This window comes from Microbacterium gubbeenense DSM 15944 (genome assembly GCF_000422745.1).
GTDB lineage: Bacteria > Actinomycetota > Actinomycetes > Actinomycetales > Microbacteriaceae > Microbacterium > Microbacterium gubbeenense.
The window spans coordinates 338504-396174 of the sequence record NZ_AUGQ01000001.1 but is presented as its reverse complement, the minus strand read 5'-3'; the positions used below and the strand labels follow the sequence as shown (position 1 = coordinate 396174).

General features: G+C 70.3%; 47 protein-coding genes (2 of these 47 running past the window's edge). 31 read left to right on the top strand and 16 right to left on the bottom strand.

Annotated elements, in window-relative coordinates; genetic code table 11:
- Window positions 1-218 carry part of the coding region annotated (locus tag G510_RS0101990) for a transposase (RefSeq protein ID WP_029152225.1) on the top strand (this coding region is incomplete at its 5' end). Its footprint begins 85 nt before the window's first position, so 218 of the 303 annotated nt are shown.
- Here G510_RS0101990 and pknB read toward each other — a convergent pair.
- Window positions 187-2196, bottom strand: a complete 2010-nt coding sequence (gene pknB, locus G510_RS0101985) for a Stk1 family PASTA domain-containing Ser/Thr kinase (protein ID WP_029152224.1) — start codon at window positions 2194-2196, stop codon at window positions 187-189. The two genes, G510_RS0101990 and pknB, sit on opposite strands and share 32 nt — an antisense overlap.
- A gap of 108 nt (window positions 2197-2304) precedes the next feature.
- On the opposite strand from pknB, the gene G510_RS0101980 reads away from it, so the two are divergent.
- Window positions 2305-2652, top strand: coding sequence for an Rv2175c family DNA-binding protein (locus G510_RS0101980; RefSeq protein WP_029152223.1), 348 nt, complete (start codon window positions 2305-2307; stop codon window positions 2650-2652).
- Between the two features lie 4 nt (window positions 2653-2656).
- Here the strand turns inward: G510_RS0101980 and G510_RS0101975 are convergent, their stop codons facing one another.
- A complete protein-coding gene (locus G510_RS0101975; RefSeq protein ID WP_029152222.1) occupies window positions 2657-3766 on the bottom strand; it encodes a polyprenyl synthetase family protein in 1110 nt (369 codons plus the stop codon).
- Between the two features lie 68 nt (window positions 3767-3834).
- Here G510_RS0101975 and G510_RS0101970 point away from each other — a divergent pair, with 68 nt between their 5' ends.
- The 19 genes from G510_RS0101970 to G510_RS0101880 all read left to right on the top strand — a co-directional run bounded on the left by G510_RS0101970 (window position 3835) and on the right by G510_RS0101880 (window position 21956).
- The gene (locus G510_RS0101970) at window positions 3835-4224 is read left to right on the top strand and encodes a DUF3040 domain-containing protein (RefSeq protein ID WP_029152221.1); all 390 of its coding nucleotides are present in this window, start codon (window positions 3835-3837) and stop codon (window positions 4222-4224) included.
- 252 nt (window positions 4225-4476) lie between these two features.
- On the top strand, window positions 4477-4908 hold the full coding sequence (gene mraZ, locus G510_RS0101965) for a division/cell wall cluster transcriptional repressor MraZ (protein ID WP_029152220.1): 432 nt from the start codon (window positions 4477-4479) through the stop codon (window positions 4906-4908).
- 104 nt (window positions 4909-5012) lie between these two features.
- Window positions 5013-5954 (top strand): 16S rRNA (cytosine(1402)-N(4))-methyltransferase RsmH, encoded by a 942-nt coding sequence (gene rsmH, locus G510_RS0101960; RefSeq protein WP_029152219.1) that lies wholly within the window; start codon window positions 5013-5015, stop codon window positions 5952-5954.
- Window positions 5954-6529: a cell division protein FtsL gene (gene ftsL, locus G510_RS0101955; protein WP_029152218.1), complete on the top strand. Its 576-nt coding sequence runs from the start codon at window positions 5954-5956 to the stop codon at window positions 6527-6529. Before rsmH ends, ftsL begins: the two co-directional genes overlap by 1 nt.
- 25 nt (window positions 6530-6554) lie before the next feature.
- The gene (locus G510_RS0101950; RefSeq protein WP_036321630.1) at window positions 6555-8351 is read left to right on the top strand and encodes a peptidoglycan D,D-transpeptidase FtsI family protein; all 1797 of its coding nucleotides are present in this window, start codon (window positions 6555-6557) and stop codon (window positions 8349-8351) included.
- 30 nt (window positions 8352-8381) lie between these two features.
- Complete coding sequence (locus G510_RS0101945) at window positions 8382-9794, top strand: UDP-N-acetylmuramoyl-tripeptide--D-alanyl-D-alanine ligase (RefSeq protein WP_029152216.1); 1413 nt, start codon at window positions 8382-8384, stop codon at window positions 9792-9794.
- Window positions 9791-10912, top strand: a complete 1122-nt coding sequence (mraY, locus tag G510_RS0101940; protein WP_029152215.1) for a phospho-N-acetylmuramoyl-pentapeptide-transferase — start codon at window positions 9791-9793, stop codon at window positions 10910-10912. Before G510_RS0101945 ends, mraY begins: the two co-directional genes overlap by 4 nt.
- Window positions 10909-11940 carry a Mur ligase family protein gene (locus tag G510_RS15055; RefSeq protein ID WP_051216176.1) on the top strand — a complete coding sequence of 344 codons (1032 nt, stop codon included), beginning with the start codon at window positions 10909-10911 and terminating at the stop codon, window positions 11938-11940. Before mraY ends, G510_RS15055 begins: the two co-directional genes overlap by 4 nt.
- A gap of 112 nt (window positions 11941-12052) precedes the next feature.
- Window positions 12053-13261 carry a putative lipid II flippase FtsW gene (gene ftsW, locus G510_RS15050; protein ID WP_051216174.1) on the top strand — a complete coding sequence of 403 codons (1209 nt, stop codon included), beginning with the start codon at window positions 12053-12055 and terminating at the stop codon, window positions 13259-13261.
- 9 nt (window positions 13262-13270) lie between these two features.
- The gene (locus G510_RS0101925) at window positions 13271-14353 is read left to right on the top strand and encodes a UDP-N-acetylglucosamine--N-acetylmuramyl-(pentapeptide) pyrophosphoryl-undecaprenol N-acetylglucosamine transferase (protein WP_029152214.1); all 1083 of its coding nucleotides are present in this window, start codon (window positions 13271-13273) and stop codon (window positions 14351-14353) included.
- On the top strand, window positions 14350-15735 hold the full coding sequence (gene murC, locus G510_RS0101920) for a UDP-N-acetylmuramate--L-alanine ligase (RefSeq protein WP_029152213.1): 1386 nt from the start codon (window positions 14350-14352) through the stop codon (window positions 15733-15735). Before G510_RS0101925 ends, murC begins: the two co-directional genes overlap by 4 nt.
- A 4-nt stretch (window positions 15736-15739) precedes the next feature.
- The gene (locus G510_RS15045; RefSeq protein ID WP_051216171.1) at window positions 15740-16699 is read left to right on the top strand and encodes a cell division protein FtsQ/DivIB; all 960 of its coding nucleotides are present in this window, start codon (window positions 15740-15742) and stop codon (window positions 16697-16699) included.
- 164 nt (window positions 16700-16863) lie between these two features.
- Window positions 16864-18045 (top strand): cell division protein FtsZ, encoded by a 1182-nt coding sequence (gene ftsZ / locus G510_RS0101910; RefSeq protein WP_029152212.1) that lies wholly within the window; start codon window positions 16864-16866, stop codon window positions 18043-18045.
- Window positions 18046-18115: 70 nt separating this feature from the next.
- A complete protein-coding gene (locus tag G510_RS0101905) occupies window positions 18116-18799 on the top strand; it encodes a YggS family pyridoxal phosphate-dependent enzyme (protein WP_029152211.1) in 684 nt (227 codons plus the stop codon).
- Window positions 18800-18839: 40 nt separating this feature from the next.
- Window positions 18840-19304 (top strand): cell division protein SepF, encoded by a 465-nt coding sequence (locus G510_RS0101900; protein WP_029152210.1) that lies wholly within the window; start codon window positions 18840-18842, stop codon window positions 19302-19304.
- A 74-nt stretch (window positions 19305-19378) separates the two neighbouring features.
- A complete protein-coding gene (locus tag G510_RS0101895; protein WP_029152209.1) occupies window positions 19379-19684 on the top strand; it encodes a YggT family protein in 306 nt (101 codons plus the stop codon).
- Between the two features lie 55 nt (window positions 19685-19739).
- The gene (locus G510_RS0101890; RefSeq protein WP_029152208.1) at window positions 19740-20360 is read left to right on the top strand and encodes a DivIVA domain-containing protein; all 621 of its coding nucleotides are present in this window, start codon (window positions 19740-19742) and stop codon (window positions 20358-20360) included.
- A gap of 11 nt (window positions 20361-20371) precedes the next feature.
- Window positions 20372-21034, top strand: coding sequence for a signal peptidase II (locus G510_RS15040; RefSeq protein ID WP_051216169.1), 663 nt, complete (start codon window positions 20372-20374; stop codon window positions 21032-21034).
- Window positions 21027-21956, top strand: a complete 930-nt coding sequence (locus G510_RS0101880; protein ID WP_036321479.1) for an RluA family pseudouridine synthase — start codon at window positions 21027-21029, stop codon at window positions 21954-21956. The genes G510_RS15040 and G510_RS0101880 overlap by 8 nt, the downstream gene beginning before the upstream one ends.
- Window positions 21957-21991: 35 nt before the next feature.
- Here the strand turns inward: G510_RS0101880 and G510_RS17370 are convergent, their stop codons facing one another.
- Window positions 21992-22546: an ECF transporter S component gene (locus G510_RS17370; protein ID WP_051216166.1), complete on the bottom strand. Its 555-nt coding sequence runs from the start codon at window positions 22544-22546 to the stop codon at window positions 21992-21994.
- Window positions 22539-23384 carry a siderophore-interacting protein gene (locus G510_RS0101870; RefSeq protein ID WP_029152206.1) on the bottom strand — a complete coding sequence of 282 codons (846 nt, stop codon included), beginning with the start codon at window positions 23382-23384 and terminating at the stop codon, window positions 22539-22541. Before G510_RS0101870 ends, G510_RS17370 begins: the two co-directional genes overlap by 8 nt.
- 117 nt (window positions 23385-23501) lie before the next feature.
- On the opposite strand from G510_RS0101870, the gene G510_RS0101865 reads away from it, so the two are divergent.
- The 4 genes from G510_RS0101865 (at window position 23502) to G510_RS0101850 (ending at window position 27157) form a co-directional block, all read left to right on the top strand.
- Complete coding sequence (locus G510_RS0101865; protein WP_084644147.1) at window positions 23502-24833, top strand: lysine N(6)-hydroxylase/L-ornithine N(5)-oxygenase family protein; 1332 nt, start codon at window positions 23502-23504, stop codon at window positions 24831-24833.
- Window positions 24834-24914: 81 nt separating this feature from the next.
- Entirely contained in the window at window positions 24915-25148 is a 234-nt protein-coding gene (locus G510_RS0101860) for an MbtH family protein (protein ID WP_029152204.1), read from the top strand.
- Window positions 25149-25160: 12 nt separating this feature from the next.
- On the top strand, window positions 25161-25568 hold the full coding sequence (gene panD / locus G510_RS0101855) for an aspartate 1-decarboxylase (protein WP_029152203.1): 408 nt from the start codon (window positions 25161-25163) through the stop codon (window positions 25566-25568).
- A complete protein-coding gene (locus G510_RS0101850; RefSeq protein WP_029152202.1) occupies window positions 25565-27157 on the top strand; it encodes a (2,3-dihydroxybenzoyl)adenylate synthase in 1593 nt (530 codons plus the stop codon). Before panD ends, G510_RS0101850 begins: the two co-directional genes overlap by 4 nt.
- A 46-nt stretch (window positions 27158-27203) precedes the next feature.
- Here G510_RS0101850 and G510_RS0101845 read toward each other — a convergent pair whose 3' ends face one another.
- The 10 genes from G510_RS0101845 to G510_RS0101800 all read right to left on the bottom strand — a co-directional run bounded on the left by G510_RS0101845 (window position 27204) and on the right by G510_RS0101800 (window position 47324).
- Window positions 27204-27434 carry a phosphopantetheine-binding protein gene (locus G510_RS0101845; protein ID WP_029152201.1) on the bottom strand — a complete coding sequence of 77 codons (231 nt, stop codon included), beginning with the start codon at window positions 27432-27434 and terminating at the stop codon, window positions 27204-27206.
- A 14-nt stretch (window positions 27435-27448) separates the two neighbouring features.
- Window positions 27449-30910 carry a non-ribosomal peptide synthetase gene (locus G510_RS15030; RefSeq protein WP_051216165.1) on the bottom strand — a complete coding sequence of 1154 codons (3462 nt, stop codon included), beginning with the start codon at window positions 30908-30910 and terminating at the stop codon, window positions 27449-27451.
- Between the two features lie 19 nt (window positions 30911-30929).
- Window positions 30930-34043 (bottom strand): non-ribosomal peptide synthetase, encoded by a 3114-nt coding sequence (locus tag G510_RS15025; RefSeq protein ID WP_051216162.1) that lies wholly within the window; start codon window positions 34041-34043, stop codon window positions 30930-30932.
- On the bottom strand, window positions 34040-38992 hold the full coding sequence (locus G510_RS0101830) for a condensation domain-containing protein (protein ID WP_029152200.1): 4953 nt from the start codon (window positions 38990-38992) through the stop codon (window positions 34040-34042). Before G510_RS0101830 ends, G510_RS15025 begins: the two co-directional genes overlap by 4 nt.
- Window positions 38989-42108 (bottom strand): amino acid adenylation domain-containing protein, encoded by a 3120-nt coding sequence (locus tag G510_RS0101825; RefSeq protein ID WP_029152199.1) that lies wholly within the window; start codon window positions 42106-42108, stop codon window positions 38989-38991. The genes G510_RS0101830 and G510_RS0101825 overlap by 4 nt, the downstream gene beginning before the upstream one ends.
- Window positions 42109-42116: 8 nt before the next feature.
- Window positions 42117-44123: an acetoacetate--CoA ligase gene (locus G510_RS15020; protein WP_051216160.1), complete on the bottom strand. Its 2007-nt coding sequence runs from the start codon at window positions 44121-44123 to the stop codon at window positions 42117-42119.
- A gap of 28 nt (window positions 44124-44151) precedes the next feature.
- Entirely contained in the window at window positions 44152-44697 is a 546-nt protein-coding gene (locus G510_RS0101815; RefSeq protein WP_051216158.1) for a PaaI family thioesterase, read from the bottom strand.
- 112 nt (window positions 44698-44809) lie between these two features.
- Window positions 44810-45973, bottom strand: a complete 1164-nt coding sequence (locus G510_RS15015) for an isochorismate synthase (RefSeq protein ID WP_036321477.1) — start codon at window positions 45971-45973, stop codon at window positions 44810-44812.
- The gene (locus G510_RS0101805; protein ID WP_029152197.1) at window positions 45970-46689 is read right to left on the bottom strand and encodes an SDR family oxidoreductase; all 720 of its coding nucleotides are present in this window, start codon (window positions 46687-46689) and stop codon (window positions 45970-45972) included. The genes G510_RS15015 and G510_RS0101805 overlap by 4 nt, the downstream gene beginning before the upstream one ends.
- Window positions 46686-47324, bottom strand: coding sequence for an isochorismatase family protein (locus tag G510_RS0101800; RefSeq protein ID WP_029152196.1), 639 nt, complete (start codon window positions 47322-47324; stop codon window positions 46686-46688). The genes G510_RS0101805 and G510_RS0101800 overlap by 4 nt, the downstream gene beginning before the upstream one ends.
- An 83-nt stretch (window positions 47325-47407) precedes the next feature.
- On the opposite strand from G510_RS0101800, the gene G510_RS0101795 reads away from it, so the two are divergent.
- Complete coding sequence (locus tag G510_RS0101795; protein ID WP_084644146.1) at window positions 47408-48091, top strand: 4'-phosphopantetheinyl transferase family protein; 684 nt, start codon at window positions 47408-47410, stop codon at window positions 48089-48091.
- 18 nt (window positions 48092-48109) lie between these two features.
- Here G510_RS0101795 and G510_RS15010 read toward each other — a convergent pair whose 3' ends face one another.
- On the bottom strand, window positions 48110-48934 hold the full coding sequence (locus G510_RS15010) for an energy-coupling factor transporter transmembrane component T family protein (RefSeq protein ID WP_157560376.1): 825 nt from the start codon (window positions 48932-48934) through the stop codon (window positions 48110-48112).
- A complete protein-coding gene (locus G510_RS15005) occupies window positions 48931-50613 on the bottom strand; it encodes an ABC transporter ATP-binding protein (protein ID WP_036321474.1) in 1683 nt (560 codons plus the stop codon). Before G510_RS15005 ends, G510_RS15010 begins: the two co-directional genes overlap by 4 nt.
- A gap of 118 nt (window positions 50614-50731) precedes the next feature.
- Between G510_RS15005 and dnaE the strand changes: the two genes are divergently transcribed.
- The 5 genes from dnaE to G510_RS0101760 all read left to right on the top strand — a co-directional run.
- On the top strand, window positions 50732-54244 hold the full coding sequence (dnaE, locus tag G510_RS0101780; RefSeq protein ID WP_029152194.1) for a DNA polymerase III subunit alpha: 3513 nt from the start codon (window positions 50732-50734) through the stop codon (window positions 54242-54244).
- Window positions 54245-54333: 89 nt separating this feature from the next.
- Window positions 54334-55698 carry a hypothetical protein gene (locus G510_RS17365; RefSeq protein WP_051216156.1) on the top strand — a complete coding sequence of 455 codons (1365 nt, stop codon included), beginning with the start codon at window positions 54334-54336 and terminating at the stop codon, window positions 55696-55698.
- 68 nt (window positions 55699-55766) lie between these two features.
- Window positions 55767-57086 carry a histidinol dehydrogenase gene (gene hisD / locus G510_RS0101770; protein ID WP_029152193.1) on the top strand — a complete coding sequence of 440 codons (1320 nt, stop codon included), beginning with the start codon at window positions 55767-55769 and terminating at the stop codon, window positions 57084-57086.
- A gap of 7 nt (window positions 57087-57093) precedes the next feature.
- A complete protein-coding gene (gene nrdR, locus G510_RS0101765; protein WP_029152192.1) occupies window positions 57094-57555 on the top strand; it encodes a transcriptional regulator NrdR in 462 nt (153 codons plus the stop codon).
- 7 nt (window positions 57556-57562) lie between these two features.
- Window positions 57563-57671, top strand: the beginning of a protein-coding gene (locus G510_RS0101760; protein ID WP_029152191.1) for a quinone-dependent dihydroorotate dehydrogenase. Its footprint extends 905 nt past the window's final position; only the first 109 of its 1014 coding nucleotides appear in the window; its start codon is at window positions 57563-57565; the stop codon falls past the right edge of the window.

Below are 57671 nucleotides of genomic sequence, written 5' to 3'. Positions count from 1 at the left end.
TCCGTCGCCTCGGCCGCACCCTCAAGCAGCGTGCGACGGACGTGCTCGCGTTCTTCGACCGGCCCGGCACCAGCAACGGCCCGACGGAGGCCATCAACGGCCGTCTCGAGCACCTCCGCGGCTCAGCGCTCGGGTTCCGCAACCTGCACAGCTACATCGCGCGATCGCTGCTCGAATCCGGAGGATTCAGATCCGCGCTACACCCTGAATTGCGATGAGCCTGTAGATCGTGACCTCGGTCTGGCTCGGCACCAGTTCCGTGCCCGCGGCAGGATCGGAACCGGTGACCGTCGTCCAGTCGTCGGGCCACGCGTTCCACAGCCCATTGAACGTCACGCTGAAGCCCTCGGCCTCGAGAGCGGCCACGGCCTCGTCGCGGGTCATGCCCTTCACCGACGGAACCGGAACCGGCGGCGGGCCGAGCGACTCGACAAGGGTGACGTCGTCGCCGGGCGAGAGCGTGGTCTCCTCGGGGTTCGGCGTGATGCGGAGCGCGGATCCCGCGGGAACCGACGCGCTGTATTCCCGTTCGGCGGTCTCGGCGACCTGCAGCCCGGCCTCCTCGAGCTGCTGCCGCGCCTGGTCGGCCGACTGGCCCGCAACGTCGGGGACCGGGCCGGCCGATACCGTGATCGCCATCGCGTCGCCCTGGTGCGCGCCGCAGCCGTCGAGGCATCCGTAGCTCTCGTCGGCGCCGCGGGGGGTGATCTGGGCGTCGATGACAGTGCCGGCCTCGCGCGGATCGAATCGCTGGCCGACGTCGTCGCTCACCGTGATGATCGAGTCGGCAGCGTAGTCCTCGACCTGTTGCCTGCTCATGTCGCGCATCGACGACAGCGTCACGGGGGCGGGGCCGAGAGACGTCGTGATCGTCACGGTGTCGCCCGGGTACAGGCGCGCACCGCTCTCGGGTTGGATGCTGATGAACCTTCCGGCCGGAACATCGAGACTGTTCTCGGGCTCCTCGACCGCCTGGACGTCCAATCCGGCCAGCTCGGCGGCCGCCTGCTCGAACGTCGTATCGGCCGCGAACTCGGGCACCGTGACCATGGAGCCGGGGCCCGATCCGAACCACCAGCCCGTTCCGCCTGCGGCGATCGCGAGCGCGAGCACCACGATCACCGCCCACCAGCCGCGCGCGTGTCGGCGCCGGGTCTTCACCCGCAGCCGTTCGGCGTTGCTGCTCGGCGCGACCTGCGCGGAGGCGATCGGACCCGTTCCGGGCAGCACGCTCGTGGCGCCCGGCGGATCCATCGATGGGGGCAGGAGCGCGGTCTCGCCGTCGACGTCGTAGTCGGCATCGCTCGCGGCCGGCGACGCGGCATGCCCGCGGGGCGGCAGGGGAGTGATCCCGAGGTCGTGCTCGATCTCGCGCAGTCGCTCGAGCATGGCCTGCGCGTCGGCGGGGCGCTCGTCCGGTGTGCGCTCGGTCGACCACAGTACGAGCTCGTCGAGCTGCTCGGGCACGGCGGGATTCTTGAAGCTCGGCCGCGGCACTTGCTCGGTCGCGTGCTGATACGCGATCTGCATCGGCTGTTCGCCCTGGTACGGCTGCTCGCCCGTGAGCATCTCGTACAGCATGATGCCCAGCGCGTAGATGTCGGTGCGCGCGTCGGCGGTGCCCTGCGTGACGAGCTCGGGCGCGAGGTAGGCGATGGTGCCGAGCAGCTGCTGGCCCGAGGCCGTGTTCGCGCTCGTCGCGCGCGCGAGTCCGAAGTCGCCGATCTTGATGCGCCCGTCCTCGGCCAGCAGCACGTTCTCGGGCTTCACATCGCGGTGGATGAAGCCCGCTCGGTGCGCCGAGGCGAGCCCCGCGAGAACGGCATGCATCACCGTGACGGCCTGGTCGATCGACAGGCGCTTGGTGTCATTGAGCAGATCGCGCAGCGTCGTGCCCGGAAGGTGCTCCATGACGAGGTAGGCGATGTCGCCGTCCTGGCCCTGGTCGAAGACGCTGACGACGTTCGGGTCGCTCAGCCCGGCCGCGGCGCGGGCCTCCTGGATGAACCGCGTCTGGAACCGGTCGTCGTCGCTCAGGTGGTGGTGCATCACCTTGAGGGCGACGCGCCGCTCCAACCGCAGATCGGTCGCAAGGTACACCGTCGCCATTCCGCCGCGCGCGATTCGGCTGCGCACCCGGTATCTGCCATCGACGAGCCGCCCCACGAGCGGGTCGGCGACAGGACGAGAGGACACCCCTAGATTGTAGGGATCCGCGCGCGCGATCCCGGCAGGACTCACGCGAACGACGGGAGTCGCTGCTCGAGGTCGGGATCATTCAGACGCGCGTGACACAATCAACGGGTGAGTAACAGCGACGCATCCGGACCGACCGAGTGGTTGACGCTCCCTGATGTCGCAGAGCGACTGGGGGAGACGGTCGGCCGCGTTCGGCGTTTTCTGGACGAGAAGACGCTCCTCGCCGTGCGCCGCGACGGAGTGCGCGTCGTGCCGGCCGACTTCCTCGCGGGCAACCGGCCGCTGCCGTCGATCCGCGGCACCGTGATCCTGCTGCAGGACGCGGGCTACGACGATGACGAGATCATCGACTGGCTGTACTCCGACGAGCCCGAGCTGGGGCACCCGCCGATCCAGTCGCTGCTCGCCGGCCGCAAGGCCGAGGTGCGCCGCGTTGCCGCGGCGCTGCTCTGACGCGTCAGAACGACCGGATCGTGGTCGCAGTGACGAGATCTCGCAGCTCGGCCGTCGTGGACTCGTCGAACCCGGCGCTCGTGATGGCGTCGTTCGCCGCGACCGCGTAGGCCGCGATCGCTGATTCGACACGATCGAGTGCGCCGCCCGTGCGCACCGTCTGCTGCAGGGACGCGATCTCGTCTGCGAGGAGATCGTCCGCGCCGAGCCGCTCGTCGAACCCCGTCCGCTCGGCCGGGCTCATGCGCTCGCGGGCATAGGCGACGAGCAGGGTGCGCTTCCCCTCGCGCAGGTCATCGCCCGCCGGCTTTCCGGTGATCTCCGGATCCCCGAACACGCCGAGCACGTCGTCGCGCAGCTGGAACGCGAGTCCGAGCGGTTCGCCGATCGCCGCGAGAGACGTCCGCGCGTCCGCGCCGGCGCCGCCGATCGTCGCGCCCATGAGGAGCGGCTGCTGCACGCTGTAGCGCGCCGACTTGAGCACCGCGATCCGCATCGCGCGGTCGGCGTGCTCGGCGTCGGGGGTCACGGGCCACGCGGCCTCCTCGGCGATGTCGAGGAACTGGCCGAGGATCACGTCGCGCCGCATGCGCGCGTATTCGGATCGAGTGCGCGCGGCGGTCGCGGCATCGACCTGCGCGAGGGCCTCCTCGAGGAGGTCGTCGCTCCAGCCGAGCAGCAGATCGCCGAGCAGGATCGCGCCGGAGCGCCCGAACTCCTCGGACGATCCCGACCAGGTGCGCGCCCGGTGCTCGGCCTCGAGCGCCCGCCACGCGGAGGGGCGACCGCGGCGCGTGTCGGAATTATCGAGGATGTCATCGTGCACGAGCGCGGCCGCCTGGAACACCTCGAGCGCGGCGCCGAGCGCGAGCACGTGATCCGGAACGGCGCCCGCGTCGCGGGTGTGCGCTCGCCATCCCCAGTACGCGAACCTCGCGCGCAGGCGCTTGCCGCCGGAGAAGGAGTCGGCCGCGTGCTGCAGCAGCAGAGCGGCGACGGCGTCATTCGTCGACGTTCCGAACACGGCATCGGCGTCGACTTCTGCGGCTCGAGAGCGCGCGAACATTTCCAGCCGCTCAGAAATGGCTGTGATGATCGGGTGAGGGGAAGTCACTCACCTAGCCTAGGTGGGTGCGAAGGCGATAGAATGAAAGTCGAACTTTCGACCCGAGGGGGTTAACGATGCCACTCTCCGAACAGGAGCAGCGACTTCTCGATGAGATGGAGCGCCAGCTCATGCACACCGACGCCGATGTCGTGCATGCGTCGACCGGCGATCGCACGCTGAGCTACCGCAATCTGCTGCTCGGTGCCGTGCTCGTGCTGGTCGGCCTCGGCGCCATCATCGCGGGAATCGCGATGTGGAACTCGACCGTCGTCGCGGCGGTGATCGTCGGCGTGGTCGGCTTCGGCGCGATGCTCGCCGGCGTGATCCTGGCCGTGTCGCCCGGCAAGGGCGATACCTCGTCCGATGCCTCCGATTCGCGCGCGCCCCAGAAGACGCCGTCGGTCGGCGGCGCATCCTTCATGGACAAGATGAACGACAGGTGGGACAAGCGTCAGCAGGGCTGACCCGACCCGCCCCCGAAGAGCCGCTCCTTGTGAGCGGCTCTTTTTTGTGCCCGGATCCGGCGTCCGGCCGACCGACACGCCGTGACGCGATCGTGATCTCGCGAGAGCACCCCATTTCCCTCCACCGTGCCCGATGCCCGTCTTTACGGGCATTGGGCCTGTGCTATGTGGGTATATTTGCGCCGTATCCTTCAGCTGTGGGGTGAAGTGGAGTAAAGTGGGGACGAATTCGCGGAGGGGGTGATTTCGCCGATGTTGCTTGGGACACACACACCGAAGCTCGACGACAAAGGGCGAGTCATCCTGCCCGCGAAGTTCCGCGAAGAGCTCGCCGGCGGCATCGTCGTCACCCGCGGTCAGGAGCGCTGCCTCTACGTCTTCTCGACCGCCGAGTTCGAAGAGGTGCACAACCGCATCCGTCAGGCGCCGCTGAGCAACAAGCAGGCGCGCGACTTCATGCGCATGTTCCTCTCCGGCGCGAGCGCGGAGACGCCTGATGGGCAGAACCGCATCACCGTTCCCCAGCACCTCCGCCAGTACGCCGGGCTGAACAAAGAGCTTGTGGTCACCGGCGTCGGTGCCCACGCCGAGATCTGGGACGCCGAGTCCTGGAACTCCTACCTCGAAGGCAACGAAGACTCCTTCGCCGAGATGCAGGAGGAGGTGATCCCGGGATTGTTCTGATTCGGCGGCTGCGACTCCCAGCCGCGACCCTGTCGTCACTTCCCCGATGACAGGTCGCGCGGATGGGGATCGGAGCCTCCGGCCCACCGAACACAACGGAAAGTATGAACCTTCGCGACATCCACATCCCCGTCATGCGAGACCGCTGCCTCGAGCTGATGGCACCGGGCCTCGAGCGCAGCGACGCGCTCTACGTCGACGGCACCCTCGGCATGGGCGGCCACGCCGAAGCCGTGCTCGAGCGCTTCGAGAACGCGCGCCTGGTGGGACTCGACCGCGACACCCAGGCGATCGCGATCGCCTCGGAGCGGCTCGAGCGGTTCGCCGGGCGCACCACGTTCGTCCACACGGTGTACGACGGCATCCTCGACGCGCTCGGCGACGCGCGCGCCGACGCGATCCTCTACGACCTCGGCGTCTCGTCGCTGCAACTCGACGAGGCCGACCGCGGGTTCGCGTACGCGAAGGATGCGCCGCTCGACATGCGCATGAACCAGCAGGAGGGCGTCACCGCCGCCGACATCGTCGCGACCTACGGCGAGGGCGACCTGCGCCGGATCTTCGAGCGCTACGGCGAGGAGAAGCTCTCCGGGCGCTACGCGCGAGCGATCATCGCCGCGCGCCAGGCGGATCCGATCGTGCGCACCGGACAGCTCGTCGACGTGCTGCAGGACGCGACGCCGGCCGCCGTCAAGAACGCCGGTCACCCCGCGAAGCGCGTGTTCCAGGCGCTGCGGATCGAAGTCAACGGCGAGCTCGCGGCGCTCGAACGGGCGATCCCCGCCGCGCTCGAGGCGCTGTCTGTCGGTGGACGACTCGTCGTGCTCAGCTACCAGTCGCTCGAGGACCGCTTCGTGAAGCGGCTCTTCCAGGACGCGACACGGTCGTCGGCGCCGGCAGGACTTCCCGTCGAGCTGCCCGAGCACGCACCGAAGCTCCGCCTGATCGTGCGCGGCGCCGAGCAGGCCTCCGAGGACGAAGCAGAGCGCAACCCGCGCGCGAAGCCCGTGCGGCTGCGCGCGATCGAAAGAGTGAGGGAGGGCTGATGAGCCTCGCCGAAACGGACCTGATCCCGTTCGAAACGCCGACCCGGCGCCCCGAACCCGAGCGCACGCTGCAGGCACTGCCGAACAGCGGTCGCCGCCGGCGCCCGCGCCTCGCGTACGCGCTCACGGCCATCGCGGGCGCCGCGGTCATCGCGGCCGCACAGCTCGGCCTGTCGACGCTCACGGCGCAGTCGAGCTACGAGCTCGCGGCCGTCGAGAGCCAGCAGCACCAGCTCACCCTCGATCAGCAGCAGCTGACCGATCAGATCGCGGGCCTCAGCTCGCCGCAGTACCTCGCGGCGAACGCCTCCGCGCTCGGCATGGTCATCGATTCCTCGCCCAGCTACCTGCGCCTCAGCGATTCCTCGATCATGGGCGCGGGCACCCCGGCGAGCGGAACATCGACCGTGAACATGAGCGCCGGTAACGCGGCGGCGAACTCGCTTATCGCCGACACGCCGCTCGTGACCGCCGAAGACGAGACAGTAGCGGAATCATCGTCACCGAGCCTTCCTGAGTCGGTTCCGTCCGCGCCGCCGATCGATGGCGGACTGCCGGCACCGGCCACCCACTGATCACGACTCGCTCGAGGGGACGCGCATGAACGCCACGACCGGACACGGTGTGCGCCGTCGGACGACGGTGGCGGCTGTCATCATCATGATCGTGCTGGTCGCGTTCGTCGTGCGCCTGTTCGACATTCAGGTTGTGCGGGCCGATGACCACATGGCTGACGCGCAGAGCGTCGGCAACTTCGTCGGCGGTGCCACGCTGCCCGGCGTTCGCGGATCCATCGTCGACGACAAGGGACAGGTGCTCGCGAGCACCACCGTGCGTTATAACGCCGCGATCGATCCGAGCCTCGCGCACAACGTCAACCGCCTCGACGACGAAGGCGAAAGCTACGTCGAGACCTGGGGCCGCATCGCCGAGCGCATCGGCGAGGTCGTCGGCATGGAGGGCGTCGATGTCGAGAAGGTCGCGGAGGACGCGATCGCGAACAACCCCGACGCCGAGTACATCTCGCTGAAGAAGGGTCTGTCGACCGAGCAGTACCGCGAGCTGCTCGAGATCGACGCGCCCATGCTGATCCTCGAACCACAGAAGTCGCGCAGCTATCCCAACGGCGCTGTCGGCGCGAACCTGGTGGGGTTCACGGGTGCCGACGACGAGCCGCTCGCCGGATACGAGCTGCTCGAGAACGCGTGCCTCGAGTCGACGGACGGCAAGATCACCTATCAGCGCTCAGCGGACGCCGGCGTCCGGATCCCGGGCACCACCACCGAGACGCCCGCGCAGGACGGCGGCACGCTCAACCTGACGATCGACACCGACCTCAGCTGGTATCTGCTGCAGATGCTGAAGGAAGAGGTCGAGACCCAGAACGCGCAGGCCGGCTCGATCATGGTCGCCGACGTGAAGACGGGCGAGATCAAGGCGGCCGTCGACTACCCGACGCTCGATCCCAACACGCCCGGCGAGACGGATGCTGACAATCGCGGTGCGAAGGCGCTCACGCGGTCGTTCGAGCCCGGATCCACGTTCAAAGCGATCACCGCGGCCACCGTGCTCGACCAGGGGGCGGCGACGCCCCTCACCGAGATCAGGGCCTCCGGCTACGAGCAGTTCCCGAACGGCGCGGCCGTCGGCGACTCGTTCATGCACCCCGAGTACCGCTACACCGTCACGGGCGCGCTCATCGACTCGTCGAACGTCGCGCTGTCGAAGATCGGCGAGCTCGTACCCGACCAGACGCGCTACGACTACCTGGAGAAGTTCGGCGTCGGGCAGAAGAGCCCGATCGACTTCGGCAGCGCCGAGCCGAGCGGCGTGCTGCACCCCGTGAGCGAGTGGGACAACCAGACGCACTATGCGACGACATTCGGACAGGCGTTCACCGTCACGATGCAGCAGGTCGTGAGCGCGTACCAGACGCTCGCGAACGGCGGCGTGCGCGAGCCCGTGCACATCGTCGACAGCTGCGAGAACGCCGACGGCACCACGACCAAGGCCGACCTCCCGGCGTCAGAGCGCGTGATCAGCGAGGAGGCCGCGAACGAGACGGTCGAGATCCTCGAGAACGTCGCGGCACAGGGCAGCCTCGCCGACCAGATCAGCATCCCGGGGTACCGCGTCGGCATCAAGACCGGTACGGCTCAGAAGACGGACGGCAACGGCAACTACAAGTCGGGCGTGTACTTCACGAGCATGATCGGCATCGCTCCGATCGACGACCCTCAGTACGTCGTCATGGTCAGTCTCGACGAGCCGCGTAGGATTACGTCATCGTCGGCCAACGCGTCGGCATTCAAGAAGGCGATGACGCAGGTGCTGAAGAACTACCGCGTGCCGCCGTCGGAGGAGCCGTTCGAACCGCTCCCGAAGTTCAAGGAATAGCGCGCTCCGGCGCGGAGGATCCGAAATCACATGATCGCTCTTTCACTCGCCGAGATCGCAGCCGCTACGCGCGGCGAGCTGATCCGTCATGGCGACGACACCCCGGAGACGATGGTCTCGGGCACGGTCGACACCGACTCTCGCAACACCGCGCGCGGCGACATCTTCGTCGCGAAGCCCGGTGCGCACACCGACGGGCACCGCTTCGTCGGAACGGCGGCGGATCAGGGCGCCGCGCTCGCGATCGTCGAGCACGTCGTCGACGCGCCGGTCACGCAGATCGTGGTCGCAGACGCCGTGGCGGCGCTGTCCGATCTCGCGCGCGAGGTCGTCTCGCGCGTGCGCGCGAACGGCCCGCTGAAGATCGTGGGGATCACCGGATCCAACGGCAAGACGACGACGAAGAACATGCTGCGCACGATCCTCGAGCAGGAGGGCGAGACGGTGGCGCCCGTCGCCTCGTTCAACAACGCCGTCGGCGCCCCGCTCACGATGCTGCGCGTGAACCACGACACCGCATACCTCGTGTGCGAATTCGGCGCCGACGCGCCCGGCCAGATCGCCCGGCTCGCCGGGCTGGTCACGCCGGACGTCGGCGTCGTGCTCATGGTCGGTCTCTCGCACGCGGGCGGATTCGGCGGCATCGAGCAGACGGCCCTCGCCAAGCGCGAGCTCGTCGAGCAGGTCCGTCCGGGCGGAACCGCCGTTCTGAACATCGACGACTCGCGCGTCGCGGCGATGGCGGCGACGGCCGAGGAGCGCGGCCTCGAGGTGCGGTTCTTCGGCGAGGGCGACGGATCCGACGTGCGCGCACGCGACCTCGTCGTGACGGCGTCGGGCACGCACGCGACGCTCGACGTCGACGGATCCGCTCTTCCGCTGCACCTCCGCGTGCTCGGCGCGCATCACGTCAAGAACGCGATGGCGGCCCTGACCGCGGCCGTCGCGCTCGGCGTGAGCCCGGCCGACGCGGTCGCGCGGCTCGAGACGATCGAACTCGCCGAGCGGTGGCGCATGCAGGTCATGGGGTCGCAGAGCGTGCGCATCATCAACGACGCGTACAACGCGAGCCCCGACGCGATGCAGGCCGCGCTGCGCACGCTCGCGCAGATCACCGGCGAGGGCGAGCGCATGGTCGCCGTGCTCGGCGCGATGAGCGAGCTCGGCGAGCGCGACGTCGAGGAGCACCAGAAGATCGGCCTGCTCGCCGTGCGCCTGCGCATTCCTCGGATCGTCGTGGTCGGGTCGGACGCGCGACCGCTGTTCCTGTCGGCGATCGCCGAGGGCAGCTGGAGCGACGAGGCCGTGTTCTTCGAGACCGCCGACGAAGCCTACGAGTATCTGAAGGACGAGCTGCGCGACGGCGATCGCGTGCTCGTGAAGAGCTCCAACGCGGCCGGTCTTCGGAATCTCGGCGATCGTCTGGGAGACTTGTTCTCGTGAGATCACTTCTGGCAGCCGGGGCGATCTCGCTCGCGTTCACACTTCTGCTCGCTCCTGTCTTCTTCCGCATGTTCCGTGCGTGGGGATGGGGGCAGGTCATCCGCACGGATGGCGAGGGCTTCAACGCGCCCAAGCACGACACGAAGCGCGGCACGCTCACCATGGGCGGCGTCATCTTCATCCTCGGCACGGTCGTCGGCTACGTCGCCGGCACCTACGCGGGCGGCAACCCTCCGACCCTGTCGGGATGGCTCGTGATCTGGTCGATGCTCGGCTTCGGCATGGTCGGCTTCATCGATGACTTCATGAAGGTCAAGATGCAGCACTACGCGGGACTCAGCGGCTGGAAGAAGATCGTCGGCCAGATCCTCGTCATGGTGCCGTTCGGCATCGTCGCGCTCAACTTCCCGAACCGGGCCGGGCTCACGCCCGCGACGGGATACGTCTCGTTCATCCGCGACATCGATGTGCTGAGCTTCGCGACGCTCATGACCGCCGTGCCGATCGTCGGCTGGTTCCTCTACCTGCTCTGGATCTCGCTGCTCGGCACCGGGTTCAGCAACTCGGTGAACCTCACCGACGGCCTCGACGGACTCGCGGCCGGCGCCGGCATCTTCGTCGTCGGCGCGTACAGCCTCATCGCGTTCTGGCAGTTCAACCAGGCGTGCGTCGGCACAAGCATCTCACCGGACAACCTCACCGCCTGTTACCAGGTGCGAGACCCGCTCGACCTCGCGATCGTGTCGGCATCGGTCGTCGGCTCGCTCGCCGGATTCCTCTGGTGGAACGCCCCGAAGGCGAAGATCTTCATGGGCGACGTCGGATCCATGGCGATCGGCGGCGTCATCGTCGCGATGGCGATCCTCACGCGCACCGAGCTGCTCGGCGTGCTGATCGCCGGATTGTTCGTGATGTCGAGCGGATCCGTGATCCTGCAGCGCCTGTACTTCAAGATGACGCGCGGCAAGCGATTGTTCCTGATGAGCCCGATCCACCACCACTTCGAGCTGCGCGGATGGCACGAGTCGACGATCGTCGTGCGGTTCTGGATCATCGCGGCGCTGTTCTCGATCACGGGAGTCGGCCTGATGTACATCGATTGGCTCTCGCGCGTATGAGCGCGGATCCGGCCGTGCGCCTCGATGCGCTCTCGAGCTGGCATGCCGACTGGACGGGGCTGAAAGTCGTCGTTCTCGGTCTCGACGCGGTGGCGTTCTCGGTCGTCGACACGCTCGCCGAGCTCGGCAGCAGCGTGCTGGCGGTCGCCGAGCAGGCGCCCGATGACCTCGCGCGCCTCGTGCCCGTGGTCGGTGCGCGGCTCGAGCAGGCCGCGCTCGATGACGTGCCCGACGCCGTCCGGGAGTTCGCTCCCGACGTCGTGGTCGCGACCGACGCGTTCGCGCCGACGCACCCGATCCTGGCGTGGGCCGAGACGAACGGCGCAGCCGTTTGGGGCGACGCGGAGCTCGCCTGGCGCGTGCGCGACAAGATCGCGCGCGCCGATGGAACCCCCGCCGAGTGGCTCGTCGTCGCCGGATCTGTGGGGAAGACCACGACCGTCGCCCTCGCCGCGACGATGCTCGTCGCGGGCGGGCTGCGCGCCGCGCCCTGCGGATCCGGTGTCGTTCCGATCCTCGACGCCGTGCGCGATCCGGCGGGCTTCGACGCGCTCGTCGTCGAGCTGTCCGAGGGGCAGCTGCGGCACCTGCGCGCGGCCCGCGATGCCGGCGCCCCGGTGCCGCTCGCGTCGACCTGCCTCGGCGCGGCCGACGGCGCCGACCACGACGCGCTCGGCACCGTGTACCGCCACACCGTGACGGCGTGCGTTTACAACCGCACCGACTCGGCCACGATGCGCATGGTCGAGGACGCCGATGTCACCGACGGCGCCCGCGCGATCGGCGTCGGGCTCGACACGCCCGGCCCGAGCGACCTCGGCGTGGTCGACGGCATCCTCGCCGACCGCGCCTTCGTCGAGAACCGGCGCACATCGGCCGCCGAGCTGTCGACGATCGCCGACCTCGACGCGCGCGGCCTCGCCGCCCCGCACCACGTCTTCGACGTGCTCGTCGCGGCGGCGCTCGCGCGCGCGGCCGGAATCGAACCGGCGAGCGTCGCGGCCGGGATCGACCGATTCGAGCTCTGAGCCTCACCTCTCAGCTGAGTGTTCGCGCGACACGCGACCGCGTGCGGGGGATCGGTGTCGCGCGCGATCAGACTGAGGGGGCCGTAACGCGCGACATGGAGAGGGGGCGCCGGTGACACAGGCGACTCGACCTCCCCGCGGGGGATCCTCGCGGCCGCTGTCGGCGCGCATCGCGCTCGGCCGATCCATCAAGCCGGTTCCGGTCGAGTTCCTCCTGATCGGGTCCGCGGCGATCCTGCTCACCGCCTTCGGCGTGGTGATGGCGTTCTCGGCGACCACCGTCGAATCGATCTCGACGACCGGCAGCCCGTACAACAGCGGGCTCAGTCACCTCGTGTTCGCGGCGGTGGGGCTGCCCGTCATGTTCGTCGTCAGCCGGTTCCGCCCGAGCTGGCTGCGCAAGCTCGCGTGGCCGGCGCTCGCGTTCGGCATCGTGCTGCAGATGCTCGTGTTCACGCCCCTCGGCAACGCGAGCGGCGGAAACCGCAACTGGATCTATTTCGGATCGCTGTCGGTCCAGCCGAGCGAGTTCCTCAAGGTCGCGCTCGTGCTGTGGATCTCGTTCATCCTGTACCGCAAGCGCGAGGCCCTCACGAGCTTCTGGCAGTTCGCGATCCCGATCCTTCCCGGCATCACGTTCGCCCTCGTCACGGTCCTCGGCGGGCGGGACCTCGGCACGGCGACCATCATCGCGATGCTGGCCTTCGGCACGCTGTTCTTCGCCGGCGTCCGGCTGCGATTCCTCCTGCCGATCGTGGCGCTGGCCGCCGTCGGCGTCGCCATGCTCGCGATCTTCAGCGAGAACCGCATGAAGCGCATCATGAGCGTGTTCGACCCGAACTGCGACCCGTCCGTCGAGTGCTACCAGCCGAACCACGGCATCTGGGGGCTCGCGGGCGGCGGCATCTTCGGCCGCGGGCTCGGCAACTCGCACGAGAAGTACAACTGGCTTCCGGCCGCGGCCGACGACTACATCTTCGCGATCGTCGGAGAAGAGCTCGGCCTCATCGGATGCGTCGTCGTGCTATTGCTGTTCGCGGTGCTCGCGGTCGGCATCTTCCGCATCGTGCGCCGAACCGACGATCTCTTCACCCGCGCCGTGGCCGGCGGCCTCGGCGTGTGGATCATCGGCCAGGCGCTCGTGAACATCGGCGTGGTGCTGCGCGTGCTGCCGGCCCTCGGCGTTCCGCTGCCGTTCCTATCGGCCGGCGGATCCTCGCTCATCGCCGTGCTCATCGCGAGTGGCATCCTGCTCGCGCTCGCCCGCACGCTTCCCGACGGCACGCGTCCCGTCGCCGTTCACTCACGCTCGGCATCGTAGGATCGTCCGGTGACGACGTACCTGCTCGCCGGCGGAGGAACTGCCGGACACGTGAACCCCATGCTCGCTGTCGCTGACGGGCTGAAGGCGCGCCGCCCCGACGACGAGGTGCTCATCCTCGGCACGGCCGAAGGCCTCGAATCGCGGCTCGTTCCCGAGCGCGGCTACGAGCTGCTCATCGTGCCGAAGGTGCCCTTTCCCCGCCGCCCGAACGGCGCGGCCCTGAAGTTCCCGGTGCGCTTCTCGCGCGCCGTGAAGACCGTGCGCGGGTATCTCCGCGAGCGCGGGGTCGACGTCGTGCTCGGCGTCGGCGGATACGCGGCCGCCCCCGCGTACATCGCCGCGAAGCGCGAGCGGATCCCGTCGGTCGTGCACGAGGCGAACGCGCGACCCGGAATGGCGAACGTACTCGGGGCGCGCTCGGCATCGGCCGTGGGCGTCGCCTTCGAGGGCACGCCGATGAAGCGCGGCGAGCTCGTCGGCATGCCGCTGCGCCCGGAGATCGTCGAGCTCGATCGCGCGGCCGCGCGGCGCGAGGCGGCCGAGAGCTTCGGCCTCGATCCCGATCGGCCGATCCTGCTGGTGTTCGGCGGATCCCTGGGCGCGCGCCGCATCAACGAGACCCTCGCGAGCTCGTGGCGCGACATCCTCGATGCCGGCTGGCAGGTGCTGCACGCGACCGGACAGAAGAACGCGGTCGACGACCCGTCCGCGCCCGGCTACGCGGTCGTGCCCTACATCGACCGCATGGACCTCGCGTTCGCGGCCGCCGACCTCATCGTCGCCCGCTCCGGCGCGTCGACCGTTTCTGAGATCTCGGCGCTCGGCATCCCCGCCCTCTACGTGCCCTACCCGGTCGGCAACGGCGAGCAGAAGCTCAACGCCTCCTCGGCGGTTTCCCGCGGGGCGGCTCGCATCATCGACGACGCCGACTTCACACCCGAGCGCGTGCGCCGAGAGATCGTGCCGCTCCTCGCCGACCGCGGCGCCCTCGACGCCATGACGGCGGCGGCGGCGAAGGCGGGAACTCGCCTCGGAACAGAGAATGTGATCGCGCACCTCGATCGCGCGATGAAGGAGAACCGTTCGTGATCGCTCCAGACCTCACCGTTCCCATTCCCGACGAGATCCGCGCGGTGCACTTCATCGGCATCGGCGGGTCGGGAATCTCGGGACTCGCGCGCATGTTCCTCGGCGCGGGCATTCCGGTGTCCGGATCAGACCGCGCCGAGAGCCAGAACACGGGCGATCTCGTCGAGCTCGGCGCGACGGTGCACATCGGGCACGATGCCGCGAACCTCGGCGACGTCGACACCGTCGTGTACACGGGCGCGATCTGGCCCGAGAACCCCGAATTCCTCGCCGCTAAGGAGCGCGGGCTCAGCGTGCTGCACCGCTCGCAGGCCCTGAAATACCTCATCGCCGGCCGCCGGCTCGTCTCCGTCGCCGGAGCGCACGGCAAGACGACATCGACCGGCATGATCGTCACGGCCCTCGCCGAGCTCGGCGACGACCCGAGCTTCGTCAACGGCGGCGTCATCCAGCAGTACGGGGTATCGAGCCGCGCCGGATCCGATGACCTGTTCGTGGTCGAGGCCGACGAGTCGGACGGCACGTTCCTGATCTACGACACGTCGATCGCGCTGATCACCAACGTCGACGCCGACCACCTCGACCACTACGGCTCGCACGAGGCATTCGACGACGCCTTCGTGAGGTTCGCCGACTCGGCGCGCGAAGCGGTCGTGATCTCGTCCGACGACGCGGGCGCGTCCCGCGTCGCGGCGCGGCTCACGCACCGCAACGTCGTCTCGTTCGGCGAGGCGGCCGATGCGGACGTGCGCGTCGAGTTCGCCGACGACGGATCCGTCCGCGTCTCGCGCGGGGAGGAGAGCGCCGAGCTGTGCCTCGCGGTTCCCGGACGCCACAACGTGCTGAACGCGGCGGGCGCGATCGCGGTCATGACCGAGCTCGGCCACCCGTTCCCGGATGCCGTGCGCGCCGCGTCGGCGTTCGGCGGCACGGTGCGCCGCTTCGAACTGCACGGAACTCGCCGCGGCGTGAGCGTGTACGACGACTACGCCCACCACCCGACCGAGGTCGAGGCGGCTCTCGAGGCGGCGCGCACGGTCGTCGGGTCGGGCCGGATCATCGCCCTTCACCAGCCGCACACCTACTCCCGCACGAAGCTCATGGCGACCGAGTTCGCCGAGGTGCTCGAGCGGTGCGCCGATCACTCGGTCGTGCTCGACGTGTACGGCGCGCGCGAGGATCCGATCCCGGGCGTGACGGGCGAGCTCGTCGAGCACGGGTTCGCGGATCCCGCCAACGTGTCGTACCTGCCCGACTGGGACGCTGCCGCCAGGCGCGCCGCGGAGGTCGCGCGCGAGGGCGACTTCATCATCACGCTCGGCTGCGGAAACGTGAACCTCATCGTTCCGCAGGTCCTGGACGCGCTGCAGCCGGAGGAATGACCAGGTGAAGCGGCCCACTCCCATCCCGCCTCGTCAGACGCCCCCGGCGCCGGACGAGGACGATTTCGCGGGCGACGAGCCCGACGAGGCCCCCGCTCGCGGGCGCCTCGGCTCGATCCTGCCTTTCGGCAGGTCGAAGCACGCGGATGTCGAGGACGAGGCCGACGGCGCGGAGACGACCGAATCGAAGGATCCGGACGCCGAGAAGGTCGGCCTGCGGCGCCTCGGGTGGCGCCGGAAGCGGGCGGAGCGCGCCGAGGTGCGCCGATTCACGGCGCGGTCGCGGCGGCGCCGGATCATCTGGCTGTCGTCGGTCGGAGCGGTGGTGCTGCTCGCGATCGGCACGATCGGCGCCGCGTACAGCCCGCTGTTCGCCGTCGAGAAGATCGAGGTCGTCGGCGCGTCTGCTCTCGACGTCGCGGCGGTCGAGGCCTCGCTCGAGGGACAGAAAGGTCGGCCGCTGCCGCTCATCGACCGCGATGAGATCCGCGCCGCGCTGACGTCGTTCCCGCTCGTGGAGACGTTCTCGATCGAGCCCCATCCGCCCCACGAGCTCATCGTCCGCGTCGAGGAGCGCACCCCGGTCGCGGTGATGGCGACCGACGCCGGATTCACGACCGTGGATGCGGCGGGCGTGGCCCTCGACACGGCCGAGGCGCAGCCGGAGGGAGTTCCGATCGCCGAGGTCGAGGACGGGCCGCACTCCGACGTGTTCGCGGAGGTCGGGCAGGTGCTGCGCGCGCTGCCGGAGGATCTGGCGAAGCGCATCTCCGTGATCCGCGCGACCTCGCCCGAGGACGTGACGTTCGACCTGCCGGACGGCGGGGGAGTCACGGTCGTCTGGGGGAGCGCGGGCGACACGGCCGAGAAGATCCAGATCCTCACGGCGGCGTTCTCCGCCGCGCCGCCCGACACCGTCTCGACGTACGACGTGTCGTCGGCGGGCGTGCTCGTCGTCAAGTGAACGTTTTCTTCGGACACGCCGCGGCGCGCCTCGGGGATCACGGGCGCGCGCCACGTACCGTCAGTGACGAGCAAATATACATTCCGGTGAATAGTTTAACCCTCTTGTAAAGGTTGAAGGTTAAACACTCCGGTTGCAGCCCAGGTTCCGTCGATGGAGGCAGCATGAGCCAGAACCAGAACTACCTCGCCGTCATCAAGGTCGTCGGCGTCGGTGGTGGCGGCGTCAACGCCGTTAACCGCATGATCGAGCTCGGGCTGCGCGGCGTCGAGTTCATCTCGATCAATACCGACGCGCAGGCGCTCCTCATGAGCGATGCGGACGTCAAGCTCGACGTGGGGCGCGATCTGACTCGCGGCCTGGGTGCGGGCGCCGATCCCGAGGTGGGCCGTCGTGCCGCCGAGGATCACCAGGAAGAGATCGAGCAGGCCCTCGCGGGCGCCGACATGGTCTTCGTCACGGCGGGCGAGGGCGGCGGCACCGGCACCGGCGGTGCTCCGGTCGTCGCGCGCATCGCGAAGTCGATCGGCGCGCTCACGATCGGCGTCGTCACGAAGCCGTTCTCGTTCGAGGGCCGTCGTCGCCAGCAGCAGGCCGAGCAGGGCGTCGCAATCCTGAAGGAAGAGGTCGACACGCTCATCGTCGTGCCGAACGATCGCCTTCTCGAGATCAGCGATCGCGGCATCTCGATGGTCGAGGCGTTCGCCACGGCCGACCAGGTGCTGCTCGCCGGTGTGCAGGGCATCACCGACCTCATCACGACGCCGGGCCTCATCAACCTCGACTTCGCCGACGTGAAGAGCGTCATGCAGGGCGCGGGCAGCGCCCTGATGGGAATCGGATCCGCGCGCGGCGCCGACCGCGCCATCAAGGCCGCCGAGCTCGCCGTCGAATCCCCGCTCCTCGAGGCATCGATCGAGGGCGCGCACGGCGTGCTGCTGTCGATCCAGGGCGGATCGAACCTCGGCATCTTCGAGATCAACGACGCGGCCCGCCTCGTGCAGGAGGCCGCGCACCCCGAGGCCAACATCATCTTCGGAACGGTCATCGACGACACCCTCGGCGACGAGGTGCGCGTGACGGTCGTGGCCGCAGGCTTCGACGGCGGCGAGCCGCAGGCGCGCGTGGACGTGCCCGCATTCGGCGCCCGCGCCGAGGCCGTGACGCAGCGTCCCGCGCTGCCGGGCGACGCACCCAGCGCCTCGCCCTCGACCAGCGATGAATCGGACGAGAAGCCGGCCGAGAAGGCCCCCACGGTGATCCCCCCGACCCCCGTCCTCGGCGGCGAGTCCGGCGGATTCGACGGCGGCGACGACGACATCGACATTCCCGAGTTCCTGAAGTGACGGGTCGGCGGGTCTCCACGTCCATCCGTTCCGGCGTGCGCGCCGGCCGGTGGGCAGCAGGGGCCCGCCGATGAGCTCTTCCGCGCTCGAGACCCGCCTCACCGAGGTCGACGGTTCCATCGCCGACGCGGCGCGGTCCGCGGGTCGTGATGTTGCGGACATCACCCGCATCGTCGTGACGAAGTTTCATCCGGCGTCGCTCGTTCGCGAGCTGCACGCGCTCGGCGTGCGCGATGTCGCCGAGAACAGGCAGCAGGAGCTCCAGTCGAAGTCGGCGGAGCTCGAGGGCCTCGACGATGTGCGCTGGCACTTCGTGGGCCAGGTGCAATCGAAGAAGGCGCGCGCGGTTCGTCGCGCGGCGGGCGTCGTGCACTCGGTCGATCGCGAGAAGCTGGTGTCCGCGCTCGATGCGCCGGGGGAGGATCCGCTCGACGTGCTCGTGCAGGTCAACCTCACCGAAGATCCGAACCGCGGCGGCGTTCGCGACGACGACGCGCCGCGGCTCGCGGAGGCGATCGCGCGATCCGAATCTTTGCGCCTGCGCGGCGTGATGGCGGTCGCCCCGCTCGACGAAGATCCCGGAGTCGCATTCGAGCGCCTCGCGGGCATTGCGGGGCGCGTGCGCGCGGTCGTTCCGGACGCGCGCTGGATCTCCGCGGGCATGTCCGGCGACTTCGCCGAGGCGATCAGCCACGGTGCGACACACCTGCGCATCGGCACGGCAATCACGGGCCCGCGGCCCTCACAGGTTTAGCCTTTCTGCAAGACGAGCACACACCACCCCGGAGGACGCAATGGCGAACCCGCTTAAGAAGACGATGGTCTACCTCGGCCTCGCCGACGAAGAAGAGTACGTCGAAGACGAAGTTGTGGAGGCGCCTGTTCGCGCCTCGCAGCGTGAGGAGAAGCGCGATGAAGAGAAGCAGGCTCCTGTGACGCCGCTGCGTCGCCCGACCGTCGTGCGTCAGCCTGCCGCCGACGCGGTGAACGAGATCGTCACCGTGCACCCGAAGCAGTACCGCGACGCGCAGACGATCGCCGAGCAGTTCCGCGATGGGCTGCCGGTCATCATCAACGTCTCGCAGATGTCCGACGCCGACGCGCGCCGCCTCATCGACTTCGCGAGCGGTCTTTCGATGGGCCTCTACGGCCGCATCGAGCGCGTGACGAGCAAGGTCTTCCTGCTCAGCCCCGAGAACATCGCCGTCTCGGGAGACGGCGGCATCGCGCCCGCTGACGACCAGGCTTTCGGCCAGTAGAACCGGGAATCGCTCGTTCGGCCCGGTGCGCCGCTGAGGCGTCACCGGGTCTTTCTCGCGTAGGCTGATCTCTTGTGGGAATCATCGGTCTGATTGCGAGCATTCTGCACATCGTGCTCTCGCTGTACGTGGTTGTGCTCTTTGCGCGAGTGCTGCTCGACTTCATTCCGATGTTCAATCGCGAATGGCGTCCGCAGGGTGCGATGCTCGTCCTCTGCGAGTTCGTCTACACGGTGACCGATCCTCCGATCAGGTTCTTCCGAAAGCACATCCCGCCGCTGCGCATCGGCCCCGTCGCAATCGACCTGGGGTTCGCAGTCACACTGATCCTGTGTTTCATCGCACTGTGGATACTGCAGGTCATCGCGATTCTGAACTGAACGCTGATCCGTCCTGACGTATCATGACAATCACCATCGAAAGAGGGGGCCCGATATGGCACTGACGCCGGAAGACGTCGTCACGAAGCAGTTCCAGCACGTCCGTTTCAAGGAGGGCTTCGACCCCGACGAGGTTGACGACTTCCTCGACGAGATCGTTGTGGAATGGCGCAAGACGATCGAGGAGAATGAGCAGCTCAAGGCTCGCATCTCCGAGCTCGAGGCCGGCGGCGCGTCCGCTGCTCCGGCGGCTGCCGCGGCTTCTACTCCCGTGGTCGAAGAGGCGTCCGCGCCGCAGGTCAAGGCTGAGGCCCCTGCCGCGGCTCCCGACACCGAGGCCGGCGTGAGCTCGACCGCATCCAACGCTGCGGGCATCATCGCCCGCGCCGAGCGCCTGCACGACGAGCACGTCTCCGAGGGCAAGGCCACGGCATCCAAGCTCGTGAGCGAGGCCGAGACCAAGGCTGCGGGCATCGTCTCCGCCGCTGAGGCGAAGCAGCGTGAGATCTCGCAGAAGCTCGACACCGAACGCAAGAGCCTCGAGGGTCGCATCACCGAGCTGCGCCAGTTCGAGCGCGACTACCGTCAGCAGCTTCGCGGTTACTTCGAGCAGAAGCTTGCGGATCTCGACGCGCCCGAGTCGGGCAAGTCGCCCGCCTCGACCGTCGGTCTCTGAACGCGCTTCGCGTGAAGGGGCTCGCGCGCCTTTCTGCTCCGGCGGCCGGCATCATCATCGCGGTTCTCGCGATCGTGGTGCTGGCCGCCGATCAGGCGAGTAAGCAGCTCGCCGTTACGCGCCTCACTGAGTTCGAACCTGTTCAGGTTCTCGGTGAGGCGCTGCAGTGGAACCTCGTCTTCAACCCGGGTGCCGCATTCTCGCTGGGCGAGGGTGTGACCTGGATCTTCACGATCGCGCTCGCGCTCGTGGCGTGCGCGATCGTGTTCCTCGCGATCACGCGCGTGCGCACGCGGTCGTGGGCGATCGTGCTGGGACTGCTCCTCGGCGGAGTGCTCGGCAACCTGACCGACCGGCTCTTCCGCGATCCCGGATTCGGGGTGGGCCACGTGGTCGACTTCATCCTGACCCCGTGGATGTGGTTCTGGACGAACCCGGCCATTTACAACGTTGCCGACATGTTCATCGTCTGCGGCATGATCGCGGTCGCGGTTCTCGTGCTGATCGGCATCAACTTCGACGGCACGCGGGGCGACAAGCCCTCCGAGGCGGCGCTCGACGAGCCCGACGCGGAGGACGCGGACGCAGAATCCGACGACGAGCCCGAGTCTTCTCCCGCACCGCTTCGGCGCGACCGCTCGGGCCGCGCGAAGGAATCGCTCGGGGATGACTGAGCGGCGACGCCTGCCGGTTCCCGACGGTCTCGAGGGCGTGCGCGTCGACGCCGCACTCGCCAAGATGCTCGGGTTCTCGCGCACGTTCGCGGCCGAGGTCGCGGGCGAAGGCGGCGTGCAGGTCGACGGCGCGAGGGTCGGGAAGTCAGACCGCCTGAGTGCGGGATCCGTCATCGACGTCGAGTGGGCGCCCAAGGAGGATCCGAAGGTCGTCGCGTCGGACGTGCCGGGGTTCGGAATCGTCTTCGAGGACGACCACATCGTCGTCGTCGATAAGCCGACGGGCGTCGCGGCGCATCCGTCGATGGGCTGGGACGGGCCGACCGTTCCGGGCGCGCTGCTGGCCGCGGGCATCGAGATCTCGACGAGCGGCGCCGCCGAGCGCCAGGGGATCGTGCACCGCCTCGACGTCGGCACGAGCGGCCTGATGGTCGTGGCGAAGAGCGAGCACGCCTACACCGTGCTCAAGCGCGCATTCAAAGACCGCACGGTCGACAAGATCTATCACGCGGTGGTGCAGGGGCACCCGGATCCGTTCTCGGGAACGATCGACGCCCCCATCGGTCGGCACCCGAACCACTCGTGGAAGTTCGCGGTGATCTCCGACGGGAAGCCGTCGATCACGCACTACGAGACGCTGGAGGCGTTCCCGCGCGCGACGCTCGTCGAGGTGCACCTGGAGACGGGCCGCACCCACCAGATCCGCGTGCACATGGCGGCGCACCGCCATCCGCTGGTCGGCGACCCGCTGTACGGCTCGGATCCGACCCTCGCGGAGCGACTCGGCCTCACGCGGCAGTGGCTGCACGCCCGCCGCTTGGCGTTCGATCACCCGGCGACGGGCGAGCGGGTGTTGTTCGAAGCCCCGATTCCCGCGGATCTGAGCCGAGCCCTCGACCTGCTCGTGGACGGGCCGTTCTGACGGCCTGAGGTCTCGGCGGCCAGCGCGCGGTGCGCTCAGGAGCGCTTCGGGCGCCCCGTGGCGATGCCGGCGCGCTCGAGCTGCGTCGTCAGCCACAGCGCGAGCCAGGCGTACGCGAGATAGACGAGGAGCCGCACGACGAAGGCGACGGCCTGGACAACGGGCGGCAGGGTCGTGAAGTCGGCGTAGAGGTACATGAAGCCGAAGTTCATCACGGCGATCAGCGCGGCGGCGATGAAGAAGAGCGACGGGTTCCACTTCCTGTAGCGGGTGATGAGGAAGACGAGCTCGATGATCAGGCCGCCGGTGAGCACGAGACCGCCGACCGACACGATCATGCCGACGAACGAGGTCATGATCGCGACGCCGGGGCGACGGAAAAGCGCCGCGGCGATCATCGCGCCGAGGAACCATGGCAGGGGAGCTGGGAAGCTGAGCCACGGCACCGTGGCCTGGATCACGAGGCCGAGGACGCGGGACAGCTGTGCGAAGATTCCGCACACGACCCCGAGGGCGGCGCACACGAGCAGCGTGCGGGTCGACAGGAGCTTCGGATGGCTCTGCGAGACGGGATCGTCGGAATCAGGCATCGATATCGAACTCATCGAAGTCGGCCATGCCCTTTCCGCTGTCGAGGAGAGTCTTGAGGTGCAGGACGCGCCGGATGTCGAGCGCCGTTCCCGAGACGCCGTGCTTCCAATAGCCGAACACCTGCACGGCCTCCTTGGGGAGTCCGACGTCGTCGCGGAAGTACCGGCGAATGCTACGCATCTCATCGCGCTCGCCCGCCGCCCACACGGTGCGGAAGGATGCCGCGTCGCGCGCGGCGCCGAGCAGCGGCTGCTGCTGCGCTTCAGACGAGACGACGATCGTACGGATGTCGACTCTCGGCACGTCCGGGACGTCGTCGAGCTCGGCCTCGTCCGCCACCGCCGCGACGACCTGCGCCGGCGTCCCCGCGGGCCAGTAGGCGAGGATCGATGCGACGGCCGGAACGGCGGACGAATCCGCGAGCATGAGCACGGGCTCGTCGCCGATGAACAGGGGGAGGAAGTGTTCGCGCGGACCGGTTACGGCGATCTCATCGCCGGGCGCGACAACGCGCAGCCAGTCCATCGCCGGACTGCTCTCGGCGTGAACGACGATGTCGATCTCGACGAGGGCGGCCTCGTCGTGGAAGCGGCGAACGGTGTACACCCGTGAGGCCGAGTCCCCCTCCGGCGTCGGGATCGCGAGGCGCAGCGTGGCATTCGGCCCCTCCCAGATCTCGCGCGCGTGCACGGCGCTCAGCGTGCCGATGACTCGGGTGAGCCCCGAGCCGAGTCGCACCACGGAATGGATCGTGAGCGTGGGGTGGTCCAGACCGGTCGCGTGCTCCGGGTGACTGAGCACCTCGGTCGCGACTCGGCTCAGTGCTGCCTTGTCCATGAACGCCTTTCGTTTGGCTGCCTCTTCGTTGTAAGTTACCTTAGCCTTACCTAACTTGCAGATGCGAGGCGGCGGGCGGAACAGACACGAAGAACGGACGAAGGGCGTGCACACGGTATGACGACAGTGGAGATCCTCAGCGGTGATGTCGCGGATCAGACGCCGGCCGTGGACGACGAGGAGCGCGCCGTCGACGTGCTCGGCATCGGCTTTGGGCCGGCCAACCTCAGCCTGGCGATCGCGATCGAGGAGCGGAATGCCGTTCTTGCGCCTGATCGGCGCACGACGGCATGCTTCGTCGAGAGCAAGGACGGCTTCGGATGGCACGACGGCATGCTGCTGCCCGGGAGCACGATGCAGATAAGTTTCCTCAAGGACCTCGTCTCGCAGCGTTCGCCCACCAGCACGTACTCGTTCCTGAACTATCTCCATCAGAGGCATCGCCTCACCGATTTCATCAACCTGAAGACGTTCTTTCCGACGCGTCGTGAGTTCCACGATTACTTGAGCTGGGCCGCCGAGCGGGTGAGCGCGCCGGTGCGATACGGCACGACGGCGGCGAGGATCGAGTGGAGCGGATCCGTGTTCGAGGTCGACGTCGCCACCGCGGGCGGCGCTCGGGAGACGATCCGCGCCCGCGACATCGTGGTGGGCACGGGGATCCGGCCCGTCCTGCCGACCGGCATCGCGCCCGGGCCGCGCGTGTTCCACAACCACCGCCTGCTGGAGAGACTCTCCGGCCTGCGCGTGCGCCGGCGGGCGCGGTTCGTGGTCGTCGGGGCCGGCCAGAGCGCCGCAGAGGTCGCCGCGTACCTGCACGACAGGTATCCCGAGGCCGAGGTGCACGCCTCGCTGCGCAAGTTCGGGTACATGCCCGCCGACGACACGCCGTACGCGAACCGGATCTTCGACCCGGAATCCGTCGACGAGTTCTTCACCGCTCCGGCGCACCTCCGGCGGGTGCTGCTCGACCACCACCGACTGACGAACTACGGCGCCGTCGACGCAGAACTGATCGAGGACCTCTACCGCCGCGAGTACCGCGAGCGGACCGAAGGGACTCGCCGCCTGTTCATCCACCGGGTCACGGAGGTCTCCTCGATCGAGGAGGGCGAGCACGGCGCCGTCGTCGCCCTGCGAGACATCGGCGGGCGCGGCGAGACGCTCGTCGACGCCGACGCCGTCGTCTTCGCGACGGGGTTCCGGCCGTGGTCGGTGCGGGAGCTGCTCGGAACGAGCATTCCGGCGGACGAGGCCTACGACACGGCGGAGCCGATCGTGAGCCGCGACTACCGGCTGAAGCTCGACGGCATCCCCGGGCGGATCTTCCTCAACGGTGGCGTGGAGCACAGTCACGGGCTCACCTCGTCGCTGCTGTCGAACCTCGCACCACGGGCGACCGAGATCCTTCGAGCGGTGCTCGAGGGGGACCGGGTTCCCGTGCGGTGACCGAACCGACCCGACACCTGCGCGGTGCGCCGCGCAGGACGTCCATCGCGCGGCGCGGCCGCGTCAGCAATTAGGAGACTCATGTCACAGAATCCCTTCGACGACGACACCGGCTCGTTCCTCGCGCTCGTCAACGACGAGGGCCAGTACTCCCTCTGGCCGGTGTTCGCCGAGATCCCGAGCGGCTGGAGCGCCGCATTCGGGGCTCCCGAAGGTCGTGGGCGTGATGAGGTCCTCGCCTGGATCTCGCGCACCTGGACGGACATCCGTCCCGCGTCCGTCCGAGCCTCCATCGATCCCGCCCACGCACGCTGAAAGGCCGCCACCATGTTGAGAAATGTTCTCGGAGGGAAGATCCACCGCGCGACGGTCACGCAGGCCGACCTGCACTACGTCGGCTCCATCACCATCGACGCGGACCTCGTGCGCGCCGCCGGGATGGTCGAGGGCGAGAACGTGCAGGTTGTGGACATCACCAACGGAGCCCGGATCGAGACGTACGTGATCGACGGCGAAGCCGGCAGCGGGCAGGTGTGCATCAACGGGGCCGCGGCTCACCTGATCTCGCCGGGTGATCTCGTCATCATCATCTCGTACCTGTTGATGGACGATTCCGAGCTCGCAGACCATCGGCCGCGCGTCGTGCACGTCGCCGAGGGGAACCGCATCGTCGCTCTCGGCGGTGACCCCGCCGAGCCGGTTCCCTTCGCCGTCGATCAGCTGTCGACGCGATGAGCGCGATCGAGCCGCTTCGGCTCGACGGGGTCGTGCCGTACCCCGACGATGTCGCGGAGCGCTATCGGAGCGCGGGGCACTGGACCGACGAGACGCTGGCGGACATCCTCTTCGCGAGCGTCGAGGCTGGCCCCGACCGCACGGCGGTCATCGCCGGCGAGACGGCGTGGACCTATCGGGAGCTCGGCGACCGGGTGCTGCGTGCGGCACGGGGCCTCCAGAACCTCGGGATCGAGCGCGGCGACCGGGTCGTCGTGCACCTCCCGAACGTGCCCGAGTACCTCGTCGTCGTGTTCGCCCTGTTCGAACTCGGGGCGCTGCCCGTGTTCGCGCTCGCGGCGCACGGCAGGCGCGATATCGAGCACTTCGCCTCGTTCGCGGAGGCGCGGCTGTACATCACGTCGTCGGAGAAGAGCCCGCAGACGGTGCCGGGGCTCGTCGAGGCGCACCCGAGCCTGCTCGGCGCGATCGTCGTGTCGACGGGCGCGCCGGTGCCCGAGCTCGAGGCGGAGGATCCGCGGGAGCACGAGCGTCGCTCTCTGCCGGGGGACATCGCGTTCCTGCAGCTGTCGGGCGGCACGACGGGACGGCCCAAGATGATCCCGCGCACGCACGTCGACTACCTGTACTCGGTGCGCGAGAGCAACCGGATCTGCGGCGTCGACGCGCGCACCGTGCAGCTCGTCGTGCTCCCCATCTCGCACAACTTCACGATGAGCTCCCCGGGCGTCCTGGGTGCGATCCTCGCGGGAGGGACGATCGTCCTCGCGCCCCACGGCGCGCCCGACGTCGCGTTCGGGCTCATCGAACGCCACCGCGTCACGCAGGTCAGCCTCGTTCCGCCGCTCGTGATGACCTGGCTGAATTCGCCGCTGGTCTCGGCGCACGACCTGTCGAGCCTCGAGACGATCCAGGTCGGCGGGGCGAAGTTCGGCCGCACCGCGGCCGCCCGAGTGCGCCCCGAGCTCGGTGCGCGTCTCCAGCAGGTCTTCGGCATGGCCGAGGGGCTCGTGAACTACACACGCCTCGACGACGACGAGGAGACCATCGTCGGCACGCAGGGGCGCCCGATCTCCGCAGACGACGAGGTGCGCGTGGTCGACAGTCACGGCCGGGACGTGGCGGTCGGCGAACCCGGCGATCTGCTCACGCGCGGTCCGTACACGATCCGCGGATACTTCCGCGCGCCCGAGCACAACGCGCGGAGCTTCACCCCCGACGGCTATTACCGCACCGGCGACATCGTGCGCCGTGACGAACGGGGCTATCTCACGGTGATGGGCCGGTCGAAGGACCTCATCAACTGCGGCGGCGAGAAGGTCGCGCCGTCTGAGATCGAAGATCTGCTGCTCGGCCACGACGCCGTGCACGACGTCTCGGTCGTCGGGATCCCGGACGATGCGCTCGGCGAGCGGATCAAGGCGTTCGTGATCGCGCGCGCGGGATCCGCCGCGGCGCGCGCGATCGATCTCAAACGGTTCATGCGCTCGCGAGGCATCGCCGAGTTCAAGGTGCCGCACGTGATCGAGTTCGTCGACGAGTTCCCGCACACCGCCGTCGGCAAGGTCAGCAAGCGCGACCAGCGGTGAGAAGATCGCCTCGGCACGCGGAGCGCGTGCCGAGGCGATCTCGTCGTCACCGCAGGAGGTCCGCCCAGGCGCTGATGCGCCGATCCGCCATGAGCGCCATCGCATCGGGGCCGCCGTCCGCGCGCCAGCGATCCGCGAGCATCATCAGCCGGATCGAGTCGAGGCCGTGGTCGAGCAGATCGTCGTCGTCATCGATCTCGACGGCGGCGATGCCGAGCAGCTCGGCGACCTCGTTCCGCACGTGCGAACGGGTGTCGGCAGGGGAGGAGTCTCTCATCGGAGGCCTTTCTCTCAGCGAGCTGCGATCAGCTCGGCGGCGTCCGGGCCGAACGCCCGGAGATACGTGTCGGAGACGGCGTCGACGAAGCCGTCCTCGGGGTGCAGCTCGCGGATCCGCGCACCGAGTGCACGAAGGGAACCCGCCTCGAAGACGTCGGCGACGGTGACCCGGTCGAACATCAGCACGCGACGGATCTCGGTGACCAGGCGGGTGACCGCGATCGAATCGCCGCCGAGGTCGAACAGATCGGCATCCGGGTCGATCCGGCTGACCTCGGCGCCGGAGACATCGGCGAACACCGTGGCGAGCGCCTGCTCGACGACGTCGGCCGGCCCACCGGACGCGTGTGCGGATTCCTCGCGGCGGCGCTGGACGAACAGCTCGCGCAGGGCGCGCACGTCGACCTTGCCCTCCGCCGTGCGCGGGATCGAGGGGACCCCGACGACGACCGCGGGCACCATGTGATCCGCGAGCAGGTCGCGGAGCTCTGCGCGCAGCGCCACCCGCGCGGGCACCTCCGCACCCTCCGCGGGGGTCACGGCGAGACCGACGAGCGTGCGGCCGTCGACCTCGAAGGGCGCCGACGCGACGGCTCGCACCCAGGACAGGCCGCGGAAGGCCTCGTCGATCTCGGAGAGGTCGACGCGATGTCCGCGGATCTTGATCTGGTTGTCACGGCGCCCCAGGAACTCGATCTGACCATCGGGGCGTCGGCGCACGATGTCGCCGCTGCGCCACCACCGCAGGCCCTGCGCCGTGACGAATCGGATCGCCGTGAGCTCGGGGTCGTCCAGGTAGCCGTCGGCGACGCCGGCGCCGCCCACCCAGAGCTCGCCGGGAGCCCAGTCGGGGCTGTCCGCACCGAGGTCGTCGACCACGCGGACCGCGTTGCCGCGGAGCGTCCGCCCGAACGGCACGACGGACCAATCGCGCGGTCCGTCCGCCCCCACCTCGTGCGCGCTGTGGTGGATCGCCGTCTCGGTCGCGCCGCCGAGTCCGAAGAACCGAGCCTCGGGGAACGCCCGTCGGGCGTCGTCGACGAGCGCGCCGTCGATCCGGTCGCCGCCCGACATGATCATGCGCACCCCGGGGGCGGGATCGTTCTCGCCGAGGACGGCGTCGCAGAGCAGCCGCAGGACTCCCGGCACGGCGTGGACCTGGGTCACGCCTGCCGCGCGGATGAGGGCGGCGAGGCGCAGGCCGTCGCGGCGGATGTCGCCCGTGGGACACGCGATGGATCCTCCCACGAGCAGCGGCGCGAAGAGGTCTTGAGCCGACAGGTCGAACTCGAGTGATGAGATCGCGACGGTCGTGTCGTCGGGGGCGAGGCGCGCGAGCTCGTTGCACGCGCGCAGGGTGTTGGACACGGCTCGGTGCGACACCACGACGCCCTTGGGCACGCCGGTGGATCCCGAGGTGTAGAGCACGTATGCCGGTGCATCCGGCTCCTGGTCGACGGGCCCATCCAAGGGAACACCACTCGAAAGACCGGAGGGTGCGACGGCCGCGGCGGGCCATTCCCGGTCGAGGTCGCCCGTGACGACGAGGGCGGGACGCGAGGCCGACGCGACCATGCGGATCCGTTCGGCCGGCTGATCGATGCCGATCGGCACGTACGCGGCGCCGGCGCTGAGCACCGCGAGCGCGGTGAGGATCTGCTCCGGTCCCTTGGCGAGATGGAGCACGACCCGGTCGCCGAGGCGAACGCCGCGCGCGACGAGCTCGCCGGCGCGGGCGAGGACCGCGTCGCGCACCTCCGCGTACGTCGAGCGGCCACCGTCCTCGGAGATGAGGCACACGCGGTCGGGGTCCCGGCGGGCGCGGTCGTAGAGAGCAGTGTGGAGGAGCGGGAGAGGTTCGTCGGATCCGTCGGGTGCGTCGACGACGGCGAGGGAGCCCGCGAGCAGTGCGCCCCGGATTTCGCCGATCTCGCGGCGCTGTTCCAGGATCAGGCCGTACAGGCGCAGCTGCTCGGCCCACATCTCGTCCACAAGGCCGTCCGGCAGGTGGCCGTCGCGGGAATCCCAGCTCAGCAGCGTCTGCCCGTCCTGATCCATGACCTGCGCATCGAGCTGGATCTGCGGGCCCTGCGTGAGCCCGGCGGTCGGCAGCCCGAAGACGCGCCGCACATCGGGGCCGACGAGGTCGCCGAGCCCCATGCCCGACGTGAAGACGACCGGCGCGACGACCGCGCCGCCGTTCTCCCGGCCGAGCAGGCGGATCACATCGAGCCCTTCGAAATCGGCGTGCGAGGCCGCCTCGTACAGCTCCTCCTGCAGGGCGCGGGCGATGTCCTCCAGGCTGTCCTTCCCGGACAGATCCACCGGAACCAGGAGGGAGCTCGAGAAGTCACCGACCAGACGGTCGACATCGGGGTGCAGGGGGCGCCGGTTGAACAGCGGCACGTTCAACAGGAATCGCGATGCGCCCGACCAGCGGCCGATGACGACGGCGAGCAGCGCCGCGTGCAGCGCGGCGGGCGTGACCTCGGACGAGCGCGCGGCGGCCTCGAAGTGCTCGCGGCGCTCCGCATCGATCGTCAGGGCCCGCCGCGTCGTCCGGAGCTCCGCGCCTGCCAGCGGGCCGCCCGGTCGCTGCGGCAGCTGGGGCGGCATCGGCAGGCTCGAGGCGCGGCCGCGCCAGTACCGCTCGTCGAGTGATCGTGTGAGCCTCGTGCTCGCCTTCTTGTCCGCGAGGTAGCGACGGTACGAGTACGCCGCTGGTCCTGCCAGATCGGCGGGATCCTCGTAGAGGCGCGCCAGGTCGCCCAAGAGCAGGCGGAAGCTCACGGCGTCCGCGGCGATGATGTCGATGTCGACGTGCAGCACGGCGGCCCCACCCGGGAGCAATGTGAGCTCGACGTCGAGGAGATGCCCGGCGCTCGCGTCGAGCATCTGGTGCTCCATGCGCTCGCGAACCTCGCGGGCGACGCGCTCCGCGACGTCCGGCGCGCTCGACCGGTGATCGTGGACCGTGAGGTGCGAGGATGCGCTGTCCTCGAGCACGCGCTGCATCCCTGTGTCGTCGACGGCGGTGCGCAGCGTCGGGTGGCGCCGCACCAGCGCGCGCAGCGCGTTCGCGAGGCGCTCCGCATCGATCCCGTCCAAGCGGAACTCGCAGCAGCCGTGCGCTGCGACACCGCCGAGGGCATGTGTGGCGGATCGGCCGAGCCAATAGGCGTGCTGCATCGTGCCGAGCCCGAAGGCGGTGCCATCGGCGGCGTCCGACTCCCCGGCGTCGGCCGGGACGGAGTCCGCGGCGAGGGCGTCGTCGACCGCGCGGCGCCAGGCGTCGATCGTCGGCGTGCGGGCGAGATCACCGAACCGCACGGCAGCGCCCTGGCGGCTCCATCGCGCGACGAGGCGCATCACGGCGAGCGAGTACAGGCCACGGCCGATCAGGTTCTCGTCGTCGCGCAGGTCGCTCGGGTCGACGTCGAGCATGGCCGCGACGTCGCTTCGGACATCGATCATCTTCAGGTTCTCCTCTTCTTCAGGTGCGTGACGGCGTCGCGAGAGCGCGATCGTCGTCGAGCTGCTCGGCGAGCTCGCCGATCGTTGCGGCGACCTGGACCTCGCGCACGGTGAGGACCAGTCCGCGGGCGCGACACGCGGCGACGACGGCGACGACGGCGACGCTGTCGAGCCCGAGGTCGGCGAGCTCGCCGTCGACGGGGATGGCTGCGGGGTCCTCGCCGATCACGGCTCCGATCGCCTCGCTCAGCGTCGTCTCCGTGCCCGGGTGCGCGCGGCGGCCGGATTCCGCGTGAGCGGGTGCGAGCGACAGGACCGCGGCCGCGTCGAGCTTGCCGTTCCGCGTCAGGGGGAGCGCATCGGCGAACAGCACCTCGGCGGGCACCATGTGCGCGGGCAGGACCTCGGCGATGCGACGGCGGATCGCTCGTGCATCCGGATCGACCGACCTCTCCGGCACGACGAGCGCACGCAGCGCATCGCCCGCGGTGCGCCGACGCACGACGACGGCCGCCGCGGCGACCCCGTCGAGTCGGCGCAGCGCCGCCTCGACCTCGCCGAGCTCGATGCGGTAGCCGCGGATCTTCACCTGTCCGTCGGCCCGGCCGAGGTACTCGAGGTCGCCGCTCGGGAGGACGCGGACGAGGTCTCCCGTGCGGTAGAGCCGATCGCCGGCGCCCCAGGGATCCGCGACGAACCGTGCGGCCGTGAGCGCGGGCGCACCCTCGTATCCGCGCGCGAGCTGGGCGCCGCCGAGGTACAGCTCGCCGATGCCCCCGGTGATGACCGGTCGCAGCAGGCCGTCCAGGACGACGGCCCGCATGTGGTCGAGCGCGCGGCCGATCGTCGGCGCCGCACTGACGCCGATCTCGGCCGCCAGTGCATCGACCGTCGCCTCGGTCGGGCCGTAGAAGTTCATCGCCCGGAGCCCCGGCCACGTGCGGAGCCGCGACCAGGTGCGGGCGTCGACGGCCTCGCCGCCGAGCCCCAGCACGGACAGGCGGTCGATCGCCTCGGCGTCGCCGGCGGCGATCTGCGCGAACAGGCTGGGGGACATCTCGATGACGTCGATGCCGCAGGAACGGATCGCCTCGCCGAGCGCATCCGGGTCCGGCATCGTCGCGGCGTCGAGGATCTCGACGACGCCCCCGGAGAGCAGGGCGACGAGCGGTTGCCACGAGGCGTCGAAGCTGAACGACCAGCCGTGCCCGACGACCGGCGGCCGCCCGAGCTCCCGCGCGACGGGGTCGTGGACGGCGCGGCGGTGGAAGGCTTGCAGGGCGAGGATGCCGCGATGGGTCGCGGTCACGCCCTTCGGGACGCCGGTCGAACCGGACGTGTAGATCGTGTACAGGGCGGTGTCGGTGCCGGGCGCATCGGGGAGTTCGGCGGGGGATCCGACCGGATCCTCGTCGAGGCGCACGCACGGGACGTCCTCCGGAACGAGCCGCCGGCCGGTGTCGTCGACCAGCGCGGCGGCGGGACGCGCCGCGTCGAGCATCGTCCGACGCCTGTGATCGGGCAGGTCGACCGCGATGTGTACGGCGCGCGCGCCGCGCAGGGCGGCCGCCAGGAGCCCGACGACGAGGTCGGGGCCGCGCTCCGCGACCACGACCACGGGATCCTCGACCCGCACTCCGGCGCGGTGAAGACCGCCTGCGGCGTGCTCGGTCCTGCGCATCAGCTCCGCGTACGTCCACTCCGTGCCGGACCCGCGGTGCCGGAGGGCGACCCGATCGGGATGCCGTCGCGCGACGGATGCGAGGGCCGTGGCGACGGTCGGCTCGGCGGGCGGCACCGGATCCGCGTGGCGCGCGAGGCCTGAGACGGGATCAGGGTCGGTGCCCTGCCTGGCGGTCAGATCGGCGAGCGCGCGGGCGTCGGGCAGCTGCTCGAGCAGCTGCAGGAGGCGGTCGGCGGCGCCGGCGGCGTCGATCCCCGGCACGAGGTCCTCGCGGCACTCGACGTCGAACTCGAGGGCGGTCCCGCGGATCCGGGGAGCGACCACGAGCGGATAGTCGGTCAGGCTCGTGGCTCGGAAGCCGTCGATCTCGAGCCCGGCGACGCGGAGGCCCTGATCCGGGGCGGATCCCGGGGCGTTGTGGAAGACGACGAGCGCGTCGAAGAGAGCGGGCGTCTCGGCACAGCGTTGGATCTCGCGGAGGCCGACATGGGCATGGGCCGCGTCGAGCGCGAAGGCCCGCTGCAGATCTCGGCAGGCGGCGTGCGGGCGCGCGCGGGGATCCAGGTCCGCACGCACGGGGATCGTGGCGATCAGCGCGCCGACCATCTCATCGGCGCCCGGCAGCTCGGCCGGCCGATCGGCGATCGTCGTGCCGATGACGACGTCGCGCCGGTCGATGAGTCGGGAGACGAGGACGGCGACCGCGAGCTGTGCGGCGGAGTTGGCGGTGATGCCGTGCTCCCGGCACCAGGCGAAGAACTTCTGCGTTGCCGCGCCGTCGAGCACGCGGGTCACGACCGTGGGGATGGACCGCGTCGGGGCGTTGCGAGGGCGCGAGATCGAACTCGGTTCGGCGAGACCTGCGAGCCGCTCCGTCCAGTGCGCCACGGCCGCCTCGCGATCGCGCCCCTGCAGCCAGCGCACGTGTCCGCGCACGGGCGGCGGCGCGGGCAGCGGATCCGTTCCGCCGGCCGCGTAGACGGCGAAGAGGTCGCGCATCACGATCGACGCCGACCACCCGTCGATGACGAGGTGGTGCGCGGTGAGGACGAGCAGCGCGCGCCCCGTGTCGGACAGCCGGATCAGCTCGAACCGCGCGAGAGGACCCGTCCCGAGGTCGAACCGTTCGGTGCGCGCCGCCTGCAGGATCGCCTCCTGCTCGGCGCTCGTGCAGGTGCGCTCGGCGAAGTGCGCCGGCTCGTCCGCGAACAGCACGTGCACCGGTCGCGGGACGCCGTCGGATACGATCCGACCGCCGAGCTGCGGGTGGCGCGCGAGCAGCGCGTCGAGCGAACGTCGCAGCACGTCGGTGTCGATCCGTCCGCTGATCTCGACGGCGAGCTGCACAGAGTACGCGTCCGCCCCTCCGGACTCCTGTGAGATCTGCGACAGCGCGTAGAGCCCTTCCTGCAGGGGATTCAGCGCGAGCACATCGACGACGCGCCTCATGCTGCTCCCTCCACGCGGGCGAGGAGCCCGGCGAGCTCGTCGTCGTCCAGGCCCGACGCCGCGAGCGGTGCCGTGTCGGACGGTGCGCTCTGAGCCGTCGTCGGCATGGCGACGGAGGCGAGCGCCGCGACGGTCGGGTGCTCGAAGATCTGCGGGACCGTCACCTCCAGGCCGCTCGCGCGCGCGCGGGACACGACGGCGAGCGAGGTGATCGAATCGCCTCCGAGCGCGAAGAAGTCATCGTCCCGACCGATCTCGCGCGCGCCGAGCGAGGCTCCGAGCACGTCCCGGAAGATGCGCGCGATCTCCGTCTCCTCCTCGCCGCGCGGGGCTCCGCCCGAGTCGCCGGCAGCGAGCGGCAACCGGAGCGCCCGGACGTCCACCTTGCCGGTCGACAGGCGCGGGATCTCGGTGACGACCGCGATGCGCGACGGCACGAGGTGGTTCGGCAGGTCCCGGCGCGCGGCGGCGAGGAGCTGCTCGGGCGCCGAGTCGGGGTCGGCGGGCACCACGGCCGCGGCGAGGCGCGCGCCCGAGGGCGACGGCTCGGCGAGCACCGCCGCGTCGACGATCTCGGGGATCCCGGCGAGCTCGTGCGCGGCCGACGCGGGATCGATCCGCACGCCGCGCACCTTGACCTCGCGGTCGGACCGCGTGCCGAGCTCGAGACCGGACGCGGGACGGATCCGCCCGCGGTCTCCCGTGCGGTACATGCGCGCGCCGCCGGGAGCGGCTACGAACCGCTCCGCCGTGGCGCCCGGAGCACCCAGATAACCGGCGGCGAGCTGCACTCCGCTCGTGTAGACGTCGCCGGTCGCACCGTCGGGGACCGGCATGAGGCGGTGATCCAGCACGCGCACGGTCACTCCGGGCACGGCGGATCCGATGGCGCCGGTGTCCGTGACACCCGCTCCCGCGCGGACGCCGCGCACGTCGTCCCCGGCGCCCTCGGTCTGACCGTAGGAATCGATCAGGACGGAGTCGGGCGCGACCGCGGCGAAGGTCGCGACGACGCTCGGCGCGAGGGCCTCGCCGCTGGACACCCACCGGCGAACGGATCGCACGAGCGCCGGACGCTCGCGCAGGATGACGGCGAGAAGGCTTGGAACCGTGGTCGCGGACTGCGTTCCGGTCCGGACGGCGAGCTGCTCGAGCAGTGCGAGGTCGGCGAGTTCCTCGTTCGTGGGAACGATGAGCTCGCGGCCGGCCGCGGCGGCGAGGACGCTCGTGACGCCGTCGATGAACGTCAGCGACGACAGCAGCAGCACGCGTTCGATATCGGCGCCCTGATCGAGGTCCCATCGCAACCGGTTCGCGAGGGCGCGCTGGGTGCCGGCGACCGCACGCGGCGCGCCCGTGGACCCGGATGTGTGCACGACGTAGGCGGCGTGCGCGCCCGATGCTTCGGAACGCAGCGGATCCTTCTCGTCGCCTGACCCGTCGAGCGCCAGCACGGGCGCGTCGGTCGCGAGTCGCGCGGCGCGATCCGAGTCGGCGAGCAGGAGGTCCGGCGACAGCGTGTCGATCCGCTGACGCAGGTGTGCGTCGGGGGCCGTGGCATCGAGCGGGGCGACGGCGAGACCCGAGGCGGCCGCCGCGACGAGCGCGATCAGTGAATCCGCGTCGCGGGCGACGAGGACGGCGGCGATCTGTCCGCGGCCCGAGGCCAGGGCGCCGCCGAGGCGGCGGCGCAGGGCATCGACCCGTCGCGCGAACTCCTCCCGGTCGATGCGCGCGCCGTCGATCGTGATCGCGCCTCCGAGCGGCGCGCTCTCGAGGAGCTCCGGAACCGTGTCCATCGGCGCGGCGGCGCCGCCGTCGAGCACGGTGGCCTCCTCCGGCACGGCGAGGCGCGAGATCGTGCTGCTCGGGCTGCTGGTGATGGCCTTGACGATGCGAGTGAAGGTCGTCGCGACGGCCTCTGCGTCCTCCGCGTCGTAGACGTCGCGCGCGAAGCCGATCTCTCCGTCGATCCTCGTGGGTGTGACCGACAGCTCGAGGGTCAGATCGAATTTCGCGGTGTCCTGCGCCGTTCGGCGCGCGCGGTAGGAGAACGGGGCGTCGCCCTCTCCGCCGATCTCGCCGGCGAGCTCGTGATCGTCGTGGATCTGCACGAGCACCTGAGCGAGAGGGTTCCGGGTTGTCGTGCGCTCGTCGGCGACGCGGTCGACGACTGCGTCGAACTCGGCGGAGCTGTGCTCGAGCGCGGCGAGCATGCTCGCGTGCGCGTCGGCGACGACGTCGCGACCGCTCGGATCGCCCGCGAGGCGGTGCCGCAGCACGACCGTGTTGACGAACAGGCCGACCGTGTCGCTGAAGGCGGCGTCCTCGCGGCCCGAGACGGGCGTCGCGATGAGGACGTCGGAGCCCGCGCCGAGCCGGTCGAGCGTCAGCGCGAGCGCGGTCTGCAGCACGACGAACGGCGAGGTCCCCTCGGCGCGGGAGAACGCGTGCACGGCGTGGACGACGTGCGGGGCGAGAGCGACGGGGACCGAACCGCCCGCGGACGTCCGTGCGGCCTGGTCGCGGGTGCGCCCGCGCACCAGGAGATCCTGGGGCGCTCCGCTGAGCTCCTGCGCCCACCATTCCACGTGCGCATCATCGCCGGCGCTCGCGGCGCGCGCCAGCGCGTGCCGCGCGTAGCTCGCTGCGACAGGTGCCGGATCCGTCGGAGCGCCGGTGCGCCGCGCATAGGCCCGGGACAGGTCGCGCAGCAGGACGCCCGTGGACCATTCGTCGCAGATCAGATGATGGAGGACGAGCGCGAGATGCCGCGGGCCGCTGTTGGTGTCGACGATCAGCGCGCGGAACAGCGGAAGCGCGCGGTCGAACGGGGCCTCGATCTCGTCGCGCAGCAGCGTCTCGGCCGCGTGATCGTCGGCGACCGTGACGACGCGGACCATGCGCGGCAGCGCCTCGGCGAGCTCGTCGTCGGGGAGGTACCTGCTCCGCGGGGTGCCGTCCGAGTCGCCGATCACCGAGCGCAGCACGTCGTGCCTGCGCACGAGATCGTGCAGCGCCCCGACGAGCGCCCGTTCGTCGGGTGCTCCGTCGAGGTCGAGGAGCATCGGGACGAGGTAGGCGCGCCCCGCGTCGGTCGCCTTCTCGAGGAACCACAGCCGGCTCTGCGCGGGCGAGAGCGGAACCTCGGCCGGGAGTGCCGCCTCCGAGGCCGGCACGGCGTTCACAGCCGCGGGCGGAGTCTTCTCGGGCAGGCGCGCCGCGAGCAGGCGGGCGCTCGGCGCGGCGAAGAAGTCGGCGATCCGCAGATCCGCGCCGGTCCGGCGGCGCAGGTCGACGATGACGCGCGTCGCGATCAGCGAGTGCCCGCCCGCGTCGAAGAAGTCCGTGTCGGCGTCGATCTCGGCGTCCGGCAGAGCCGCGCGGAAGGCGTCGAGCACCTCTGCGACGCGCGCGGCGGAGGCGGTGCGTCCCGCACCGCGATCCGGGGCGAGGGATTCGTCGCCGCGGACGACCTCCGCGGCGGGGGAGTGCGCCCCGATCGCCTCGCGCCACGCCGCGTCGGCGTTGGCCTCCCGCGTGAGCGCCTCAATGATCTCGACGAGCCGGTCGAGCACATCAGCAGCCGACGCGGTGCGGACGGCGGGCGCATAGGTGATCTCGAGCCTCAGATCGTCGTCGGGGCGCTCCATCGCGATCGTGAGGTCGGTCTCGGCGCCCACCGGGGGCAGCGGAGCGGGCAGCGCGCGCACGCCCGGGAGGTCGATCGAGTCCTCGAGACCCTGATGGAGCAGCACGGTGACGTTGAAGGGCCGGCGTCCGGAAGAGCCCAGGGCGCCGAGGATGCTCTCGATCGGCACCTCGGAGTGCGCGACGGCGTCGAGGCAGGTCTGCTTCACTCTCCGCAGCTCCTCGGCGACGGTGCGCTCCGAATCGAGACGGATGCGCAGCGGTACGAGGTTCCCAGTCGCGCCGACGAGCGGTCGGCCATCGGCGGACGACGCATCGACGACCGGCGTCGCAAGCGTCATATCGTCGTCGCCGCCGGCGGCGGACAGGAGCATCGCCGTGGCGGCCACCTCCAGGTGGAACGGGCTGACGCCGAGGCGCCGGGCGGCGTCGCGCACGATGCGGCCCCCGCCCGGGATCTCGAGGCGGAGCCGCCCCGCCGTCGTCGCGTCTCGCGGTGCCGTCGCGCCGCCGGCGACGTCGATCACGGCCGCGGGGGCGAGCGCCGCCTGTTGTCGCCGGAACCACGCCGAGGGGAGCGCGACCGGGCGAGGCGGGGAGGGATAGGCGCCCCGCCAGAACTCGAGGTGGGCGCGCTCCGCGGGCGAACCGCTCTCTGCCGCCCTGCGCTGCGCGTATGCGCGATACGACGGATCCTCGGCGGCGGGCTCGGTCACGCCGTCGCGCACGATCGCGCAGACCCGCTGGAGGACGACGGGCCATGCGGCGTCGTCCAGGCTGATGTGGTGTCCGGCCACGGCGAGCAGCACGAGGTCGGTCTCGGAGACCACCCGCACGAGCCGGATGCGCACCCCGTGATCGGCCTCGAGGTCGAACGGACGACGCGCGAGCGCCCGTGCCGCATCGAGCGCATCCGAAGCGCTCGCCGCGGTCTCCGCAGCGAAGTCCGGGAGCCACTCGTCCCACGGCGTCGGATCGGGAACGACCCCGCGGTCGGGATCCTCCCGATACCTGGTGCGCAGCGCCGGGAACTCCGCGCCGACGAGGCGCAGAGCGCGAAGGATCTCGTACTCGTCGACGGGTCCGCGCAACCACACGGCGCCGGCCGCCGTTCCCGTCGCCGCGGCGGGGTCGAGCTCATGCAGCATCCACATGCGCTCCTCCGTGGGCGACAGCGCGAGCGGATCCGCCGGGAGCTGCTCGGACTCCGCCGGCGCGGACGGGATCTCGATGCCGCGCTCTCGGAGCAGACGCGCCATCAGTTCGCGACGGTCGGCGGCGGTATCGGATGCGGTCATCGAGTGGTCCTTCCCATCGGGGTTGCGCCGAGCTGAGACGCCAGGTCGGCCGCGAGGTTCAGGGTCGTCGGGTCTGCGGCCCGCTCGGCGACGGAACGCGCCAACTGGCGGACGGTCATCGCGCCCGGGGCAGGCAGCGCGATCGGGTATCCGCCGAGATCCGCCGTGAGGTCGGAGACGAGCGCGGAGCGCAGCGACGGGCGCCAGCCCACCTCGCGGAGCGGATCGTCGATGCCCGGCGGCTGCTGCAGCATCAGCAGGCGTGCGACGGTGCCTGCGACGACGCCCTGCAACGGATCCACGGTCCCTGCCGGTGCCAGCTCCGCGATGGCGCGCCTGTCCGGCTTGCCGTTCACCGTCAGCGGCATCGTGTCGACGAGGCGGACGACATCGGGGCGGTGCGACGGCGGAAGCGCCTCGGCGCACGCACCTCGGATGCGATCGGACACCTCGGCGCTCGCCGCATACGGATCCGAGGCGGTCCAGACCAGGCGGAGCTCGTCGTCGACGGCGACCGCGACGGCGCGCTCTACTCCCGGGACCGTGAGGACCGCGCGCTCGACGTCGCCCGGCTCGATCCGCACGCCGCGCACCTTCACGAACCCGTCGGCCCGCCCGCGGAACACCACGGTCCCGTCGGCGCGGAAGCTGCCGAGGTCGCCCGTGCGGAACGCCCGCTGCGATCGACCCTGATACCCGGTGACGGTGACGAACGCCCGCGCGGTCGCGACCGGGTCCGCGAGATACCCGCGGGCGAGCCCCTCGCCCGTGCAATGGATGCGGCCCGTCACGCCGTCGGGGCAGCGGAACCCGTTGCGGTCGAGCACGTGGTAGTCGCTGCCCGGCAGCGGCCGGCCGTACGGAAGGGGGCCGGGTCCGTCGTCCTCCTGGGCGCGGCGCCAGATGTTCCACATGGTCGTCTCGGTCGGTCCGCCGAGGGAATGGAGAACGCAGCGCGGAGCCGCTCTGCGCAGCCGAGCCGCGATCTCACCCGTCACCCAGTCGCCGCCGAGCGCGACGACCCGAAGCGACGCGAGATCGCCGTCGTCGGCCGCGGAGAGCACCATCTCGGCGATCGCCGGGACGGAGATCCACGTCGTGACCCGCTCCGCGCGCACGAGCGCGGCCCACTCCACGGCATCCTTCTGCGCCGTCGGGATCACCAGACGAGCCCCCGCGGGCAGCGCGCCGAGCAGGTCGTACGTCGCCATGTCGTGCTGCAGCGGCGTGACGGCGAGCACGGCATCCTCCTGATCAGTGCGCCACCGGTCGAGGGAGAACGTGACGACGCGGGACACCGCGCCGCGCGTGATCTCGACGCCCTTGGGTGTGCCGGTCGAGCCGGAGGTGAACAGCAGATACAGGAGGTCGTCGGGGGACGGGCGAGCGGCGGCGGGTCGGGTCTCGGCGTGCTCCCTCCCGCGAGCGATGATCGTTCCGGCGCTCGCGGCGCGCACCCCCGCGGCGTCGTCCGACCCGACGGTGAGGACGGGCCGTGCGACGCCGGCGATGTCCCGGAGGCGCGCCGGGGGCGTCTGCGGATCCACCGGTGCGTAGACGATGCCGTCGAGCACGCACGCGAGCACGACGGCGACGACCTCGGGGGAGATCGTTTCCTGCACGATGATGACGTCGCCCGGAGCCACACCGAGCGACGCCAAACCGGAGCGCGCGTCCTTGACGGCGCGCGCAAGATCATGTCGAGTCCAGCGGGTGGCGCCGTGCACGACGGCATCCGCGTCCGCCGGCGTCCGCTCCGGAGCCAGGAGCGCCGCGATACGGTCGCCGACGTCGACGGCGGCGACCTCACTCGGATCGAAGGGGCGGGATCCCGGCGGCACGGGAACCTCGCCCGTGCGCTCCCACGCGTCCGCCGCGGCCAGGCGCTCGAGCGCGAGAGCGACCTCCCGAGCGATCGCCTCGTCGATGCCCTCGTCGAGTGCACCGGAGGCGGCATCCACGCTGACGACCACGTCGGAGCCGCGACGGGTGAGGCGGATGTCGACGGCGGTCTGCGGGGTCAGCGTCACGCCGTCGACGAGGTGGAGCCCGCCGAGCGCGCCCTCGTCCCCCCAATCGAGACCGATCGTGAGAACGACCGGCATCGGCACGATCTCCCGGCTGCCCGTGACCCGCGCCGCGCACCGCACCTGTTCGATGCCGCTGAGGCCGGGATGCGCGAGTGCGCCGAGCAACTCGGTCTGCAAACGCCTGCCGCGCTCGCCGGCCGTGAGCAGGGCATCGGCGCCGGCGATCCCGACGATCACGAAGTCGGATGCGGGAGCGGGCGGGTCGTCCTGCGAGCGCAGGTGTCCGGCGGCGACTCCCAGGCGAAGGTCCGCGCCACCGCAGTACGCGCGCAGCACGTCGGCGACGGCGAGGGCGACGACGCTGTTGCCGAACAGGCCCGCCGACCGGCCGAGCGCCATCGCGCGTTCGCACGTCTCGGCGGGGATCGCGGCGGTACGACGACGACGGGGCACCGACCCGAGCGACTCGGGACGCGACGCCCAGGGCAGTTCCGGGGCGGCAGGCAGGGCGGCGAGGCGCTCGCGCCACCACTCGGCGTCGGCGTCGCGTCGGTCCGCGCGCATCGCGGAGATGCGGAGGAGGGTGTCGCGCAGCTCGTCGTCGGCGGGAGCGGAGCCGAGATCCTCGCCGCGGTAGAGGGCGGCGCCATCGCTCAGCAGCCGGTGGACAGACGCAGCGTCGAGGCCGAGCGCGTCGATCGCGACGATGAGTCGGGTGCGGTCCTGCGCCTCGGCCACGAGGGCGACGTGCGCGATGCGCCCCGCCCGGTGCGGCTCGGTGCGCAGGCGCTCGCGCAACGCGGCGAGCTCGTCGGGCAACGGGATCTCCGTGAGGACGGTGAGCTCGATGGCCTCCTCGGAATGCGGAAGGATCCTCTGCATGCCGGTCGCCGTGTCGGCGTCGAGCCGCAGGACGGCGTGACGGGCGATCAGCTCGCGCAGGGCTCGCGCGAGGCGCGGGGCGGACAGTGCGGGACCGAGGTACTCCCGGATATCCCGCATCGGCGGGCCCCCGAGGGGCAGCGATGCGTCGAGGGAGGCGAGGTACGCGGACTGGAGGGCGGAGAGCGGAAACGCCTGTTGCATACGTGCGCTCACACGCCGCGCGTGCCGGCGAACTCGACGTAGAAGTCGATCGATCCGGGGTCGGCGAGCGCATCGCGGTTCACCGCGCGGTCGGGGTCGACGCCACGGAGGATGCGTCCCACCGGGACCTCGCACGGCTTCGATGTCACGGTGCGCGGCACGGAGGGGGCGGCCACGACGCGGTCGGGCACGTGCGCGGGCGACAGCGCGCCGGCGACCGCGTCGCGCACGTCGCGCGAGACCTCCTCGAGGTCGGCACCATCGGCGAGCACCACGAAGGCGATGATCTCGGTCTCGGTCGCGCCGGAACGTGCTTCGACGACCAGCGAGTCCTCGACCCCCGCGACGGCGGAGATCGCGCGGTAGTACTCGGTCGTGCCCACGCGCATGCCCGCGCGGTTCAGCGTGGCGTCCGAGCGGCCGTGCATCACGAAGGATCCGTCGGTACGCTCCTCGACGGCGTCGCCGTGGCACCAGACCCCGGGGTACTGCTCGTAGTAGGCGGTGCGGTAGAGCTCGCCGTCCGGGTCGTTCCACAGCATCACGGGCATCGACGGCAGGGGCGTCGTCACGACGAGTTCGCCGATCCGGCCGCGCGTCGCCCGGCCGTTCTCATCGAAGACCTCCGCATCGACCGCGAGCGCGCGCCCCGCGATGGCGTCCGCGCTGATGGGGCCACCGGGCGCCGGCTGGAGGAAGGCCGAGCAGATGTCCGTTCCGCCGGACATCGACAGCGGCACGACGCCGTCGCCCAGCGCGGTCGTGACCCACCGGGCGGCGTCGGGAAGCAGCGGAGCCCCCGAGACGGTCACCGCGCGCAGCGCGGCAAGGTCGAACGCGTCGACGGGCGAGAGCCCTGCCGAGGCCGCGAAGTTGACGAGAGGGGAGACGCACCCGAGGAAAGTGATGCGCTCCTCGGCGGCCAGCCGCCAGGGCTGCATCGCGTCGGGATGCAGCGGAGATCCCTCCAGGAGGTATACGGTCGCGCCCGTCGCGATCAGCGACACGTTGACGTTCCAGAGCATCCACCCGACGCTCGTGAACCACGCCACACGATCGGTCGGGCCGATGTCGTTCTGCAGCCGCATCAGCTTCGAGTGCTCGAGGAGGATCCCTCCGTGTCCGTGCACGATGCCCTTGACCGGTCCCGTCGTCCCGGAAGTGTGCAGAACCCACAGCGGGTGGTCGAAGGGCACGTCATCGAACTCGGCCGCGGCACCCGCGTGCTCGAGGACGGCCTCGTCCACGGTGCGCGAGCGTGCGGGCGTGCGTCCGGCGGCGCCGGTCACGCGGGTCACGTCGTCGCCGGAGACGAGCAGCGTCTCGACGGTCGGCAGTCCGTCCAGGACGGCGCCCATCGACGCGCTCAGGTCGATGCGGGCCCCGCCGCTGCGCACATCGGTCGCGACGAGAAGGGCCGCGGGTTCCAGCGGAGCGAGCCGCGAGAGGATCCCGGCCGGGGTGAGATCCGGGCCGCACGCGGACCAGATCGCACCGAGCGATGCCGCGGCGAGGAACACCACGACCGCGTCGAGGCGGTTCGGCATGACCGCGGCGACGACGTCGCCGCGAGTGATCCCCGCAGCGCGGAGTTCGGCTCGGACGGCGCCGACGCGGAGCCGCAGCTCGGCGCGCGTGCAGAGCGTGCGCGCTCCGTCCTCGGCGAGCGCGACGACGACGGGGCGCGTTGGATCCTCGTCCGCGGGGCCGCGCAGGATCTCGCGCGCATAGTTCACGGACAGGTTCGGGAAGAACCGCGCGTACGGCGGGGCCGGGGTCTCCTCCATCGCGGGCGAGGGCGAGCCGGTGTATTCGATCGCGCTGTGATCGAGCACAGCGGTCCAGAACCCGGCGGGATCCGTGAGCGCCGCTTCGGCGAGGGAGTCGTAGTCGGATCCGTCGGCCGAGGGGAATCGCCGTGCGAACGCGGCGAGGTGGTCGTTACGGAGGGGCCACGAGTCGACCAGCCGGTCGGCGGCGGGAGTTGCGGGCGCGGTGGAGGCGTGCGGAAGCATGGCGATATCGATTCCTCGTGGGGCGCCGTCAGGCGCGGCGGGCGGCGGAGCGGACGATGCAGTGCGTGGTCGCGTGGGCCAGCCGTCGGCCGTCGGCGTCGATCATCGTCGCCTCCGCCGTGGCCGTCGAGCTGCTGAAGTGCAGCACCGTGCCCTCGCACGTCACGTCACCCGTTCCCAGGGGAAAGCTGCGCATGTAGTGGATGTTGAGCTGCAGTGTCGAGCAGAACTGTCCCCTGTGGCACCTCGTGTGCAGGGCGAGCCAGGCGGCGGAGTCGAGCAGCGTCGCCGTGTAGCCGCCGTGCGCTGCGCCCATGCCGTTGCTGAAGAGCTCGTCGGGGCGCGCCGTGATGACCACCCGGCCCGGATCGACGGCGAGCGCGCGGATGTCCATGAGCTCCGCCATCGGAGCGATCGGCAGCTCGGAATCGGCCATCCGGCGGACGGCCTCGAGGCCGCTTACCGCGCGCACACGGTCGATGACCTGAGCCGGGTCGGTCCAGTTCACCAGACGCTGGCGTCGTTCCGCTTGCCTGCTCTGGGCGACGTCGAGGGTCTCGGCGATATGTGTCATCGAATGCTCCTACTCGCAACCGGTCGCCCGGTACTCGTCATTAAGTTAGGTAAGCCTAAGCTAATCGCGTGTCACTCTAACGCGATCGTCTCGATCCGGTCAACCCGGCCCGTCATGCCACGGGGACGGGGTCGTCCGCGCTCTCGAGGGCGTGCAGGAAGGTGGAGAGCTTGACGTCCGTCTCCTCGTGCTCGTCATCCGGATCTGAGGCGGAGACGATGCCTGCACCGGCGTAGAGGGTCGCGGTGGCGCCGTGGACTTCTGCGCACCGCAGCGTCAGCGCCCACTCCGAGTTCCCCTCGGCGTCGATCCAGCCGACGAGTCCCGAGTAGAGGCCGCGATCGAAGTCCTCGAGCTCGCCGATCATGCGCCGCGCGGCGCCCGCGGGCCACCCGCACACCGCCGGCGTTGGATGCATCGCGTAGGCGAGCTCCAGGGGCGACGCGCCCGGCCGGAGCCGGCCGGTGATCCGCGTGCCCAGATGCCAGATCACGGGCGTGCTGAGCAGGCTCGGGGCATCGGGCACGTGAACGTCGGTCGCGAGGCGTTCGAAGGCCTGCGCGACCGCTCGCACGACGTGACCGTGCTCGCCACGGGCCTTCGCAGATCCGAGCAGCGCCTGCGCCACCGCGCGGTCGTCGTCGGGGTCATCGCGCCGGGGCGTCGAACCTGCGAGGGGATGGCTCTCGACGAGGCCGCCGCTGCTGGAGAGGACGAGCTCGGGGCTCGCGCCCAGGAGGGTGGTCGGCGGCGCCCCCGGCGACTGCTCCGGAAGGTCGAATCGGAACGCGTACGCGGACGGGTTGGCGGCGGCGAGGGACGCGTGCAGGGCGTTGACATCGAACGGATCCTCGCGGTGAGCGGTCGCCCGCCGGGCGAGCACCACCTTGTCGAGTTCTCCGCCTCGAATGCGCTGCACGGCCGCGGCCACGGCGCGGCGGTAGTGGGGATCGTCGTCGTCCAGCCGCACGCGGCGGCCGCGGCCCGTGCGCGGCGGACGCACCGGTTCCGGTGGTCCGCCCCAGCTGACGTGCTCGGGAACGTGCAGCAGAGCCTCGCGCGACGGGTCGAAAGGGATCGCGCCGACGACGATCGGTTCGCCGCCGCCGCCGGCGGCGGCGCGCGCGTCGCGGAGGGTGCGCTCGACGGCTTCGGCAACGGCCGGGCCGTTCCACGTCGTTGGCCTCACGCGGCGGGCGACTCCGCTCGTGCGGAGGCGGTAGGCCGAGGTCGTGAGATCGAAGCGGGGCGAATGCGGGAATGCTTCCGGGCTCATCGCTGGCTCGCACCTCCGTCGATGACGACTTCTTGAAGGGTGATGTGCCGCGCGCGATCGGAGCCCAGGAACGCGACCGTCTCGGCGATGTCCTCGGGCTCCGCGATCCGGCCGAGCGGGATCGCGGTGCGGAAGGCGGTCGGCGACCCGTCGATGAGGACCTCCTCTTCGCCGAGCGCCTCGATCATCCGCGTGCGCGTGGTGCCGGGGGAGACGACGTTGCAACGCACGCCGCGGCGGCCGAGCTCGAGCCCGAGTGAACGGGTGATGCTGCTCGCTGCCGCCTTGGAGGCCGCGTAGGCGGCCATTCCCGCGCGGGGGATCACGGCCGCGTTCGATGCGATCGTGAGGATGACCCCGGATCCGCGGGCGGACATGCGCGATCCGACCGCTCGCGACGTGAGGAACACGCCGCGCGCGTTCACCGCGAAGAGGCGGTCCCAGACCTCCGGATCCGTCTCGAGAACGGAATGAGAGGCGTGGACTCCCGCGGCGTTGACGAGCAGATCGACCGGGCCCTGCGATTCCCAGGCCTCGGACACGACGCGCTCGACGGCGTCGGCGTCGGTGACGTCGAGCGCTCGGCAGTCGTGTGCGCCGGTTTCCCGTGGGAGCTCGAGGTCCGTTGCGGTCACGGTGAACCCGTCTCGCAGGAGCGCCTGCACGACGGCGCGACCGATGCCGCCCGACGCACCGGTGATGATCGCGTGCGTCATACGGCCCCGAGGAAGCGCGCCTCGACCGAGTCGGTGTCGGTGACGACGGCGCAGCGGTCGGCGGCGTACTGGAGGGCCATCGCGTGGTGGTCTGCCGAGAAGTCTGCCGTCGCGTCCGCGATGAGGAATGGCTGGATGTCGTGCATGAATGCGGAGGTCGCCGTCATGAGGCAGCCGATGTGCGCATACACGCCCGTGACGACGAGCTGGTCGCGACCGGCATCGCGCAGGCGCGTCGCGAGGTCCGTGCGGACGAAGGCGTCGTAGCGCCATTTCGTGATGACGTCGGCATCGTCGACGGGGCCGAGCGAATCGATGATCGCATGGCGGCCGTCGTCCTGGATCCCCGGGCCCCAGAAATCCCACAGCAGTCCGCGCTCGCTCGGATCCTGTTTGGGCGGCTGCGCGGTGAAGCAGACCGGAACGCTCGCCGACTCGGCCGCGGAGCGCAGGCGTCGGATGTTCCCGATCGTGCGTTCCGCCACCGTCGATTCGTCACCGTACGCATCGATGAAGTACTGCTGCATGTCGTGGACCAGCAGCATGGCGCGGCTCGGGTCGACGTTCCATTGCACACGATTGTCCGGTTCCCGGGCCGCTGCGGGCAGAGTGTAGTCAGCGATGGTCGGCAGCATGGCGCTCCTCTCGTCGTTCCCCCGAGTCTCGGAGTGAGTTAGATTAGCCTAACCTAAGAAGTGGAAGAGAACAGGTGCTGAGAATGGCGAGCGCGTTCGACGGACTGCTGCCTCCCTCCGTCGCGTGCGAGGACCTCTCGGGTCTGTCCGCAGCCCGCGAGGATGAACTCTGCGACGTGCTGCCGCCGTCGGAGCGCGCGGTCGTCGCAGGGGCCGTCGCGCAGCGGCGCCGCGAGTTCGCCGCGGTGCGTCACGCGGCCCGTCGTGCGCTGTCCCGACTGGGCCGTCCGGCGGGGGTGATCCTGCCGGGTACGGATCGTGCGCCGCGCTGGCCCGCCGGCGTGGTGGGCAGCATGACGCACTGCCCCGGCTTCCGCGCGGCGGCGGTCGCCCTCGACCGCGACGCGGCCTCGCTGGGCATCGACGCGGAGCCGCACGCCCCGCTTCCTGACGGCGTGCACGACCTGATCCTCGCGGGTGAGGAGAGGGCGATGCTCGCGGAACTCGCCGGCGAACGGCGGGGGTGTGCGATGGATCGGGTGCTCTTCAGCGCGAAGGAGAGTATCTACAAGGCGTGGTACCCGCTGACCGGACGGTGGCTCGGATTCGATGACTGCGAGGTGACGTTCGACGGCAACGCCTTCGTCGGCGGCGTTCTCATCGAACCGGCCGTCGTGGGTGGGACGGTCGTCGCACGCTTCCACGGACGCTGGGCGATCCGCGACGGGATCGTCCTCACCGCCGTGCACGTCCCCCGTCCCGGGTGAACGCTTCGTCACGACGCGTCATCCGAGTCGCCAGGGGAGGCCCGCCGTGAACACGAGCGCGGTCGCGAGCAGCACCCCCGCTGTGAACGCGATGTCCCCCGCACTGAATCGCAGTCGCCGGCGCTCCGTGCGGGTGGGGTGGGCGCCGAAGGCGCGAGCATCCATCGCGAGTGCCACACGCTCCGCGTGACGGATCGCACTCGCGAGGAGCGGCACCAGGTGCCCCATCTCGCGACGGATCCGGCCGAGCGGTCCGCGGCCGCCGCGGGAGCCGCGGACGCGGTGCGCGGCTCGGATGATCGACAGCTCGTGCGCGAACCGCGGGATGAAACCGAGCGCCGCCAGCGCCGTGTACCCGACGCGATAGGGCAGGCGGAACGACTGCATGCCGGCGAGCACGATGTCGCGACCGGTCGTGGTCAGCGCCGTGATGAGCCCGAGCGCGAGCATGGCACCGAACCGCAGCCCCGTGGCGAGCCCGACGAGCAGGGCGCCGGCACTCAGGGTCCAGTCGCCGATGCGCACCACCGCGTGGGTGTCACCAACCTGCGACGGATCGGCCCAGAGAGCGAACCCGACCGAGGTGGCGGCGACGAACACGGGGAGGACGACGGCGAGGAGGATCAGGCCGTGCCGCGTGATGCGCGCACCGGCCAGCACGATCGCGTACGCGACGACGAGCAGCGCGAGCGGTGTTCCGATGTCCCGCACCGCCACGAGCAGGACGATCGTGGGTGCGGTCGCTCCGATCTTCGCCAGCGGGTGCAGCCGCTCGAGGACGCGCGTCCGGGGGTGCTGGTCGGAGGCCGGCAGAGCGCGGGTCGCCGCCACCTCGGCCGTCAACGTCGGGCCTCCGACGCGAGTGCGCGCAGGTCGGCGGGAAGAACGCGCATCAGCTCCGGCAGGTGCAGTCCGGCGTCCTCGAGGATCCGCGCGTCGGCGAAGATCTCCTCCGTGGGTCCCGCGGCGTGCACGCGACCGCGGTCGAGAACGATCGTGTGCGTGCTCCGTGCCGCAACCAGATCGAGGTCGTGGGTGACGATGAGAATCGTCGTGCCGTCCTGCCTCAGCTCCTCGAGGAGCCGGAGCAGCTCGTCGGCGCGGGCGCGATCCTGTCCGTACGTGGGCTCGTCGAGGACGAGCACGCGGGGGCGCGCGACGAGGGCGGTGCCGACGGACAGCCGGCGCTTCTCGCCGCCCGAGAGCGTGAGGGGATGCGCGGCCGCGCGATGTTCCAGTCCCAGTCGTCGGAGCACGCCCTCGACGACTGCCCCGACGTCGTCGTCGCCGAGCAGGCGCGGGCCGTGAGCGAGTTCGTCGAACACCGTGTGCGCGATGAACTGGTGCTCGGGATTCTGGAAGACGAACCCGATACGTGAGGCGAGTCTGCGCGGCGACACGGTGCCGGGGTCGAGGCCGTCGACCGATACCCGGCGCTTCGGCGGCGGGACCACGCCCGCGAGTGCCTGCGCGAGCGTCGTCTTGCCCGCGCCGTTCGTGCCGATGACGGCCGTGAGCGAACCGCGCGCGATGTCCAGGTCCACCTCGTGGATCACCTCCGACCTGCCGCGCCGGATCGTGAGGCCGCGCGCGCGGATGATCGGGTCGCCGTCTGACGCAGGTGCGGGTGGACGGCGCGGCGCTGTCCTTCCGCGCGTGTCGGCGCCGTCGAGCGCGACGGCCAGCTCTCCAGGGGTCAGCGGAAGTGGATCCTGCGGGTCGAGCGCGCCGAGATCGCGGAGCGACCGGGCGAGGATCGCCGCGGACGGAAGCCAGACGCCGAGGGCCGTGAGCTCGTCCGCACGGTGGCGGAGCACGTGGTCCGCCGATCCGTCCGCGACGAGACGCCCGTCCTGATCCAGCACGAGTACGCGCGTGACGAGGTGCATCGCTGCGTCGAGGTCGTGCTCGATGAGGACGATCGCGCGGGAGCCGTCGGCGACGAGGTCCGCGAGCGCGCGGTAGACGTCCTCGACGCCCTGGGGATCGAGATTGGCGGTCGGCTCGTCCAGCACGATGACGGACGAGCCCATCGCGATCGCGCAGGCGATGGCGAGCCTCTGCCGCCCGCCCCCGGAGAGCACGTCCGGTCGATCCGTACGGCGCTCCCAGAGACCGACGCGGCGGAGGGCATCCTCCGAGCGGGTGAGAATCTCGGGAACGGTGAGCAGCATGTTCTCGAGCGCGAAGGCGACCTCGTCGAGCACGGTCGACGTGACGATCTGCGCGTCCGGATCCTGGAACACCATGGCGACATCGGCGCTCAGAAGCGCGACCGGAGTCGTCCGAGCGCTGCGTCCTCCCACCTCGACCGTGCCCCGCACACTCGCGGGAACCGACTGCGGCAGCAGGCCGTTGAAGGCGAGAGCGAGCGTGGACTTCCCCGCCCCGCTGGGTCCGAGCACCAGGATGACCTCGCCCGCATGGACGTCGAAGGTGACGCCCTGCGGTCGCTCTCGCTCCGCACCCGCGCGGGTGATGGCGAGGTCATGGATGCGGAGCAGGGGAACGGGTTCGGGCACGCGGAGATCCTGGGGTCGACAGTCGGTTCGTCTTGATGAGCTGAGCCTAACCTCACCCGAGCGGCGAGAGGGGCCACGTCCCGACGCGATGACCGGCGCGCGAACCTAGACTGGTCCCATGGCCTCCGACTCCTTCGTGCACCTCCATGTCCACAGCGAGTATTCGATGCTCGACGGGGCGGCGAAGCTCGCCGATATGACGAAGGCCGCTGCAGAGCTCGAGATGCCGGCGATCGCCGTCACCGATCACGGCAACAATTACGCCTCATTCGAGTTCTACAAGGCGGCGACCGCGCAGGGGATCAAGCCGATTGTGGGCCTCGAGGCCTACGTCACCCCGGGCACGGCCCGCGGCGACCGCTCCCGGGTGTCATGGGGGTCTTCGGAGCAGAAGCGCGATGATGTCTCGGGCGGCGGCGCGTACACGCACATGACCATGTGGGCCGAAGACACTCCCGGCATGCACAACCTGTTCCGCATGAGCTCCCTCGCGAGCATCGAGGGCTACTACTTCAAGCCCCGCATGGACCGCGAACTGCTGCAGACCTATGCCAAGGGGGTCATCGCGACGACCGGTTGCCCGTCCGGCGAGATCCAGACGCGCCTGCGACTCGGTCAGTACGAAGAGGCGCGCCAGGCGGCCGCCGAGTATCAGGACATCTTCGGCAAGGAGAACTACTTCACCGAGATCATGGAGCACGGCCTCGAGATCGAGCGGCGCGTGCGCGAAGACCTCCTGAGGATCTCGAAGGACCTGGCGATCCCGCTCGTCGCGACGAATGACTCCCACTACACGCACCAGTCGGATGCGAAGGCGCACGAAGCGCTGCTCTGCGTGCAGTCGGGATCCCGTCTCGACGACCCGAACCGCTTCAAGCTCGATGGCGACGGCTACTACATCAAGTCGGCCGCCGAGATGCGTCAGATCTTCCGCGAGCACCCCGAGTCGTGCGATAACACGCTGCTCATCGCCGAGCGGTGCAACATCGAGTTCGACACGTCGGCGAACTACATGCCGCGATTCCCCGTTCCCGAGGGCGAGACCGAGGACAGCTGGTTCGTCAAGGAGGTCGAGCTCGGCCTGAAATACCGGTACCCGAACGGCATCCCCGACAACGTGCGGGCCCGGGCCGAGTACGAGATCGGGATCATCCTGCAGATGCGGTTCCCGGGGTACTTCCTCGTCGTCGCCGACTTCATCAACTGGTCGAAGAACAACGGCATCCGGGTGGGCCCCGGTCGCGGATCCGGTGCAGGGTCGATGGTCGCCTACGCGATGCGCATCACCGACCTCGACCCGATCGAGCACGGCCTCATCTTCGAGCGCTTCCTCAACCCCGACCGCGTGTCGATGCCCGACTTCGACGTCGACTTCGATGATCGGCGCCGCGGCGAGGTCATCGAGTACGTGACGGAGAAGTACGGCGACGAGCGCGTGGCGCAGATCGTCACGTACGGCACGATCAAGTCGAAGCAGGCGCTGAAGGACGCGGGCCGGGTGCTCGGCTTCCCGTTCAGCATGGGGGAGCGGCTCACCAAGGCGATGCCGCCGCCCGTCATGGGCAAGGACATGCCTCTCGACGGCATGTTCGATCCGAAGCACGCGCGCTACAAGGAAGCGAGCGAGTTCCGCAACGTCATCGAGACCGATCCCGAGGCGCGCACGGTCTTCGACCACGCGATCGGGCTCGAGGGGCTGAAGCGGCAGTGGGGCGTGCACGCGGCCGGTGTGATCATGTCGAGCGATCCGCTGATCGACATCATTCCGATCATGAAGCGCGAGCAGGACGGCCAGATCGTCACGCAGTTCGACTATCCGGCCTGCGAGTCGCTCGGCCTGATCAAGATGGACTTCCTCGGGCTGCGCAACCTCACGATCATCTCCGACGCGCTCGACAACATCCGCACGAACAAGCAGGTCGAGCTCGACCTCGAAGTGCTCGGGCTCGACGACCGCAAGGCGTACGAGCTGCTGGCACGCGGCGATACCCTGGGCGTCTTCCAGCTCGACGGCGGGCCGATGCGGTCGCTTCTGCGCCTCATGAAGCCCGACAACTTCGAAGACATCTCCGCCGTCATCGCCCTTTATCGTCCGGGCCCCATGGGGGCGAACTCGCACACCAACTACGCGTTGCGGAAGAACGGCGAGCAGCCGATCACCCCGATCCACCCCGAGCTCGAAGAGCCGCTGAAGGACATCCTCGACACCAGCTACGGCCTCATCATCTACCAGGAGCAGGTGATGGCGATCGCGCAGAAGGTCGCGGGGTTCTCGCTCGGACAGGCCGACATTCTGCGCCGCGCGATGGGCAAGAAGAAGAAGTCCGAGCTCGACAAGCAGTACGCAGGCTTCGCGCAGGGCATGAAGGATCGCGGCTACGGCGACGGCGCGATCAAGGCGCTGTGGGACATCCTGCTGCCGTTCTCCGACTACGCCTTCAACAAGGCGCACTCCGCCGCGTACGGCGTGGTGTCGTACTGGACGGCGTACCTCAAGGCGCACTACCCGGCCGAGTACATGGCCGCCCTGCTCACGAGCGTCGGTGACTCGCGCGACAAGCTCGCGCTCTACTTGAACGAGTGCCGCCGCATGGGCATCCGGGTGCTGCCGCCCGACGTGAGCGAGTCGATCGAGTACTTCGCGGCCGTGGGCGACGACATCCGCTTCGGGCTCGGCGCCGTCCGCAACGTCGGCCACAGCGTGGTCGAGGGCATCATCGCCGCGCGGGCCGACGGCCCGTACGCGAGCTTCCACGACTTCCTCGATCGCGTACCCGCCCACGTGACGAACAAGCGCACGGTCGAGTCGCTCGCGAAGGCCGGCGCGTTCGACACGATGGGATCCACCCGACGTGCGCTCATGGAGATTCACGAGCAGGCCGTTGAGCAGGCCGTCGCCGACAAGCGCAAGGCAGCGCACGGCGAAGTCGGGTTCGACTTCGACAGCCTGTGGGACGAGCCGGATCAGGCGTCGAAGGTTCCTGAGCGCCCGGAATGGACGAAGAAGGACAAACTCGCGTTCGAACGCGACATGCTCGGGCTGTACGTCTCGGATCACCCGCTCGCGGGCCTCGAGGTGCCGCTCGCGAAGCATCGTTCGACGACGATCAACGACCTCGTCAACGCCGAAGACGTGCCGGATGGCGAGCAGGTCACGATCGCCGGTCTCGTCACGACCGCCCAGCACCGTGTCGCGAAGTCGAGCGGAAATCCGTACGGCATGATCACGATCGAAGACTTCGAGGCCGAGGTCACCGTCATGTTCATGGGCAAGACGTACGCCGAGTTCCAGCCGATCCTCGTGCAGGACTCGATCCTCGTGGTGCGCGGCCGCGTCTCGAAGCGCGATGACGGGCTGAACATCCATGCGCAGTCGGCCTTCGCGCCCGACATCGGATCGTTCGACGACTCGGGTCCGCTCATGCTCCTCATCCCCGAGCAGCGAGCGACCGAGCGCGTCGTGGGCGACCTGGTCGACGTTCTCGAGCGCCATCAGGGCGACACCGAGGTGCGGTTGAAGATGCACCGCGGGCGCAGCGCGAAGGTGTTCGAGGTGCCCAAGCCGGTGCGCGTATCGGCCGAGCTGTTCGGTGATCTGAAGGCGATCCTCGGCCCGCAGTGCCTGGGGTAGGGGTGCCCGCTGGGCCGGCTGTCCGCACCGGCGGTGCCGCGTAAGATCGAAAGGCGCGATTGTCGCGCGTGAGGGAGAGGAACGTCGCAGTGAGTGACCAGAACGCGCCATACCCGGGTCAGTACGCCGCCCCTGAGGCGACTCCGGCCGGAACACAGCCCCGCTTCGTCGCGCAGGCGATGTCTGAGGACCAGGTCGTGAACGAGCCTCCCGCGAACGCACAGCACGGTCTCGGGCCGTTCACGCTGCGCGAGTGGATCGTGATGGCGCTCGCTGTCGCGCTCCTCGTCCTGTCGTTCTTCAGCGCCGTGACGATCGAGACCGTCCGGATCAACCCCTCGGTGTGGTCGCTGGGCATCACCTGGCTCGGAGCCGTGCTGTTCCCTGTCGTCGCGGCCGCACTCATCGCCGTGCGTCGCTTCGTCCCTCGCGTGCAGTTCATGGGGGCGCTCAGCGTCGACCAGGTGGCCTCCGTCGCCTTCGCGGTCGCCGCATTCCTGTGGCTCAACCTCGGGCTCATCCTCGGCCAGCTCTCGTCGGCCGTGAACAACATGATCGGGTTCTTCGGCGGAGGCGGCGGTGTGATCAGCATCAGCGTCATCGTCTGGATCTCGTTCGTCGTCGCGCTGGCGGGCGTGTTCTTCACCGCCGTCGCTCGTTTCGTGCCGCCGTTCGCCGAGGACTTCGCGAACCGCACGGAGACCACCGCGCACGCGACGGCCCGCCCGGCGCGCCCGATCGTTGCCGCGCCGAAGCCTGAGCCGGCCCCGGCACCGTGGCCCGGATCCGCGCAGGGACAGCCGTATGCGTACCCGCCCCAGGGCGCGCAGGCACCCGCGCAGCAGGCACCGGCCCAGCAGGTACCGGCCGAATACGGCGCGCCCGCCGCGCAGGATCCGTTCGGCGGCGCGCCCGCGCAGCACGAGACTCCCGCCGCGTACGAGGCACCGGCCGCGTACGAAGCACCCGCCGCGCAGGAGCCTCCGGCAGACGTGACTCCGGCAGACGAGACGCCCGCTCAGGACGCTCCGGCCCCCGTCCATAGCGACGACGCGCAGGATCCCGACGAGATCCCCGCCGCAGACCTCACGGTCTCGGAGACGATCGCCGAGGAACCGGCCGAGGCCGCGCCCACCGAGGAGACGCACCCCGCCGACGAGCCCGCCGCGCAGCCCGCGGTCGAGCAGCGTGACGAGGCCGAACCGGCCACCACGGTGCTTCCGGTCAACCAGCAGCCGGCCGAGGCCCCGCAGCAGGCGTCGGCCGCGCAGCCGTTCTGGGCGCTCACGCCCGAACAGCGCGACGTGCATGACTTCGAGGGACGCCCGATCTACAGCATCGGTCCGACCGCGTGGGCGCTCGTGCTCGAGGATCGCGGCACCTACTTCGTCATGCGACATGACGACGGCCGAATCGGCTACCTGCACAACACGACGAACATCACCCGCGGCTGATCCGGCGGCGTCGCCCGCCGACGCGCCGTCGACGGGCGACGAATCATTCCTCGGTAAGGACTCTTCGAATGCGCACAATCGACCTGCGCGGGCAGAACCTCACGCCCGCCGAGCTGCTGGCCGCCGTGCCGCGCGCGAGTGCCGCGCGCGCCGCGGCGCTCGATGCCGCTGAGGAGATCGTGGCCGCCGTGCACACCGAGGGCGAATCGGCGCTGCGCGAGCAGGCCGAGCGCTTCGATGGCGTATCTGGCCACGAGATCCGCGTGCCGCGATCGCACATCGAAGAGGCGGTCGCCGGGCTCGACCCCGACGTGCGCGCCGCCCTCGACGAGTCGATCGCGCGCGTGCGCGAAGGATCCGCCGCTCAGGTGCCCGCGCCGCGCGCGACCGAGATCGCGCCCGGCGCGCGCGTGACGCAACGCTGGCAGCCCGTCGGGCGGGCCGGCGTGTACGTCCCGGGCGGCAAGGCGGTCTATCCGTCGAGCGTGATCATGAACGTCGTGCCGGCTCAGGTGGCGGGGGTCGCGAGCCTCGCGCTCTGCTCGCCGCCGCGGGCCGACTGCGGCGGCCGCGTGCACCCGACCATCCTCGCGGTGGCGGGTCTGCTCGGCGTCGACGAGGTATACGCGATGGGTGGCGCGGGTGCGATCGGCGCCCTCGCGTACGGCGTTGCGTCGCTCGGCCTCGATCCCGTGGACGTCGTCACCGGCCCGGGCAACAACTTCGTCGCCGCCGCGAAGCGCGTCGTCGCGGGCGCGGTGGGCACGGATGCCGAGGCGGGCGCGACCGAGATCCTCATCGCGGCGGACGACACGGCTGATGCGGCGCTCATCGCGTACGACCTCATCAGCCAGGCGGAGCACGACGAACAGGCCTCTGCCGTGCTCGTGACCGATTCGACGGACGTCGCGGCGCGCGTTCAGACCCAGATCGAGGCACTCCAGCCGCGCACCCGTCACGCTGCGCGCGTGGCCGAGGCGCTCGCGGGCCCGCAGTCGGCCATCGTCCTCGTCGACGATGCCGACACGATGGCGCGGTTCAGCAATGCGTACGGGCCCGAGCACCTCGAGCTGCACGTCGCGGGGGCGAGGGACGCGGCGGCGTCGTACACGAACGCGGGCGCCCTGTTCGTCGGATCGTTCACGCCGGTGAGCCTCGGCGACTACATGGCCGGCAGCAACCACGTGCTTCCGACCGGGGGACAGTCGCGATATGCGTCGGGCCTTGGCGCATACACGTTCCTGCGCCCGCAGCAGGTCGTCGAATACGATCGCGACGCGCTCGGCGTGGTCGCGGATCGCATCGTCGCGCTGGCCGACGCCGAGTCGCTGCCCGCGCACGGCGAGGCCGTCTCCGCCCGATTCACAAAGGGCGATGCCCTAAACTGAGCGGGCTATGCACTGCCCTTTCTGCCGCCACCCCGACTCGCGCGTGATCGACTCGCGCACCACCGACGACGGCTTGTCGATTCGCCGCCGCCGCCAGTGCCCGGAGTGCGGCGGCAGGTTCTCGACGATCGAGACCGCGAGCCTGAGCGTTGTGAAGCGCTCCGGAGCGGTCGAGCCGTTCTCGCGCGACAAGGTCATCATCGGTGCGGGGAAGGCCTGCCAGGGCCGGCCGGTCACCGACGGCGACCTCGCGATCCTCGCCCAGAAGGTCGAGGAGGCGCTGCGCCAGACGGGCCAGAGCACGTTCGAAGCCAACGACATCGGCCTCGCGATCCTCGACCCGCTGCGCGAACTCGACGAGATCGCGTACCTGCGCTTCGCCAGCGTGTACCGCGCGTTCGAGACCCTTGAAGACTTCGAAGACGCGATCGCAGACCTGCGCCGCGACCGTGACGCCACTCAGGAATGAGCTCGACATGTACGATCTGCTGTTCCGCACCGTCCTGAAGCGCCTCGATCCCGAGTTCGCGCATCATCTCGGCATGACTGCGATCCGCGTCATGGGATCCGCGCCGGTCGCGCCGT

Coding starts and splice junctions, on each gene's coding strand:
- G510_RS0101970 (WP_029152221.1), top strand. CDS start 3,835: ATGCCACTCTCCGAACAGGAGCAGCGACTTCTCGATGAGATGGAGCGC.
- mraZ (WP_029152220.1), top strand. CDS start 4,477: ATGTTGCTTGGGACACACACACCGAAGCTCGACGACAAAGGGCGAGTC.
- rsmH (WP_029152219.1), top strand. CDS start 5,013: ATGAACCTTCGCGACATCCACATCCCCGTCATGCGAGACCGCTGCCTC.
- ftsL (WP_029152218.1), top strand. CDS start 5,954: ATGAGCCTCGCCGAAACGGACCTGATCCCGTTCGAAACGCCGACCCGG.
- G510_RS0101950 (WP_036321630.1), top strand. CDS start 6,555: ATGAACGCCACGACCGGACACGGTGTGCGCCGTCGGACGACGGTGGCG.
- G510_RS0101945 (WP_029152216.1), top strand. CDS start 8,382: ATGATCGCTCTTTCACTCGCCGAGATCGCAGCCGCTACGCGCGGCGAG.
- G510_RS15055 (WP_051216176.1), top strand. CDS start 10,909: ATGAGCGCGGATCCGGCCGTGCGCCTCGATGCGCTCTCGAGCTGGCAT.
- ftsZ (WP_029152212.1), top strand. CDS start 16,864: ATGAGCCAGAACCAGAACTACCTCGCCGTCATCAAGGTCGTCGGCGTC.
- G510_RS0101905 (WP_029152211.1), top strand. CDS start 18,116: ATGAGCTCTTCCGCGCTCGAGACCCGCCTCACCGAGGTCGACGGTTCC.
- G510_RS0101900 (WP_029152210.1), top strand. CDS start 18,840: ATGGCGAACCCGCTTAAGAAGACGATGGTCTACCTCGGCCTCGCCGAC.
- G510_RS0101890 (WP_029152208.1), top strand. CDS start 19,740: ATGGCACTGACGCCGGAAGACGTCGTCACGAAGCAGTTCCAGCACGTC.
- G510_RS0101880 (WP_036321479.1), top strand. CDS start 21,027: ATGACTGAGCGGCGACGCCTGCCGGTTCCCGACGGTCTCGAGGGCGTG.
- G510_RS17370 (WP_051216166.1), bottom strand. CDS start 22,546: ATGCCTGATTCCGACGATCCCGTCTCGCAGAGCCATCCGAAGCTCCTG.
- G510_RS0101870 (WP_029152206.1), bottom strand. CDS start 23,384: ATGGACAAGGCAGCACTGAGCCGAGTCGCGACCGAGGTGCTCAGTCAC.
- G510_RS0101865 (WP_084644147.1), top strand. CDS start 23,502: ATGACGACAGTGGAGATCCTCAGCGGTGATGTCGCGGATCAGACGCCG.
- G510_RS0101860 (WP_029152204.1), top strand. CDS start 24,915: ATGTCACAGAATCCCTTCGACGACGACACCGGCTCGTTCCTCGCGCTC.
- panD (WP_029152203.1), top strand. CDS start 25,161: ATGTTGAGAAATGTTCTCGGAGGGAAGATCCACCGCGCGACGGTCACG.
- G510_RS0101850 (WP_029152202.1), top strand. CDS start 25,565: ATGAGCGCGATCGAGCCGCTTCGGCTCGACGGGGTCGTGCCGTACCCC.
- G510_RS0101845 (WP_029152201.1), bottom strand. CDS start 27,434: ATGAGAGACTCCTCCCCTGCCGACACCCGTTCGCACGTGCGGAACGAG.
- G510_RS15030 (WP_051216165.1), bottom strand. CDS start 30,910: ATGATCGATGTCCGAAGCGACGTCGCGGCCATGCTCGACGTCGACCCG.
- G510_RS15025 (WP_051216162.1), bottom strand. CDS start 34,043: ATGAGGCGCGTCGTCGATGTGCTCGCGCTGAATCCCCTGCAGGAAGGG.
- G510_RS0101830 (WP_029152200.1), bottom strand. CDS start 38,992: ATGACCGCATCCGATACCGCCGCCGACCGTCGCGAACTGATGGCGCGT.
- G510_RS0101825 (WP_029152199.1), bottom strand. CDS start 42,108: ATGCAACAGGCGTTTCCGCTCTCCGCCCTCCAGTCCGCGTACCTCGCC.
- G510_RS15020 (WP_051216160.1), bottom strand. CDS start 44,123: ATGCTTCCGCACGCCTCCACCGCGCCCGCAACTCCCGCCGCCGACCGG.
- G510_RS0101815 (WP_051216158.1), bottom strand. CDS start 44,697: ATGACACATATCGCCGAGACCCTCGACGTCGCCCAGAGCAGGCAAGCG.
- G510_RS15015 (WP_036321477.1), bottom strand. CDS start 45,973: ATGAGCCCGGAAGCATTCCCGCATTCGCCCCGCTTCGATCTCACGACC.
- G510_RS0101805 (WP_029152197.1), bottom strand. CDS start 46,689: ATGACGCACGCGATCATCACCGGTGCGTCGGGCGGCATCGGTCGCGCC.
- G510_RS0101800 (WP_029152196.1), bottom strand. CDS start 47,324: ATGCTGCCGACCATCGCTGACTACACTCTGCCCGCAGCGGCCCGGGAA.
- G510_RS0101795 (WP_084644146.1), top strand. CDS start 47,408: ATGGCGAGCGCGTTCGACGGACTGCTGCCTCCCTCCGTCGCGTGCGAG.
- dnaE (WP_029152194.1), top strand. CDS start 50,732: ATGGCCTCCGACTCCTTCGTGCACCTCCATGTCCACAGCGAGTATTCG.
- hisD (WP_029152193.1), top strand. CDS start 55,767: ATGCGCACAATCGACCTGCGCGGGCAGAACCTCACGCCCGCCGAGCTG.
- nrdR (WP_029152192.1), top strand. CDS start 57,094: ATGCACTGCCCTTTCTGCCGCCACCCCGACTCGCGCGTGATCGACTCG.